Source organism: Streptomyces sp. CT34, from assembly GCF_000805335.1.
Classification (GTDB): Bacteria; Actinomycetota; Actinomycetes; order Streptomycetales; family Streptomycetaceae; genus Streptomyces.
Genome location: NZ_KN708638.1, coordinates 1696760 through 1744187 on the forward strand (window position 1 = coordinate 1696760; position 47428 = coordinate 1744187).

At 73.5% G+C, this 47428-nt stretch carries 40 protein-coding genes, 1 tRNA gene and 2 pseudogenes; 22 read left to right on the forward strand and 21 right to left on the reverse strand.

Translation table 11 applies throughout. From position 1 onward, the window contains the following. Positions 1–2316 (forward strand): helix-hairpin-helix domain-containing protein (locus tag RZ84_RS07605; RefSeq protein ID WP_078894584.1); only part of this gene is annotated, 2316 nt, incomplete at its 5' end. Between the two features lie 119 nt (positions 2317–2435). On the opposite strand, the gene RZ84_RS07610 is transcribed toward RZ84_RS07605, so the two are convergent. After that, positions 2436–3119, reverse strand: coding sequence for a hypothetical protein (locus RZ84_RS07610; protein ID WP_043263649.1), 684 nt, complete (start codon positions 3117–3119; stop codon positions 2436–2438). Between the two features lie 47 nt (positions 3120–3166). Between RZ84_RS07610 and RZ84_RS07615 the strand changes: the two genes are divergently transcribed. Then, the gene (locus RZ84_RS07615; protein WP_014059547.1) at positions 3167–3355 is read left to right on the forward strand and encodes a DUF5703 family protein; all 189 of its coding nucleotides are present in this window, start codon (positions 3167–3169) and stop codon (positions 3353–3355) included. An 86-nt stretch (positions 3356–3441) separates the two neighbouring features. On the opposite strand, the gene RZ84_RS07620 is transcribed toward RZ84_RS07615, so the two are convergent. From RZ84_RS07620 to RZ84_RS07630, 3 genes are all read right to left on the reverse strand, one after another. Next, the gene (locus RZ84_RS07620; protein ID WP_043263650.1) at positions 3442–4260 is read right to left on the reverse strand and encodes a chaplin; all 819 of its coding nucleotides are present in this window, start codon (positions 4258–4260) and stop codon (positions 3442–3444) included. Between the two features lie 181 nt (positions 4261–4441). Beyond that, positions 4442–4675, reverse strand: a complete 234-nt coding sequence (locus RZ84_RS07625; protein ID WP_043263651.1) for a chaplin — start codon at positions 4673–4675, stop codon at positions 4442–4444. A 193-nt stretch (positions 4676–4868) separates the two neighbouring features. After that, positions 4869–6194: a M20/M25/M40 family metallo-hydrolase gene (locus RZ84_RS07630; RefSeq protein ID WP_043263652.1), complete on the reverse strand. Its 1326-nt coding sequence runs from the start codon at positions 6192–6194 to the stop codon at positions 4869–4871. A 306-nt stretch (positions 6195–6500) separates the two neighbouring features. Here RZ84_RS07630 and RZ84_RS07635 point away from each other — a divergent pair. Continuing rightward, a tRNA-Leu gene (locus RZ84_RS07635) sits at positions 6501–6588 on the forward strand. Between the two features lie 96 nt (positions 6589–6684). Here the strand turns inward: RZ84_RS07635 and RZ84_RS07640 are convergent. After that, positions 6685–7803, reverse strand: a complete 1119-nt coding sequence (locus tag RZ84_RS07640; protein WP_078894586.1) for an alkene reductase — start codon at positions 7801–7803, stop codon at positions 6685–6687. A gap of 241 nt (positions 7804–8044) precedes the next feature. Here RZ84_RS07640 and RZ84_RS07645 point away from each other — a divergent pair, with 241 nt between their 5' ends. Both RZ84_RS07645 and RZ84_RS07650 read left to right on the forward strand, forming a co-directional pair. After that, on the forward strand, positions 8045–8719 hold the full coding sequence (locus tag RZ84_RS07645; RefSeq protein ID WP_043269346.1) for an HAD family hydrolase: 675 nt from the start codon (positions 8045–8047) through the stop codon (positions 8717–8719). Positions 8720–8739: 20 nt separating this feature from the next. Further along, positions 8740–9186, forward strand: coding sequence for an NUDIX domain-containing protein (locus RZ84_RS07650; RefSeq protein WP_078893625.1), 447 nt, complete (start codon positions 8740–8742; stop codon positions 9184–9186). A gap of 84 nt (positions 9187–9270) precedes the next feature. Here the strand turns inward: RZ84_RS07650 and RZ84_RS07655 are convergent, their stop codons facing one another. Together RZ84_RS07655 and RZ84_RS07660 are read right to left on the reverse strand one after the other, a co-directional pair. Continuing rightward, positions 9271–10905, reverse strand: coding sequence for an ABC-F family ATP-binding cassette domain-containing protein (locus tag RZ84_RS07655; RefSeq protein WP_043263654.1), 1635 nt, complete (start codon positions 10903–10905; stop codon positions 9271–9273). Between the two features lie 335 nt (positions 10906–11240). After that, on the reverse strand, positions 11241–12644 hold the full coding sequence (locus RZ84_RS07660; protein WP_052229822.1) for a cytochrome P450: 1404 nt from the start codon (positions 12642–12644) through the stop codon (positions 11241–11243). Between the two features lie 121 nt (positions 12645–12765). On the opposite strand from RZ84_RS07660, the gene RZ84_RS07665 reads away from it, so the two are divergent. The 3 genes from RZ84_RS07665 (at position 12766) to RZ84_RS07675 (ending at position 15283) form a co-directional block, all read left to right on the forward strand. Then, positions 12766–13182 carry a hypothetical protein gene (locus tag RZ84_RS07665; protein WP_078894587.1) on the forward strand — a complete coding sequence of 139 codons (417 nt, stop codon included), beginning with the start codon at positions 12766–12768 and terminating at the stop codon, positions 13180–13182. Positions 13183–13361: 179 nt separating this feature from the next. Next, complete coding sequence (locus tag RZ84_RS07670; protein ID WP_052229823.1) at positions 13362–14141, forward strand: response regulator transcription factor; 780 nt, start codon at positions 13362–13364, stop codon at positions 14139–14141. Further along, positions 14138–15283 (forward strand): sensor histidine kinase, encoded by a 1146-nt coding sequence (locus tag RZ84_RS07675; protein ID WP_043263655.1) that lies wholly within the window; start codon positions 14138–14140, stop codon positions 15281–15283. Before RZ84_RS07670 ends, RZ84_RS07675 begins: the two co-directional genes overlap by 4 nt. A 361-nt stretch (positions 15284–15644) precedes the next feature. On the opposite strand, the pseudogene RZ84_RS36290 reads toward RZ84_RS07675, so the two are convergent. Further along, positions 15645–16217 (reverse strand): annotated as a pseudogene (locus RZ84_RS36290) (cytochrome b/b6 domain-containing protein); the annotation flags it as partial. A 67-nt stretch (positions 16218–16284) separates the two neighbouring features. Then, positions 16285–17067, reverse strand: coding sequence for a molybdopterin-dependent oxidoreductase (locus tag RZ84_RS07685; RefSeq protein ID WP_043263657.1), 783 nt, complete (start codon positions 17065–17067; stop codon positions 16285–16287). A gap of 207 nt (positions 17068–17274) precedes the next feature. Between RZ84_RS07685 and RZ84_RS07690 the strand changes: the two genes are divergently transcribed. From RZ84_RS07690 to RZ84_RS07710, 5 genes are all read left to right on the forward strand, one after another. Then, positions 17275–18171, forward strand: a complete 897-nt coding sequence (locus RZ84_RS07690) for a DMT family transporter (RefSeq protein ID WP_043263658.1) — start codon at positions 17275–17277, stop codon at positions 18169–18171. 325 nt (positions 18172–18496) lie between these two features. Then, on the forward strand, positions 18497–19030 hold the full coding sequence (locus tag RZ84_RS07695; RefSeq protein ID WP_043263659.1) for an NUDIX domain-containing protein: 534 nt from the start codon (positions 18497–18499) through the stop codon (positions 19028–19030). Between the two features lie 316 nt (positions 19031–19346). After that, on the forward strand, positions 19347–20324 hold the full coding sequence (locus RZ84_RS07700) for an MBL fold metallo-hydrolase (RefSeq protein ID WP_043263660.1): 978 nt from the start codon (positions 19347–19349) through the stop codon (positions 20322–20324). 180 nt (positions 20325–20504) lie between these two features. Further along, positions 20505–21557 (forward strand): phosphotransferase family protein, encoded by a 1053-nt coding sequence (locus RZ84_RS07705; protein WP_052229824.1) that lies wholly within the window; start codon positions 20505–20507, stop codon positions 21555–21557. Between the two features lie 5 nt (positions 21558–21562). Further along, positions 21563–22777: an acyl-CoA dehydrogenase family protein gene (locus RZ84_RS07710; RefSeq protein ID WP_043263661.1), complete on the forward strand. Its 1215-nt coding sequence runs from the start codon at positions 21563–21565 to the stop codon at positions 22775–22777. Positions 22778–22833: 56 nt separating this feature from the next. Here the strand turns inward: RZ84_RS07710 and RZ84_RS07715 are convergent, their stop codons facing one another. The 3 genes from RZ84_RS07715 to RZ84_RS07725 form a co-directional block, all read right to left on the reverse strand. Then, complete coding sequence (locus RZ84_RS07715) at positions 22834–23445, reverse strand: TetR/AcrR family transcriptional regulator (protein ID WP_043263662.1); 612 nt, start codon at positions 23443–23445, stop codon at positions 22834–22836. 26 nt (positions 23446–23471) lie between these two features. Further along, positions 23472–25133, reverse strand: a complete 1662-nt coding sequence (locus RZ84_RS07720) for a class I adenylate-forming enzyme family protein (protein ID WP_043263663.1) — start codon at positions 25131–25133, stop codon at positions 23472–23474. A 166-nt stretch (positions 25134–25299) separates the two neighbouring features. After that, a complete protein-coding gene (locus RZ84_RS07725; protein WP_043263664.1) occupies positions 25300–26067 on the reverse strand; it encodes an SDR family oxidoreductase in 768 nt (255 codons plus the stop codon). Between the two features lie 347 nt (positions 26068–26414). Between RZ84_RS07725 and RZ84_RS07730 the strand changes: the two genes are divergently transcribed. After that, a complete protein-coding gene (locus tag RZ84_RS07730) occupies positions 26415–27677 on the forward strand; it encodes an exo-beta-N-acetylmuramidase NamZ family protein (RefSeq protein ID WP_043263665.1) in 1263 nt (420 codons plus the stop codon). Positions 27678–28200: 523 nt separating this feature from the next. Here RZ84_RS07730 and RZ84_RS07735 read toward each other — a convergent pair. Together RZ84_RS07735 and RZ84_RS07740 are read right to left on the reverse strand one after the other, a co-directional pair. Continuing rightward, entirely contained in the window at positions 28201–29223 is a 1023-nt protein-coding gene (locus RZ84_RS07735; RefSeq protein ID WP_043263666.1) for a LysR family transcriptional regulator, read from the reverse strand. A gap of 343 nt (positions 29224–29566) precedes the next feature. Further along, positions 29567–32413, reverse strand: a complete 2847-nt coding sequence (locus RZ84_RS07740) for a penicillin acylase family protein (protein WP_043263667.1) — start codon at positions 32411–32413, stop codon at positions 29567–29569. Between the two features lie 260 nt (positions 32414–32673). Between RZ84_RS07740 and RZ84_RS07745 the strand changes: the two genes are divergently transcribed. The 3 genes from RZ84_RS07745 to RZ84_RS07755 all read left to right on the forward strand — a co-directional run bounded on the left by RZ84_RS07745 (position 32674) and on the right by RZ84_RS07755 (position 35864). After that, complete coding sequence (locus RZ84_RS07745; RefSeq protein ID WP_043263668.1) at positions 32674–33288, forward strand: hypothetical protein; 615 nt, start codon at positions 32674–32676, stop codon at positions 33286–33288. Positions 33289–33378: 90 nt separating this feature from the next. Next, entirely contained in the window at positions 33379–34155 is a 777-nt protein-coding gene (locus tag RZ84_RS07750; protein ID WP_052230440.1) for a 3-keto-5-aminohexanoate cleavage protein, read from the forward strand. 266 nt (positions 34156–34421) lie between these two features. Further along, entirely contained in the window at positions 34422–35864 is a 1443-nt protein-coding gene (locus tag RZ84_RS07755; RefSeq protein ID WP_043263669.1) for an amidase, read from the forward strand. 25 nt (positions 35865–35889) lie between these two features. On the opposite strand, the gene soxR is transcribed toward RZ84_RS07755, so the two are convergent. Then, entirely contained in the window at positions 35890–36462 is a 573-nt protein-coding gene (gene soxR / locus RZ84_RS07760; protein ID WP_052229825.1) for a redox-sensitive transcriptional activator SoxR, read from the reverse strand. A 103-nt stretch (positions 36463–36565) separates the two neighbouring features. On the opposite strand from soxR, the gene RZ84_RS07765 reads away from it, so the two are divergent. Then, positions 36566–37027 (forward strand): MaoC family dehydratase, encoded by a 462-nt coding sequence (locus RZ84_RS07765; protein WP_043263670.1) that lies wholly within the window; start codon positions 36566–36568, stop codon positions 37025–37027. Between the two features lie 24 nt (positions 37028–37051). Here RZ84_RS07765 and RZ84_RS07770 read toward each other — a convergent pair whose 3' ends face one another. Next, positions 37052–37678, reverse strand: coding sequence for a TetR/AcrR family transcriptional regulator (locus tag RZ84_RS07770; RefSeq protein ID WP_043263671.1), 627 nt, complete (start codon positions 37676–37678; stop codon positions 37052–37054). Between the two features lie 155 nt (positions 37679–37833). Then, positions 37834–38985, reverse strand: coding sequence for an acyl-CoA dehydrogenase family protein (locus RZ84_RS07775; RefSeq protein WP_043263672.1), 1152 nt, complete (start codon positions 38983–38985; stop codon positions 37834–37836). Positions 38986–39062: 77 nt separating this feature from the next. On the opposite strand from RZ84_RS07775, the gene RZ84_RS07780 reads away from it, so the two are divergent. After that, positions 39063–39707 (forward strand): TetR/AcrR family transcriptional regulator, encoded by a 645-nt coding sequence (locus RZ84_RS07780; RefSeq protein WP_043263673.1) that lies wholly within the window; start codon positions 39063–39065, stop codon positions 39705–39707. 106 nt (positions 39708–39813) lie between these two features. Here RZ84_RS07780 and RZ84_RS07785 read toward each other — a convergent pair whose 3' ends face one another. From RZ84_RS07785 to RZ84_RS07795, 3 genes are all read right to left on the reverse strand, one after another. Further along, a complete protein-coding gene (locus RZ84_RS07785) occupies positions 39814–40914 on the reverse strand; it encodes a Zn-dependent alcohol dehydrogenase (RefSeq protein WP_043263674.1) in 1101 nt (366 codons plus the stop codon). 120 nt (positions 40915–41034) lie between these two features. Further along, entirely contained in the window at positions 41035–42429 is a 1395-nt protein-coding gene (locus tag RZ84_RS07790) for an aldehyde dehydrogenase family protein (protein WP_043263675.1), read from the reverse strand. A gap of 146 nt (positions 42430–42575) precedes the next feature. Beyond that, complete coding sequence (locus tag RZ84_RS07795) at positions 42576–43187, reverse strand: TetR/AcrR family transcriptional regulator (protein ID WP_052230441.1); 612 nt, start codon at positions 43185–43187, stop codon at positions 42576–42578. Positions 43188–43431: 244 nt separating this feature from the next. On the opposite strand from RZ84_RS07795, the gene hmgA reads away from it, so the two are divergent. Together hmgA and RZ84_RS07805 are read left to right on the forward strand one after the other, a co-directional pair. Next, positions 43432–44766 carry a homogentisate 1,2-dioxygenase gene (hmgA, locus tag RZ84_RS07800; RefSeq protein WP_043263676.1) on the forward strand — a complete coding sequence of 445 codons (1335 nt, stop codon included), beginning with the start codon at positions 43432–43434 and terminating at the stop codon, positions 44764–44766. A gap of 17 nt (positions 44767–44783) precedes the next feature. After that, entirely contained in the window at positions 44784–45533 is a 750-nt protein-coding gene (locus RZ84_RS07805) for a GntR family transcriptional regulator (protein WP_043263677.1), read from the forward strand. Between the two features lie 48 nt (positions 45534–45581). On the opposite strand, the gene RZ84_RS07810 is transcribed toward RZ84_RS07805, so the two are convergent. Continuing rightward, complete coding sequence (locus RZ84_RS07810) at positions 45582–46973, reverse strand: MFS transporter (protein ID WP_043263678.1); 1392 nt, start codon at positions 46971–46973, stop codon at positions 45582–45584. Between the two features lie 171 nt (positions 46974–47144). On the opposite strand from RZ84_RS07810, the pseudogene RZ84_RS40765 reads away from it, so the two are divergent. Next, a pseudogene (locus RZ84_RS40765) lies at positions 47145–47428 on the forward strand (DNA methyltransferase); the annotation flags it as partial.

Below are 47428 nucleotides of genomic sequence, written 5' to 3' on the forward strand. Positions count from 1 at the left end.
AGCGGGGAGCGCTCGGCCGCGTCGTTCTTCAACGACGCCCCGCGGGCCGCCAAGCCCGCCGCCCGCCCGGCGCCGCAGAGTGCGGGCGACCGCGGACCGGCCGGCCCCGCGGGTCCCGCCCCGGAGGTCGCGCGGCAGCGCACCCCGGAGCGGCCGGCCGGCCCGGCGCGGCCCCCCGAGGCGGACGGCGGCCCCGGTGCGGCTCCCGGCAACAGCGGCGCCACTCCCCGCGCCGCCCTCACCCCGGCGCCCGGCATCGCCGGCGTGCGGCAGGTGCTCGCGGCGGGCGGCGCCCCCGAGGCGCTCGCGGAGCAGGCCGCCGAAGCACTCGGCGAGCGGGCCGCCGAGGCGCTGAGCGCCGACCCCTGGCAGCTGCTCGCGGTGCCCGGAGTCCGCCCGGAGCAGGCCGACGGCTTCGCGCGGGCGCTGCTCGGCCCCGCCTGCGGACCGGGCGACGAGCGGCGCGCCCAGGCGCTGATCGGCTGGCTGCTGGAGCAGGCCGCGATCGCCGGCCACTCCGCCCTGGAGGCGTCCGCCCTCCGTACGGCCCTCGCCCAACGCTCCGTACCGGACCCCGACGACGCCCTCCAGGCGGCCATCGCGGACGGCGCGGTGCTGGTCTTCCAGGACGCCCTCGACGCTCCGGGCCGGCCCCGCCCCGCGACGGACGACGACGAAGACCAGCCGGTGCGCGTCCTGCTCGGCCTCGACCGCTTCGCGATGGCCGAGGAGAGCGTCGCGGACGGCCTGGCCCGGCTGCTGAACACGTTCGAGCCGGTGGCCGGGTCCGAGTCGCCGGACGAATCCGAGCAGGTGGACGAGCCGGCGGCTGTGGACGAGTCGACATCCGTGGACGAGTCGGCTCCGGTCGGCGAAGAACCGGCGGAGGCGGACGCGGAAACAGGACCAGCAGAACCGGCAGAACCGGCATCGGAGGACGTTGCCGCGACCGCCCCGGACGCCCCGGACACCGAGACCGGCGACACAGACGGGAGCGGCGGGAGCCGCGGGAGCCGCGGGACCGGTGAGGACACCGCGGGCACCACCACCCCCGTCCGCCCCTCCCCCGCCGACTGGGAGGACGCCGCGGACGCCGCCCCCTCCCCCTCCGCGGCGGCGCTCATCCGGGCCGCCGCGGCCAGCGGCCTGGTCGCGCACACCGGCGGTGAGGCGGCCCGCGCCGAGCCCGCCGCACTGATCGCCGCGGCCCGCTCTCTCGGTCTGCGGGCCTTCGGCGCCACCCACACCGAGAACGGCCGCCGACGGCTCGCCGGGCACCTCGCCGAGGCCCGCCCCGCCGAGGCCGCAGGGGAGCCGGCCGCCGGGGACCCGGCCGCCGCGGCGGTGACCGTCTCCGGTCTGCTCTCCGGCCGGGAGGGCCCCGGCCGGGACGCGGACGGCGCACTGGCGCTCGATCTGCTGGTCGTGCTGGACGCCCCGCAGCTGGATCTGGAGACCGCCGCGCTACTCGTCGAGTCGCTGGCCGACGGGACCCGCCTGGTGCTCAGCGGCGACCCGGGCCTCCTGTGGTCCGCCGGCCCCGGGCGGCTCTTCCACGATCTGCTGCTGTCCCGGTTCTGCCCCCAAGTCGCCTCCCGCACCCCGGACTTCGGCCCGATCGGCGAGCTGGTGTCCGGTATCGGCATCGGCGAGCTCAACGAGGTCGAGGCCCCCGGCAAGGAGGTGGTGATCGTCCCGGTGCGCGCCGCGGACGAGGCGGTGCACCGCACGGTCCAGCTGGTCGCCGACTCCGTGCCCCGGGCGCTCGGTGTCCCCGCCGACCGGACGCAGGTCATCACCGTCGGCCATGGCGGCGCGGCCGGCACCCGCGCCCTGAACGCCGCGCTCAAGGAGCGGCTCAACCCCGGCCCCGGGCGGTTCGGCGGCTTCGACCCCGGCGACCGCGTGGCCTACGCCCCGGCCCCCGGCCGCACGCTTCCCGGCACGGTCACCGGCGCGGACGCCGACGGCCTCCGCCTCGACTGCGCCGGCAGCCCCGTCGTCGTACCGCGCGAGCAGGTCGGCTCCGGCGCGGTACGGCACGGCTGGGCGCTCACCGCCCACCAGGCGGTCGGCATGCGCTGGCCCGCCGTCGTCGTGGTGCTCCCCGGCGACGCGGCCGGCGGACTGACCCGCGCCTGGGTCTACACCGCCTTCAGCCGCGGCGAGCGGCATCTGTCGGTGGTCCAGGGCGCCGACCAGGCGCTGCCCCGCGCGGTCGCCGAGATCCCGGTCAAGGAGCGCACCACCCGGCTGCGGACGCTGCTCCAGATGCAGAGCGGCGCGCAGTCGGACGCGGATCCCGCGGCGGGCTGAGCCCCACCGCCCCGGACGGAACGAATGCGGGGCCGGGCAGCAGGCAGCGGCCTGCCGTCCGGCCCCGTCACCGTTCCCGGTCACCGTCCCCGGTCAACGCTCCCCGTCAGGGTTCCCGGTCAGCGCTCCTTGTCGACCGGCTCCAGCAGATCGTCCTCGTCCTCGATGTCCAGCTCCTCGTCGAAGACCGAGCTGATGTCGAAGCGGCACACCACCCGCTGCGGATCCGCCTGATCGAACGGCGCGGCGAGCCACTCACCCGGCTCGGCCGGCTCGTCGACGGCCGCCCCCCCCAGGGGGGAGTCGCCCTCCTCCAGGCCGAACTCCTTGTGCCGGGAGGCGATCTCGTCCGGTTCGAACTCGCCGAAGAGCACCCCGAGCGCCGCGTGCACACTGCTTCCGACCACCGCGGCGGCATCAGGGGCGTGGCCCGTCACGTCATCCGCGGCGTCCGGATCGAGATCGGCGATCCGCTGTGCCTGATGCAGCAGACGCTGCGGCTTGGCGACGGTGTAGTCGCGCCGGATGAGCACGCTCAGCGCACTCGGTTCCTCCGGCCCCGCGTAGGCGGGCAGGTTGTCGCTTCCGGGGATCTCGAAGGGGGTGACCTCGTCGTAGGTGTCGTAAAGCAGCTCGTCATAGACCTCAGCCGCCGCGGCGAGCTCGTCGAACGCGGCGTAGACGGCGGGATCGTCCTGCCCCGAGCGGCGTTCGACCGCGTCGAGGTGACGGTCCAGCGCGGCTTTGACCGCCTCAGCGGCGGCACGTACCTCGGCAGCGGAAGGCTGCGCAGCATCAGACATAGTGCAGACGCTATCCGTACCGGGGCCGGTCCCGCACAATAGATGCGATGCCGGAATACGAATTCTGCGATGTGTATGTGCCACGCGGTGTCTCCCGCAAGGCCACCACACGCCTGCTGACCGACCATGCCGAGTACGGGCACTGGGAGTTGGACCGCCTGCGCCTCAATCCCGACGGCAGCCGCCGGGTGCGGCTGCGCCGGCGGATCATCCGCCAGCTCCGCGCCACGTGGTGAGTGCCGCCGCAGCGGCATACGGACAGCAGAGCGGGCCCCGAAGGACGGGACCCGCTCCGTTGTGCCCGTGTGCGGGGCGCTGCTGATCAGCTACGGGCGGTACGCGCCCTGCGGTAGAGCACCGCGCCCCCGAGCAGCAGCCCGGCACTGGCCGGAACCGCGTAGCCGAGCGCCCCGGCGCCGGTGTGCGCGAGCTGCTGCCCGTGTTCGGTCGGCGTCACCCCACGGGCGTGCGGTGCGGTCGCGTGCTGCGATCCCACCCCCGGAGCGTGCGGGGAGTGCGCTGCGCCCGGGCCCTGCGGCGCGCCCGGGCGCGACCCGTGCGAGCCCCCCGGGTGGTGCGGTCGGCCCGGGTGATGCGGCTGCCCCGGGTGGCCGGGGTTGTGCGGGGTGCCCGGACCCGGGGTCGGCGGATGGCCGGGCCGGTGCGGGGTGCCCGGTCCGCCCGGCGCGGCGTTGTCGCAGTCGCCGCCGAAGGCCGGGTTCGCCACGCCGACCACGTCGACGCTGTTGCCGCAGACGTTCACCGGTGCGTTCACGGGCGCCTGGACGACGTTGCCGGACGCGACACCGGGCGAATTCGAGGCCCCGCCCCGGGCGTTGCCGCCGTGCCCGCCGGTCGGGCGCCGGTGCTTGCCGTGACCGTGGCCGTGGTGCCCGCCGGCCCCGTTGGCGCAGTGGTTGCCGAACGCCGGGTTCAGCATCCCCACCACATTGACGGTGTTGCCGCAGACGTTGACCGGTGCCTCCACCGGCGCCTGGACCACGTTGCCGGATCCGACACCGGGTGAGTTCGCGGCGGTCCCCACCGCTCCGGAGTCCGCCTGTGCGTACCCCGTGGCCATGGCCAGCACGCCACCCGCGGCGGCCATGGTGATCAGGCCCTTTCTCGCGACCCGTCTCATAGGTTGTTCTCCTGCCTTGTGCCCTACGGAAATGCGCGCGGATAACGGTCCCGGTACCTGACGACCGTGGAGAAGTTCCTTCACCCGCGCATCGAAATACCCAGAGGCTCCGGAATGCTCGCAAGCATTCCGGAGCCGTCCGGGCCAGGCCCTCACCGGGCCAAATGCACCGTCGATAGCCTCACTTGTTGAGGCAGGTGTTACCGATGGCCGGGTTCAGCAGGCCAACCACGGAGACCGTGTTGCCGCAGACGTTCGCCGGAACGTGCACCGGCGCCTGGGCCACGTTGCCGGACAGGACGCCGGGCGAGCGCACGGCAGCACCCTGGGCACCCGAGTCGGCAACTGCCAGGCCGGCGCCGGCGATGACGAGACCACCGGCGACGGTCGCAGCAGCGACAACCTTCTTGATCATGGTTCCTCCTTGTAGACACTGCGGTCCCAGCCGCGGACCGCAATCCCTCCAACGAGGTCCAGGCCGTTGAAGCTACCAACACATCGCAGCATTCACCCATTTCAGCGAAGTCAGCGCGAACGGCAGGAAATCCACGTCGAATTCAGCTTGTGCGAGCACCGGCTTGTACACGGTGCCCCACCCAACTCGCCTTTCAGCTCTGCTCGATGAACCGGTCCAGCACCCGCACCCCGAACTTCAGCCCGTCCACCGGCACTCGCTCGTCGACCCCGTGGAACATCCCCGCGAAGTCCAGCTCCGGCGGCAACTTCAGCGGCGCGAACCCGAACCCGCGGATTCCGAGGTCGTCGAAGGACTTGGCGTCGGTGCCCGCGGGGAGCATGTACGGCACCGCGCGCGCGATCGGGTCCTCGGCCTGGAGCGCCGACTGCATCGCCGCCACCAGCGCACCGTCGAAGGTGGTCTCCAGCGCCCGGTCCGCGTGGACGTCCTCCCGCCGCACCCGCGGCCCCAGGATCCGGTCCAGATCGGCCAGGAACTCCTCTTCGTAGCCCGGCAGGAAGCGGCCGTCGACATGCGCGGTGGCCTGCCCCGGGATCACATTGACCTTGTAACCGGCGCCCAGCTGCGTCGGGTTGGCGGTGTTCCGCATCGAGGCGCCGATCAGCTTGGCCATACCGCCGAGCTTGGCCAGTGTCTCGTCCATGTTCTCCGGGTCGAGCTCGGTGCCCAGCGCGTCCCCGAGCTCGTCGAGGAAGGCCCGCAGCGTCTTGGTCACCCGCACCGGGAACTCGTACCGCCCCAACCTCCCGACGGCCTCGGACAGTTCGGTGATGGCGTTGTCCCTGTGGACCATCGAACCGTGCCCGGCCGTTCCGGCCACGGTCAGCTTCATCCAGTGCATGCCCTTCTGGGCGGTCTCCACCAGATACAGCCGGAGGTTCTCGTTGACGGTGAGGGAGAACCCGCCGACCTCGCTGATCGCCTCGGTCACCCCCTCGAAGAGTTCGGGGTGGTGGTCGACGAGATGGCGCGCGCCGTACGTGCCGCCCGCCTCCTCGTCCGCCAGGAAGGCCAGCACGATGTCCCGCGGCGGCTTGCGCCCCGTACGCAGCCGGTCGCGCACGACCGCCAGCGTCATCGCGTCCATGTCCTTCATGTCGACCGCGCCGCGGCCCCAGACGCAGCCGTCGGCGATCTCCCCGGAGAACGGGTGGTGGGTCCAGTCCTCCGCATTGGCCGGTACGACGTCGGTGTGCCCGTGGATCAGCAGCGCGGGCCGCGAGCGGTCCTCCCCCGCCATCCGCGCGACGGTCGAGGCGCGCCCCTTGTGGGACTCGAAGATCTGCGGCTCCAGTCCGACCTCGGCGAGCTTCTCCGCGACGTACTCGGCGGCGGCGCGCTCCCCCGGTCCCGAGTGGTCGCCGTAGTTGCTGGTGTCGAACCTGATCAGATCCCGGCAGAGGTCGACCACCTCGTCCTCACCGGTGACCGTACGGGACGGCTGCGACGCGCTCATGCCGGAACCTCGCTTCGCTCGGCCCCGCATTCGCGGGGCTCGCACCTTTCCCTGGTTCGCTCGCGGAGCTCGCTCACACTGCCTCCTCTTGGTTCACGGCCGCGCGGCACCCGGGGGGCGCCCGCCGCGGCGGGGGTCCACCGCCATCCTCCACCCGGCACCCGCTCCACCCAAGGCCGCAATACTCCCGACATGTGCTGGTCACAGCCCCGCGCCCGGCCAAACCCGCGGGTGATCGACCACCCCTGAACGTTTGCTATTGTTTTCCTCGTCGGAACGGCCCGGGGCCGGACCGACAGACACCTGGTCCGGGTGGCGGAATGGCAGACGCGCTAGCTTGAGGTGCTAGTGCCCTTTATCGGGCGTGGGGGTTCAAGTCCCCCCTCGGACACCAGCAGTACACACCAGCGGTGCCGGTCGATCTTCGGTCGGCACCGTTTCTGTTTGCCGGTGTTCCCGCCCTCCTTCCGGCTGTTCCCACCGTTTCGTCTCAGGGCTGTTGTCCTTCGCGGAGTTGTTGCCCGGGGTCGTCCTGCCACGTGCTGGCCGGGTGGTCGACATAGCCGCGGGCTCCGCCGCCGTAGTACGTGGTGGGGTCGCCGGTGGTCAGTTCGCGGTCCAGGGCGAAGCGGGTGACCAGGTCGGGGTTGGCGATGAAGTGGGTGCCGAAGGAGACGGCGTCGGCGGTTCCGGCCTCGATGGCGGCGTTCGCGGACGCGCGGTCGAATCCGTTGTTCGCGATCAGCGGGCCGTGGAAGCGGTGGCGGTAGCGGGCGATCGCCGCGGTGTCGGGGCGGGCGTCCGGGGCCGGGCGGTCGGGTCCGCGGAGGTGCAGATAGGCCACCGGGTGGTCGTTCAGCGCGGTCACCAGGTCGTCGTGGTCGGCGAGGGTGGCGGCGTCGGGCCGGAAGAGCTCTCCCCCGTCCAGGTACGGGCCCAGGCGGACTCCCACGCGTCGGCCGTTCCAGGGGGCGGCGACCGCGTCGACGATCTCCAGGAGCAGTCGCCGGCGGCGGGTGCGGTCGCCGCCGTAGGCGTCGGTGCGGTGGTTCAGCCGGGGGTTGAGGAACTGCGCGATCAGGAACGTGCCGTGGGCCGCGATCTCGACGCCGTCGAAGCCCGCGCGGCGGGCGTGGTGTGCGGCGGTGCGGTAGTCGGCGACGGTGCCGGCGATCTCGGCCGGGGTCATCGCGCGGGGCGTGACGGTCTCCTGGAATCCGGTGGGGGTGAAGGACCGCGTCCGGGGGTTGACCGGCGACGGTCCGGCGGGGAGCCGGCCGCCGAGGAGGTCGGGGTGCGAGGCGGCGCCGGTGTGCCAGAGCTGGAGCACGATCCGGCCGCCGAGGGCGTGCACGGTATCGGTGACCCGCCGCCATGCGGTCACCTGCTCCGCGCTGTAGATCCCGGGGACGCCGGTGAAGCCGATCGCCTGTCTGCTGACCCAGGTCGCCTCCGCGATGATCAGACCCGCAGCGGCCCGCCGGCCGTAGTAGTCCGCGTGCATCGACGTGGGCAGCAGCCCGTCGCGGGCGGCGCGGGCGCGGGTGAGCGGGGCCATGACGACCCGGTTGGGCAGGCGCAGGCCGGCGAGGTCCAGGGGGCGGAGCAGGGGTTGGCGGTGGGGGGTGGGGTGCGAGGTGGACGGGGAGGTGGATGGGAGGTGGTGGGCGTGGTCATGGTGGGGGCTCCTTGTTGCCGGCGTGGTCTGTGGTCGCTTCGTGGAGTCGACGTCGGGGAGGGGCGGAAGGTGACCGGTGCGGGGCGTGCGGCGTCGGCGGATTTTCCGGTGCGGGTGGGCGGGCGGCTGCGTAGGGTGCCCGGGTCGGCGGAAGGCGAGAGGGGCGTACCGGGTGCTGATCTTCGATGCGGATGACACGTTGTGGGAGAACAACGTGATCTTCGAGCGGGTGATCGACGAGTTCACGGAGTGGCTGGCGGGACCGGGACTGGACCGGAGCGGGGTGCGGGCCGTACTGGACGGGATCGAGGCGGCGAACGCCGTGACGCAGGGGTACGGGAGCAAGGTGTTCCTGCGGAGTCTCGGGGAGTGCGTGGCGCGGGTGCGGGGGCGGGCCGCCACGGAGGAGGAGCTGGGGCGGATCGCCGGGTGGGAGGCGGCGTTCACCGGGGGCCGGATGGAGTTGATCGCGGGGGTGCCCGAGACGCTGGCGGAGCTGGCGCGGCGGCACGAGTTGCTGCTGCTGACCAAGGGGGACGCCGAGGAGCAGGAGCGGAAGGTGGCGGCGTCGGGGCTGGCCGGGCACTTCCTGGCGGTGCACATCGTGCCGGAGAAGAACGTGGCCGCGTACGAGGAGGTGACGCGGGAGCACGGGCTGGTGCCGGAGGAGACCTGGATGATCGGGAATTCGCCGAAGTCGGATATTTTGCCGGCGCGTTCGGCGGGGCTCAACGCGGTGTTCATTCCGCATGTCCACACGTGGGTGCTGGAGCACGGGGAGTTGGATCCGGCGGATGCGAGGGTGCTGCGGCTGGAGAAGTTCGGCGAGTTGCTGAGGCATTTCTGAACGGGGTGGAGGGAGTCGCCGTGACGGGTGGGACGCCGAGGGTGTCCTGCGTCTTCGTGTGCCATGACGGGGGCGGCCGGGTGCTGCTGGCGCGGCGGGGCGCCGGGGCCCGGGACGAGCCGGGCAGTTGGGACTGCGGTGCCGGGGCGCTGGAGTTCGGGGAGACGTTCGAGGCCGCGGTGGGCCGTGAGGTGTTCGAGGAGTACGGGGTGCGGCCCCGGGGGATCGAGCGGATCGGCGTACGGAACGTGCTGCGCGGGGATCCGGTCACCTCGCACTGGGTGGCGGTGGTGTTCGCGGTGGAGGTGGCGGCGGACGCGGTGCGGATCGGGGAACCGGAGAAGTTCGACGCGCTGGGGTGGTTCGCCCCGGACGTGCTGCCGCGGCCGCTGCATTCGCAGTGCGGGGAGAGCCTGCGGCTGTTCGGTGCGATGCGCGCACACTCTCCCTCGGCGGATGTGCCGTAGGGCTTCGTCCGGCACGCCGAGAGCACGCACCGGACGCCGCCCGGCCCGCCCTTCGGGCGGACGACGGGAGTGTGACGGCAGGGACTAGAGCGGTTCGGTGTCGGTGAGTTGGCCGGATTCGACGGTCAGCCAGCGGGTGAGCGACAGCTCGTGCAGGAAGCGGGGGTCGTGGCTGACGACGAGGAGGGCGCCCTCGTAGGAGTGGAGGGCGGTGACGAGGCGGCGGACGGAGGACATGTCGAGGTTGTTGGTCGGTTCGTCGAGGAGGAGGAGCTGGGGGGCCGGTTCGGCGAGCATCAGGGCCGCGAGTGAGGCCCGGAAGCGTTCGCCGCCGGAGAGGGTGCCGGCCCGCTGGTCGGCGCGGGCGCCCTTGAACAGGAAGCGGGCGAGGCGGGCGCGGATGCGGTTGTTGGTGGCGTCCGGGGCGTAGCGGGCGACGTTCTCGACGACGGTGAGGTCGTTGTCGAGGACCTCGTCGAGGCGCTGCGGGAGGAAGCGGTGCGGGACGTGCACCTCCGCGGTGCCTTCGTCCGGCGGGAGTTCGCCGGTGAGGGTGCGCAGCAGGGTGGTCTTGCCGGAGCCGTTGCGGCCGGTGAGGGCGATGCGCTCGGGGCCGCGGATCTCCAGGTCGGCCCGGGTGCCGTAACGGGTGCGCAGACCGCGGAGGGTGAGGACACCGCGGCCCGGCGGGACCGCGGTGTGCGGGAGGTCGATGCGGATCTCGTCGTCGTCGCGGACCGCCTCGGCGGCCTCGTCGAGGCGTTCTCTGGCCTCCTTGAGGCGTTCGGTGTGCATGATGCGGTGCTTGCCGGCGGAGACCTGGGCCTCGCGCTTGCGCGCGTTCATGACGATCTTGGGTTCGCGCTTCTGTGCGTACATCTTGTTGCCGTAGCGGACCCGGCGGGCCAACTTGACGTGTGCGTCGGCCAGTTCGCGCTTCTGGCGGGCGACGTCGGCCTCGGCGACCCGCACCATCCGCTCGGCCGCCTCCTGTTCGGCGGCCAGGGCCGCCTCGTACGCGGTGAAGTTGCCCCCGTACCAGTGCACCTCGCCGCCACGGAGGTCGGCGATCCGGTCGACGCGGTCGAGGAGTTCGCGGTCGTGGCTGACCACGAGGAGGACTCCGGACCAGGCGGCGACCGCGTCGTGGAGCCGGCGGCGGGCGGCGTGGTCGAGGTTGTTGGTGGGCTCGTCGAGGAGCAGCACGTCCGGGCGGCCGAGAAGCAGGGCGGCCAGCCGGAGCAGGACGGACTCGCCGCCGGAGACCTCGCCGATGGTGCGGTCGAGGCCGATGCCGGACAGGCCGAGCAGGTCGAGGGTGGCGTGGGCGCGTTCCTCCACGTCCCAGTCGTCGCCGACGGCGTCGAAGTGCGCCTCGCCGGCGTCGCCGGCCTCGATGGCGTGCAGCGCGGCCCGGGTCTCGGCGATGCCGAGCGCCTGGTCGACGCGGAGGTGGGTGTCGAGGGGGGCGTGCTGCGGGAGGTAGCCGACCTCGCCGACGGTCCGGACGCTGCCCGCGGTGGGGGCCAGTTCGCCGGCGATCAGCTGCAACAGGGTTGACTTTCCGGATCCGTTGAGGCCGATGAGGCCCGTACGGCCGGGGCCGACGGCGAGTTGGAAGTCCGTGAGGACGGGGGTGCCGTCGGGCCAGGTGAAGCCGAGGCCGGTGCAGACGATGGACGTCGCGGCGGAGGCGGAGGAAGCGGGGGGCTTTGGCATGCGGGTCTCCTGGGAGGTGCGCGGGTGGGTGGGGAACTGCGCAGGGAGACACCGCGGGGGAACGTCAGGGAGCCGGGGTACGCCGTACGTACGCCGAGGTCGCGGACGGGCCACGCGGGCGGGGATCGCGGAGCGAATCACCGGTCGCGGGCGCGGTGTCTCAAGACCTCAGACGAGCAACGGCCTTCTCCTGTCGGCGGGGGCACTGACGACTTCGACGGTAGGGGGGGGGAGCGGAAAAGGCAAACGCTATTTTTGTTGCGTTTGCGGAAGGGGGTGTTTGCGGGGGTGCCGCGGTGGCGCCCGCCGGAGTGCGGCGGGCGCCGTCGTGGCGGTCAGGCGGCGCGGAGGCGGACGCGGGCCGGGCCGGTGGCCTGGAGGGTGACACCGGCGGCGACCGGGACGTCCCGGTCGACGGCGGTCAGCTCGTAGGCGCGCAGCAGGGTCGCCAGGGCCAGTACCGACTCCAGCGTGGAGAAGTACTGGCCGATGCAGGCCCGAGGGCCACCGCCGAAGGGGAACCAGGCGTAGCGGTGCCGGCCGGCCTCGCGCTCGGGTGTGAAGCGGTCCGGGTCGAAGCGCTCCGGGTCCTCCCAGAGTGCCGGGTGACGATGGGTCACCCATTGGGCGACGACGACATCGGCGCCGGCCGGGATGGTGAAGCCGGCGATCTCGGTGGCCGCCACCGCCCGGCGCTCGATGACCGCGGACGGCGGGTAGAGCCGCATGGACTCCTTGAACGCCTGGGTGAGGCGCGGGAGGCGGTCCAGGTCGGCGGCGGTGGGGGTGCCCTCGCCGACGACCCGGCAGATCTCGTCGCGGATCCGGGACTGCTCCTCAGGGTGCCGGGCCAGGAGGTGCAGGGTGAACGTCATGGCGGTGGCGGTGGTTTCGTGTCCCGCGAGGAGGAAGATCAGCACCTGTTCGCGGACCTCGGTGGCGTCGAGGGTGCCGTCCTCCGCGTTGCCGGCGGCGGCCAGCAGGGAGAGCAGGTCGTCGGCGTCCGGGGTGGCCGCGGGGCCCCGGCCGGCCGCCGTGCGGCGTTCGGCGATGATGCGGTCGCAGAGGGTGTAGAGCTCCGCGGTGAGCGCGCGCGCCCGGAGGTTCCTGGGGGTGGGCCAGCCCCGGGGCACCTTCAGGGGGGCGTAGCCACGGCGGATGACGTAGTCGCTGAGGAACGGGACGCAGCGGTCGATGGCCTCGACGGCCGCCTCCACGTCCAGGCCGAAGAGGATCCGGGCGACGGTGCGCAGGGCCAGCCGGTTCATCTCGGGGACCAGGTCGACCGTGCCGCCGGCCGACTGCCAGCGGGCGGCGACCGCGTCGGCCTCGGAGGTGACGACCGAGGCGTAGCCGTCGACCCGCTGCTTGGTGAACAGCGGCTGCACCAGGCGGCGTTGGCGGAGGTAGTCGCCGTCCTGGCTGGTGAGCAGGCCGTTGCCGAGCCCCTGGCGGACCTCCTCGTAAATCGGGTGGTCCTTGCGGAAGTTGGCGGCCTGGGTGGCGAGGATCTGGCGGGCGCCCTCGGGGTCGAAGACCGCGAGGAAGACGCTGCGCAGTCCGGGCGGGCCGGCCTCCAGTCGGACCACGTCACCGTGCTCGCGCTGGGCTCTCAAGAAGGCGCCGAGGGAGTCGCGGCGCAGGTCGAGCAGGGAGCCGATGACGGGGAGGCCGGCGGGGCCGGGGATCTCGGTACGGGGTCCGGGTCCGGGACGAGAGGGGGAGTTGGTCAAGGGCATGCTCGCATTCCTAGCCGATTTCCGGTCGACCAAGTGGCAGGCAGGCCGGGCGGGCGGGGAGAAGCGCGGGCGGGTGGCAGCCGGCCTCGGGGCGGGCGCGGCGTCCCCGTACCATGGCCGGATGATCGACAAGCGTGCCGGGCGGCCGGCCGGTGCCACCGCGGGTCAGTGCCGGATCACCGTCTGCCGCGGCTGCTGCTGCGGGGACGCGGCCAAGATCCCGGGGGTGGACCACGCCGGGCAGATACCCCGGCTGCGGGCGGCGCTCGACGGCGCGGCGCCGGTGCGCGCCTCGGACTGCCTGGACGTCTGCGACCAGGCCAACGTGGTCGTGGTGCAGCCGTCGGCGGCGGGCCGGGCCGCGGGCGGGCGGCCGGTGTGGCTGGGGCTGGTCAACGACGACGACGCGCTGGCGGACATCGCCGCCTGGATACGGGCCGGCGGGCCGGGCATCGCGGAGCCGCCCGGGGTGCTGGACCTGTACGCGATCACCGTGTCGCGGCGGGTGCGGGAGGGCCTGGACGGCCGGGGCGCCTGAGCGGTGCGCCCGGGGCCGGTGCCGCGGGTTACCGGAGTCTTACGGAACCGGCCCCCGGCGCGCGCAGCCGCGTCCGCTGGTGTTGGCTGGAGGTATGAGGTATCTCCCGGGAAGGGCATGCTGAGTCCGTGCGCCCCGCGACCCCGCCCGCTCCCCCGCCCGGTCCCGCTCAGGGGCCCGTGCCGGGGCCGCCGCGCCGTGTCCTGGTCGTCGAGGACGACCCGACCGTCGCCGAGGTCGTCACCGGCTACCTCTCCCGCGCCGGCTACACCACCGCGCACGCCGCCGACGGGTTCACCGCCCTGGAGCGCGCCGCGGACTTCCGCCCTCATCTCGTCGTCCTGGACCTGATGCTGCCGGGCATCGACGGCCTGGAGGTCTGCCGCCGGCTGCGGCAGTCCGGCGACGGCCCGGCGGTCCCGGTGGTGATGCTGACCGCGCGCGGCGAGGAGGCCGACCGGATCCTCGGGCTGGAGCTGGGCGCGGACGACTATGTGACCAAGCCGTTCAGTCCGCGGGAGCTGGTGTTGCGGATCGGGTCGGTGTTGCGCCGGGCCGAGGCGGCGCCGCCGGCCGTCGCGCCGGCGCCCGTACTGCGTGCCGGGGACCTGACCGCCGACCCCGGGGGCCGGCGGGCCCACCGCGCTGGCCGGGAACTCTCCCTCACGGCACGGGAGTTCGATCTGCTGGTGTTCCTGATGCGGCACCCGGGGCGGGTCTTCTCGCGGGAGCAGCTGCTGCAGCGCGTCTGGGGCTGGGAGTTCGGCGATCTGTCGACCGTGACGGTGCATGTGCGGCGGCTGCGGGAGAAGATCGAGGCGGATCCGGCGGCGCCGCGGCTGGTGACGACGGTGTGGGGCGCCGGGTACCGCTTCGATCCCGGCGGCGGCGAGGTGATCATGGCGGGTGAGGTGGTGACGCACGATGCGGCGTCCGGGGGCGGCGAGCCGCGGGCATGACGGACTTTCTGGTCATCGTGGCGCTGGCGGCGCTCGGTGCGGCGGTGGTGGGTCTGCCGGCCGCGCCCGCCGTACGGGCGCTGCGGCGGCGGTCGGTGGCGCTGTCGCTGTTCGCGGTGGCGGCGCTGGCGGTGGCCGCGATGGCGGCCGGCACGGTGGCGGTGGCCCAGGCGATGTTCCTGTCCGGGCACGACCTGGGCGTGGTGATGGCCGTGGTGGCCGTCTCCGGGGTCGTCTCGCTGGCCGCCGCGCTGCTGTTCGGGCGGCGGATCGCGGCGGGCAGCCGGGAGCTGGCGCGGTCCGCGCGGACGGTCGGCAGCGAGGGCGGTTTCGTGGCGCCGGGCGAGCCGCCGACCGCCGAACTGGCCGCGCTGTCCCGGGCGTTGGAGGAGACCAGCGGCCGGCTGGCCGAGGCCCGGGAGCGCGAGCGGGCGCTGGACGCCTCGCGCCGTGAGCTGATCGCCGGGATCTCGCACGATCTGCGCACCCCGCTCGCCGGGCTGCGGGCGATGGCCGAGGCGCTGGAGGACGGGGTCGCCGAGGACACCGCCCGCTATCACGCGCGGATGCGCGTCGAGGTGGACCGGCTGGCCGCGATGGTCGACGACCTCTTCGAGCTGTCCCGTATTCAGGCCGGGGCGCTGGCGCTGACGTTGTCGCGGGTGTCGGTGTACGACCTGGTGGACGACGCGCTGGCGGGTGCCCGGCCGCTGGCGCGGGCGAGCGGGGTGCGGCTGGTGGACGGCGGGGTGGTGCCGTTGCCGGTGCGGGTGGACGCCCAGCAGATCACCCGCGTACTGGGCAATCTGCTGGTCAACGCGATCCGGGCGACGCCTGAGGACGGCACCGTCGCGGTCAGCGCGTACCGCGCCGAGGGGCGGGTGGTGCTCGCGGTGGAGGACGGCTGCGGCGGGATTCCGGCGGCGGACCTTGCCCGGGTGTTCGACACGGGCTGGCGCGGCGGACCGGCGCGCACCCCGCGGGCGGGCGGGGCGGACGGCGGGGGCGGTGCGGGGCTGGGGCTCGCGATCGTCCGCGGGATCGCCGAGGCGCACGAGGGCCGGGCCACGGTGCGCAATACGGGAGCCGGTTGCCGCTTCGAGGTGGAACTGCCGGAGGCCGGACCGGCGCGTGCGGGGTGAGACGGGCCCGGTGGACGCGGGGGCCCGGTGGACGCGGGGGCCCGTTGGACGCGGGGGCCTGGTGGACGCCGGGGGCCTGGGGCGGTGCGGTGGCCCCGGTGGACGTGGAGTCCGTGGGGCGGTGCGGTGGCGGCGACTGGCTCGGCGGAGTTCGGCGCTCGCTCGGCGGTGTCGGGCGGCGCGGCGCCGGCGGCCGAGCCCGGCTCACGGTGCCGGATGTCGGGCAGACAGAGCGGGGAGAGCAGATAGGTGGCCGCGGGCGCGAACAACCCGCTGGCGGCGCCTGTGAGTTGGACGAGAAGACCGCCCGCGCTCTGTCCCCCGGAAACCACTCGCCGTTCGCACATCCCGCATCGGGCGTCTGCCAGAGCGGATGTTGGCGTTCCGCCCAGCGTGCGTCGACCGTCCCCGTCCGCATGCCGCGCCGCGCCTCCGGATCGCCGTACGCCTTCCCGACATGGCCGGAGATCACCACGACCACGGCGAGGGCGAGCCAGTCGTGGACGAAGGTGGCCCCGGTGCGCCAGAGGAGCGGGGCGAGGTGCGGGAACCACATCAGCAGGCCGGTGGCGAGCATGACGAGCACGGCGCCGGCGATCCAGGCGGCGTAGAGCTTCTGGCCGGCGTTGAACTTGCCCGCCGGGCGGCGGCCCCGGTGGCGGCGGAGCGTGGCGCGCAGCCAGCGGCGGTCGTGCCGGCCGTAGCGGTTGAGGCGGGTGAGGTCGGCGCGCAGCGCGCGGGAGGCCAGGCCCAGCAGCAGCGGGACCGGCAGCAGGATGCCGGCCCACTCGTGGACGGTGACCACGAGGGCGCGGCGGCCGACGAGTTCGGCGAGGAAGGGGAGGTAGAGGCAGCCCGCGGTGAGGACACAGACGGACATGAGGGTGGCGGTGGTGCGGTGCACCCAGCGTTCGGCGGGGGTGAAGCGGGCGATCCGGCCGGACGGAGAGCCGGGCGGATCGCCGGATGGAGAGCCGGAAGGGGTGCCGGACGTGCTGCCGTCAGGTGGTCGGCGCATCGTCGCGTCCGTTCGAGCGGCCGACCCAGGCGTCGACGTCATAGCCGCGCTCCTCCCAGAAACCCGGTTCCACCCGGTCGGTGACGGTGATCTTCGACAGCCATTTCGCGGATTTGTAGAAGTACATGGGGGCGACATAGAGGCGGACCGGGCCGCCGTGGTCGTGGCCGAGGGGCTGGTCCTGCATCCGCAGGGCCACCAGGACGTCGTCGCGGCGGGCCTGGGCGAGGGTCAGGGATTCGGTGTAGGAGCCGTCGAAGCAGCTGAAGCGGACGGCCCCGGCCCGCGGGTGGACGCCGGCGGCGGCCAGCAGCGCGCCCAGGCGTACGCCTTCGAAGGGGGTGCCGGGCACCCGCCAGCCGGTGACGCACTGGACATCGTGCACGAGCCGGGTCTGCGGAAGGCGGCGCAGGTCGGCGAGGCGGTAGGTGGCGGGGCGGTCCACCAGGCCGTCGACGGTGAGGCGGTAGGTGTGCTCGTCCTTGCGCGGGACCGAGCCGGTGACCGAGTAGTAGCGGAATCCCCCGCCGGCGGGGAGCAGGCCGGACAGCCCGGTGGGGTCCTTCTGGGCGGCGGCGCCGAGGGTGCTGTCGTAGGCGCGCTGGAGGAGCGGTGCGGCGGCGATGCCGGCGGCGCCGGCCGCGAGCATGCCCAGTACGACGCGGCGGCCGACGGGGGTGCCGCGGCCGTCGGCGCCCCGCCGCCGGTCTCCGTCGTCGTCCGGGTCGCGGGCCGGCCGCGGCTCCGGCTGCGGGTCCTGTGTCACGGCTCGATTCGAGCATCCGGCGCACGCCCGGACCAGACGTCGGGCACCGGCGTCAGACTTTCGTCACCGATGCCCGCAACGGCCGGTCACCGGGTGGTACAGACGGGTGCGCGCGAGAATGGTGGGTGACGCGGGCCACCCGGGGGCCGCGCCCGGGTGGCTATCCTCGGGCGCATCCCCCGCCCCGCGCGATACGAGGTGTGCGACGTGACGGTGATTCTGCTCGCCCTTGGCGCGGCGTGCTGTCTGGGCACCGGGTTTGTCTTCCAGCAGATCGCGGCACAGCACGCCCCGCCGCAGGACTACCTCTCCCTGCGGCTGCTGCTCGACCTGGTGCGGATGCCGCGCTGGGTGGCCGGGATCGCGCTGATGGTGGTGGGGATGGCGCTGGGCGCGGTGGCGCTGGGCATGGGGGACATCACCCTGGTCGAGCCGCTGATGGCGACGAACCTGCTGTTCGCGATGGCGCTGGCCCGGCGGATCTCCCGGCAGCGGCTGGGCCGCAGCGGATGGGCCGGGCTGTGGCTGCTGGCCGGCGGGGTGACCGCGTTCATCGTGGCCGGGCGCCCGCACGGCAGCCGGAACAGCGGGGTCGGGCAGCTGGCGCAGTGGCTGATCATGGGTGCGGTGCTGGCCACCGCGCTGCTGCTGGCGGCCGTCGCCAAACGGGAGCGGGTGCATGTGAGCCTGGAGGCCGCGCTGCTGGGGGTGGCGGCCGGGCTGCTCTACGGGTTGCAGGACGCGCTGACCCGGATCAGCGGCGAGCGGTTCGGTGCCGGCGGCTGGGGCGCGCTGCTGACCAGCTGGCAGCCGTACGCGATCGTGGTGCTGGGGGTGCTGGCGCTGGTGCTGGTGCAGAGCGCCTTCGAGTCGGCGCCGCTGCGGATGTCGCTGCCCGCGCTGACCGCCGCCCAGCCGCTGGCCGGGATCGCCTGCGGGGTGGGGTTCCTCGGCGACCAGCTGCGGGTGACGACCGGCGCGCTGGCCTGGGAGGCGGCCGGGATCACGGCGGTGGTGGCGGGGATCGTGCTGATCGGAAGCCATCCGGCGATGCCGCCGGGGGCCGGGAAGGCCGAGCGCGTACGGGAGCTCCAGCCCCGCTGAGGCGCACGCCGGCCGCCCGGCACGCGGGCCGGCGTCCGACTGCGCACACGACGGCTTCCTGCCTCGCTCTTCATTGATGTCCGGCATGAGAACTTCGTTGATGTCCGGCATGAGAACGGCCGCATGCCCAGGGCTTCGGGTCCCGAGTTCCGGGAGAAGCCGATCCGTGCCGCCGAGGAGATCTTCGCGGTGCGGGCGTGGACGGCGCCCGGATCCGTGACATCGTGACGCTGCCATCGTGGCGCCGGCCGGCCGGGGGCAACCCCTCGCGTCCGCCCCGCGTCCCGGCGGGTGGGGTCGCCGGACCTGGTGGTTGCATGGCGCCATGACAGATCAGCAACCGCTCAACGCGGACGAAATCCTCGATGTCGTCGACGAGCACGACCGGGTGGTCGGGCAGGCCCCGCGCGCCGAGAGCTACGCCCGCCGGCTGCGCACCCGCTGCGCGTTCGTCCTGGTCCGGGACGCCGAGGACCGGATCTTCGTGCACCGGCGGACACCGCGGAAGCTGGTGTTCCCGTCGCACTACGACATGTTCGTCGGCGGCGTGGTCGGCGCCGGCGAGTCGTACGACGAGGCGGCGCTCCGGGAGGCGGAGGAGGAACTGGGCGTACGGGGTCTGGCGCGCCCCGAGCCGCTGTTCCGCTTCCTGTACGAGACGCCGGAGCACACCTGGTGGTCGGCGGTGTACCAGGTGCGCTGCACCCTTCCGGTCGCGCCCCAGGAGGCGGAGATCGACTGGTACGCGTTCCTGCCGGAGGAAGAGCTGCACCGGCGGCTGGACGAGTGGCCGTGGACGCCGGACGGGCTGGCCGCCTACCGGGAGCTGACCGCCCGGCGGACGGCCGGGGAACTCTGAGCGGACCGGGACACCGGCGGCCGGGTCCGGACCGGTCCGGTGGCTCACGGCCGGACAGAACACCTGGTGTCTCACCGCGCCCGCGGACCGCCGGATCCGGGCGACGGCCGCCGGCCGCCCGGCTCCGCTGCCGCCCCGGCTCGCACTGCCGCTGGTCGGCTGCCCGCCGGGGACGGCGGTGTGCGGCGCGGCGCTGCTGGTGCGGCCCCGCTGAGGGCGCGCCCGGCGGTACGGTGAGCCCGGCCGCGCGGAGGCGGGGACGTCCCCGGCCCGCCGGCTGCGGCGGGGCGCGGCAACCACCTTCCTGGAGCGGAACATGACCGAGCAGCAGAGCCAGGCGCCGGGCGGGAGCGAGAACCGGACCGGCGGACGGAGCCGCGCCGGGCGGGTTCCCGAGCCCTATCTCACCGAACTCGCCCCGGGTGCCTGGGCGTTCGTCCAGCCGGACGGCGGCTGGTGTCTGAACAACGCCGGCTTCGTCACCGACGGCGGCGCCACGCTGGTCGTGGACACCGCCGCCACCGAGCGCCGGGCGCGGCTGCTGCGCCGCCGGATCGCGGAGTGCGGCGCCCCCGCGCCCCGTACGGTCGTCAACACCCACCATCACGGCGACCACACCTACGGCAACGGCGTGTTCGCGCCCGAGGCGGCGGTCATCGGGCACGCGGCGTGCCGCCGTGAGGTGCTGGCCGCCGGGCACCAGCTGCACGCGGTCTGGCCGCAGGTGGCGTACGGCGACATCCGGATCACCCCGCCGGAGATCACGTACGCCGACGAACTGACCGTGCACGTCGGGGAGTTCGAGGTGCGGCTGATCCATCCGGGGGTGGCGCACACCACCGGCGACACCATCGTGTGGCTGCCGCGGCAGCGCATCGTGTTCGCCGGTGACCTGGTCTTCCACGGGGGCACGCCGTTCGTCTTCATGGGCTCGCTGGCCGGGTCGCTGCGGGCGATCGAGGTGCTGCGGTCGCTGGACGCGGCCACCGTCGTCCCGGGGCACGGCCCGGTGACCGGGCCGGAGGTCTACGACGGTGTCGAGCGCTATCTGCGGTTCGTCGGCGAGCTGGCCCGCGCGGGGCGGGCGGCCGGGCGCACGCCGCTGGAGGTGGCGCGGGAGGCGGACCTGGGCGGGTTCGCGGGGCTGGCCGAGAGCGAGCGGCTGGTGGCCAATCTGCACCGGGCGTACGCGGAGCTGGCGGGCGCCGCGCCGGGCGCGCCGCTGGACCCGGTGACCGGGTTCCGGGAGATGGCGGCACTGAACGGCGGGGCGCTGCCGGCCTGCCACGCGTGAGCGGCCGGTCCGGGGCGGCGAACGGCCGGATGACCGGTCGGGCCGGCGGGGCGTGGCGGAAATGCAGCGGGTGACGGACGCCCCACGGACGAGCACTGGACTCCATACCGACTAGTCGGCATGATCGTGCGGGCGACCACCGGTAGCCATGGACCGTCCCACTCCCCACGGAGGAGCACGATGAGCAACGGCACCCCTCCCCCGCCGGCCGCCGGCCGGGAGGCACCCCCCGGCCTCGACCTGGCGCGGCTGCGCGAACACCTGGACCGGGAGCGGCCGGGCCTGGTCGGCGGGCCGCTGAGCGCGCGGCTGATCGAGGGCGGCCGGTCCAACCTCACCTATCGCGTCACCGACGGCACGGCCTCCTGGGTCGTCCGCCGGCCGCCGCTCGGCCATGTGCTGGCCACCGCGCACGACATGCGGCGCGAGCACCGGGTGATCAGCGCGCTGCACGGCACCGCGGTGCCGGTGCCGGAGGCGCTGCTGCTGTGCGAGGACGAGTCGGTCATCGGCGCGCCGTTCTATGTGATGGAGCTGGTCGAGGGCACCCCGTACCGGACCGCGGACCAGCTGGCGCCGCTCGGCCCGGAGCGCACCCGCGCGGTGGTGCTCTCCCTCGTCGACACGCTGGTGGCGCTGCACGCGGTGGATCCGGCGGCGGCCGGCCTCGCCGACTTCGGCCGCCCGGACGGCTTCCTGGAGCGCCAACTCCGGCGCTGGGGCAAGCAGTTGGCGGCGTCCAAGAACCGCGCGCTGCCGCGCATCGACGAGCTGCACGAAGCCCTCGGCCGGGCGCTGCCGGCCTCCCCCGCGCCCACCGTCGTCCACGGTGACTACCGCCTCGACAATGTGCTGGTCGGCGCCGACGACACCATCACCGCCGTACTGGACTGGGAGATGTCCACGCTCGGCGATCCGCTGACCGACCTCGGGCTGCTGGCGATGTACTGCACGGACCTCGGCCTGCCGAAGTCGCCGGTCAGCACCACCAGCGGCGCCCCGGGTCACCCCGATCCGGACGAGCTGATCGCGCGCTATGCCGCGCGCTCCGGCCGGGACACCTCCGGCATCGCCTGGTACACCGCCTTCGCCTGGTTCAAACTCGCCGTGATCCTCGAAGGCATCCACTACCGCTTCACGCTCGGCCAGACGGTCGGCGCGGGCTTCGACCGGATCGGCGAGCTGGTGCCCGTGTTCATCGACCGCGGACTGACCACCCTCAAGGAAGGCTGAGCCCCATGGACTTCGCATTCGACGCCCGCACCGAGGAACTGCGCCACCGGCTCCTGGCGTTCATGGACGAGTACGTCCACCCGGCCGAGCGGACCGCTCACGAGCAGCGGGCCGCGCTCGCCTCGCCGTGGGACACCCCGGCGGTGGTCGAGGAGCTGAAGGCCGAGGCGCGGCGGCAGGGGCTGTGGAATCTCTTCCTGCCGGACAGCGAATACGGGGCCGGGCTGACCAACCTCCAGTACGCGCCGCTGGCCGAGATCACCGGCCGCAGCCCGCAGTTGGCGCCCACCGCGCTGAACTGCGCGGCGCCGGACACCGGCAACATGGAGGTGCTGGCGCAGTTCGGTGACGCGGCGCAGAAGAAGCAGTGGCTGGAGCCGCTGCTGGCGGGCGAGATCCGGTCGGCGTTCGCGATGACCGAGCCGGAGGTGGCCTCGTCGGACGCCACCAACATCGAGACCCGTATCGAGCGGGACGGCGACAGCTATGTCATCAACGGCCGCAAGTGGTACATCTCCGGGGCGATGAACCCGCTGTGCCGGATCTTCATCGTGATGGGCAAGACCGATCCGAACGGCGCCGACATCCGGCGCCAGCAGTCGATGATCCTGGTGCCGCGGGACGCCCCCGGCCTGACCGTCACGCGCGCCATGCAGGTCTACGGCTACGAGGACCACTACCACGGCGGGCACGCCGAGGTCGTCTTCGACGGCGTCCGGGTGCCGGCGGGCAACCTGATCGGCGAGGAGGGCGGCGGCTTCGGCATCGCCCAGGCGCGGCTCGGGCCCGGCCGGATCCACCACTGCATGCGACTGATCGGGATGGCCGAGCGGGCGATCGAGCTGATGTGCCGGCGGGCGGTGGGCCGTACCGCGTTCGGGAAGCCGCTGGCCCAGCAGGGCGTGGTCCAGGAGTGGATCGCGGACGCCCGGGTGGCGGTGGAGCAGCTGCGGCTGCTGGTGCTGAAGACCGCCTGGCTGATGGACACCGTCGGCAACAAGGGCGCGCACACCGAGATCCAGGCGATCAAGATCGCCACCCCGCGGACGGTCGTGGACATCCTCGACAAGGCGGTGCAGCTGCACGGCGCGGGCGGGGTCAGCCAGGACTTCCCGCTGGCGGAGCTGTGGGCCGCGGCCCGGACGCTGCGGCTGGCGGACGGGCCGGACGAGGTGCACCAGCGGTCGCTGGCCCGGCGCGAGATCAAGCAGTACCTGTAACGCCGTTACGGGGCGGTGCCGGTAACGACGTTACAGGCCCGGCGTCTGTCACGCCGTTACGGGCGCAGTGCCCGCAGCAGCAGCTCCGCCAGATGGTCGGCGACCTGCTGCGGGCTCAGCGGCCCGTCCTCGCGGTACCACGTCCCGAGGTGGTGCACCGAGCCGAAGTGGTAGTCGACGACCAGGTCGGCGGGGATGTCGGCGGCGAACACCCCGGCGCGCTGGCCCTCTTCGACCAGCGCCCGGAACCGCTCGTGGTAGCGCCGCCGCTCGGCGCGCACCTGCTTGTCCTTCTCCGGGCTCAGATGGTGCATCGAGCGGAAGAAGATCTTGGTGTCGTCGAGGTTCTCGATGGTGGTGACCACGACGTCCGCGGCGGCGTCCCGCAGTCGCTGCTCCACCGGTGCGTCGGCGTCCGCGAAGTGGTCCAGCCGCTCCTGCTGGAGCCGCAGCACCCGCCCGTAGACCTCGTGCAGAAGGTCGTCCTTGGAGCCGAAGTAGTGGTAGAGGGCGCCCTTGGTGACGCCCGCCGCGTCGACGATCTCCTGCACGGAGGTGCGGTCGTAGCCGTGCTCCGCGAAGAGCCTGGTGGCGGTGGCCAGCAGCCGCTGCGCCACCGGCTTCGCGGTGCCGCTGCCGTTGCCGGTGCCGTCCTTCGTGCCGGCCATCGCCCTCACCTGTCCTTCGTGCGTACTCATGCGCGGTGGCGCAGCTCCCGTCGGAGGATCTTGCCACTCGTGGTCTTGGGAAGCTCGGGCAGGATCTCCACCACCCGGGGATATTTGTACGCCGCGAGCCGCTCCTTGCAGTAAGCGGCCAGCTCGGCCGGGTCGGGGGAGGCACCCGGACGCAGGCTGACATACGCCTTGACGGTCTCGCCCCGGTAGGCGTCGGGCACGCCCACGACGGCCGCCTCGCGGACCGCCGGGTGGGTGTAGAGGACGTCCTCGACCTCCCGGGGCCACACCTTGAAACCGGAGGCGTTGATCATGTCCTTCTTGCGGTCGACGACGTAGAGCCAGCCGTCGCCGTCCATGAACCCGATGTCGCCGGTGCGCAGTTCGCCGTCCGGGATGCTCTCGGCGGTGGCATCGGGGCGGCGCCAGTAGCCGGGTACGACCTGCGGGCCGCGGACCGCGATCTCGCCCGGTTCGCCGAACGGCAGGTCGCGGCCCGCCTCGTCGATGATCCGTATGACGGTGTCCGGGCCGGGCACGCCGACCGCGAGGGTGCCGGAGACCTTGTCGACCGGCGCCTCGCGGCCGGGCGGGACGCTGGCACAGGGGGCGGTGCACTCGGTCAAGCCATAGCCGTTGTGGAGGTACGGGCCGAATCCGGCGCGGAACGTCTCCACCAGCGCCGGCGGCAGCGGCGCGCCTCCGGAGCTGACCGTCCGGAAGGAGTCGAAGTGCTCGCGGGTGACGGCGGGGTGGGCCATCAGCGCCATGAAGGCGGTGGAGGGGCCGACGGTGTAGGCGGGGCGGTGCTCCAGGAAGGCGTCCAGCACGACGCCCGCCTCGAAGCGGTAGGCGAGCGCCAGGGTGCCGGCGTTGGCGAGGCAGGCGGCGAGTTCGCAGACCATCCCGGTGATGTGGAAGAGCGGGGCGAGCGCGAAGTAGGTGGCGCCGTCGGGGAGGGCGAGTCCGGTGCGCTGGCGTTCGGCGTTGTAGCTGATGTTGCCGTGGGTGTTGGTGGCGCCCTTCGGGGTGCCGCTGGTGCCGGAGGTGTAGCTGATCAGCGCCAGGTCGTCCGCGGTCGGCCCGGAGGGCGCAGGCACCGCGCCCGCCGGGCCGGCGGTCCGGGCGGCGGTGAGCAGATCGTCGGCGCCCTCCCGGGGGCCGAGCCGTTCGCCGCGCAGCACCCTGCCGTCGTCGCGGGTCTGGAGCTCCCGTTCGCAGGTGGTCAGGGCGATCCGCACGGAGGGCGCCGCGGCGGCGGTGGCGCGCAGGAAGGCGTCCCAGGTGCGGTCCGCGCAGACGACGGCGGTGACCTCGGCGTCGGTGAGGATGTGCCGCATCTCGGCCGACTTGTACATCGGGTTGACGGGGACGACCACCCCGCCGGCCTTCCAGACGCCGAGCACCGCCAGCACGAAGTGCGGGGTGTTCTGGAGCATGACGGCGGCCCGGTCGCCGCGCCGCAGGCCGCGCCCGGCGAGGTGGGCGGCGATGCCGTCGGAGAGCGCGTCGGTCTCGGCGTAGGAGAGCCGGCCGTCGAAGTAGGCGAGCGCGGTGCGCTCGGGGGCGCGGCGGACCGCGGCCCGGAAGGCGTGCAGCGGCGAGGGCGGCGGCTGGACGGGGGCGCGCTGGGCGTCGGTGAGCTGTGCCAGCCACGGCTTGTCCTGGTAGGAGGTCATCGGGGTGCGGCCCTTCCTTCCTGATGGTCCGTGCGCGTAACTGGTGGTCCGGTCGCGGGACGGTACGGCCGGCCGGAAACCGGTGGAACCGGCCGGCGGGCGTCCGTGCGGTCCGCGCCCGCCGGCCCACAAGTCCCTGCGGGCGTGGGCCCGTTGAACCCGGTGGTCAGCCTGCGCTGCGCTCCTCCAGCTCCCGCTGGATGTGGTTCATACCGCCCAGCCAGCGGTCCGGGTCGGATGCCCGCGCGGTGTAGTAGTCCGCGACCTCCGGGTGCGGCAGGACCAGGAAGCGGCCCTCGTCCATGGCCGCGAAGAGCGCGTCGGCGACGGCCTCGGGCTCCACCGCGGTGGGTGTCAGGACCAGGTCCCCGGCTGCCCCGGTGGCGGCCAGCATGTCGGTCCGTACGCCCTGCGGGCAGATGGCGTGCACGTCGATGCCGCGGTGGCGGTAGGTCAGCGACAGCCACTCGGCGAAGGCGTAGGCGCCGTGCTTGGTGACGCTGTACGGGGCCGCGGCGACCATGGTGAGCAGGCCCGCGGCGGACACGGTGGAGACGAACCGGCCGCCGCCGCGCGCCAGCCACTCCGGCACCAGCTCGCGCGCCGCCCGGACATGGGCCATGACGTTGACGTCCCAGGCCAGCGCCCAGTCGTCCTCGGGCGCGTCGGGACCGCCACCGGTGCCGACGCCGGCGTTGGCGCAGAAGACGTCGATGGCACCGCCCAGCGCCTCGCGGGCCGGCGCCACGATGCCGGAGGCGTCGCCGGGGACCGCGATCGCCCCGATCTCCCCGGCGGTCCTGCGGGCCTTCGCCTCGTCCAGGTCGTTGACCACGACGCGGGCGCCTTCGGCGGCGAACCGGCGGGCCAGTGCGGCCCCGATCCCACCACCCGCTCCGGTCACGACAACGGCCTTGTCCCGTATGGCTGCCACGCTGCGTCTCCCTCGCTCGCTCCGGGTCGCCCGACTCACTGAGAGGCAGACTAACCAGTCGGTATGTCCCAGCGGAAGACCGTCCCCCGGCTCCCGCACCCGCGCGAGCACTCCCGGACCCGCACGAGCGGCAGGTACCGGCCATCGACACCGCACCGGCTCCCGGCATCGCGCCCGCTTCCGACATCGCACCGGCTTCCGGCATCGCACCGGCTTCCCACACGGCCGGGCGCTCCCCCACCGCCTCAAGGGCGTGGTCGCTGCCCGCATCGTCCCACGCCACCCCGAAAGGCGTTAGCGTGCGCACGACACGTATCCGGCCCGGCACCGACCACGGAGGGGTGCGCATGGCTCTGTCGAGACGCGTTCTACTGGGGCAGCTGGCGGCGACCGGAGCAGCCGCGGCGACGGTCACCGCGGCCCCCGCCCAGGCGGCGCCGCGGCCCGGCGGCCGGCGGGTGCGCACCGGCTTCGACCGGCTGGCCGCCGACGGCTACCGCCTGCTGGACGGGCAGCGGGTCGGCATCGTCACGAACCCGACCGGGGTGACCCGGGACCTACGGCACATCGTCGACGTCATGCACGCCGACCGCCGGGTCCGGCTGACCGCCGTGTTCGGCCCCGAGCACGGCTTCCGGGGCACCGCCCAGGCGGGCGGCTCGGAGGGCCGGTACACCGATCCCGCCACCGGGCTGCCGGTCTACGACACCTACGACAAGAGCGGCCGGGAACTGGCGGACATCTTCACCACGTCCGGCGTGGACACCGTCGTCTTCGACATCCAGGACGTCGGCGCGCGCTTCTACACCTACATCTGGACGCTCTACGACTGCATGGTGGCGGCCGTCGCGGCGGGCAAGCGGTTCGTGGTGCTGGACCGCCCCAACCCGGTCACCGGCCGGGCCGCGACCGGCCCCGTGCTGGACCGGAAGTACTCCTCTTTCGTCGGCCGGGAGCCGATCTCGCAGGCGCACGGGATGACGGTGACGGAGCTGGCCCGGCTCTTCAACGGCGAGTTCGTACCGCGGGTCGCCGGGCGGCCGGTGGCGCTGGAGACGGTCGCGATGACCGGCTGGCGGCGCGCCGACTTCTTCGAGGCGACCGGGCTGCCGTGGGTACCGCCCAGCCCGAACATGCCCACCACCGACACCGCACTGGTCTACGCCGGGACCTGCCTCTTCGAGGGCACCAACCTCTCCGAGGGCCGCGGCACCACGCGGCCCTTCGAACTCCTCGGCGCCGAGGGCATCGACCGCCGGTGGGCCGCCGCCGCCACCGAACTGGGCCTGCCCGGTGTGCACTTCAGGGAGGCGTACTTCGTACCGACCTTCTCCAAGTTCCAGGGCAGGACGATCGGCGGGGTCCAGCTGCATGTCCACGACCGCTCCGCGTTCGATCCGGTGCGCACCGGTATCGGCCTGCTGGTGACGGCCCGGAAGGTCTGGAAGGGCTTCGCCTGGCGGGCCGACCACTTCGATCTGCTGACCGGGTCCGCCACCGTACGCACGATGATCGACGCGGGTGCCGGAACGGAGGAGATCGTGGCGGCGTGGCAGGACGGGCTGGCACGCTTCCGGGCGGTGCGGGAGCGGTATCTCCGGTACCGCTAGCGGCTGTTGGGGGCCGACGGCGCACCACACCACCGGCGCGCGCCACGCGGCATGGCTGCCGACGAGTGCCGCGCCGGCGGTGTGGCCGCCGCGCTCGACGATCTCACCGCCGACCCAGGCGTCCACGCCGCGGTCGGCGAGGGTGGTCAGGGCGACGGTTCAGGCCATCCCCGGGATTAAGCCGACCGGAAGGCCAGATTCACCTGTCGGTCAATTTCTGACTTGGCGTCAAGAAAACAAACCCCGGTGGCGAAAACCCGAGGGAGATGTTCCGTTCCGCGGACGACGAAGAGAAGACACCTTCTGACGGCGTCTGACGGTGTCTGGCGGCGTCTTCCACCAATTGCCGGCCCTACCAGACGAGATGACGGGAGCCCGCTGCTGACTTCCCTGCACAACGAGCGTGATGGGCGCGTATCCGCCGGAGCTGTTCGGTACCGCGGTGCGCTACTCGGGCGCGCTGCCGGCCTCCAACCTGGGGATCAGGGGCTCATGGGCTCAGGGGGCACGGCGCCCGCCGGTTTCAGGGCCGCAGCCACCACCGTTCGCTCTCCCAGGAGAGCGCCTCCCAGAGGCGGTTGAGGGGGTGGTCCGGCGGATACGCGTCCCGCTCGCCGCGCCGGGTGAAGACGCCGACCAGGACCTCCGTCCGGGGGCCGACCTCCCCGACGATCTCCAGCGTGCGCAGCCCGCCGGCCTCCGGGAGGCGGCCGTCCGCCGCCGCCTCCCCGATGCCGCGGGTGACCAACATGGCGCCGCTGACCACGCCCGAGCGCAGCAGCTCGAAGCCGTAGTGGGCGGCCTCTATCTCTGCCGCCACGGTGAGCCTCTGGCGGTAGTCGCTGCCGTACCACGAGGTCAGGAAGCGGCCGATCAGACCGCCCGCGGAGACCACCAGCGGCAGCCGCGGCAGGTCGCGGGCGCTGAAGGAGGCGCCCGACAGCCGGTCCGGCGGCAGGTTCGTCAGCAGTGACAGGCCGCTGCGCCGCCACTCCATCACCTCGTAGGGCGCGAGGAGTTCGGCCTCCTCCCCCTCGGTGACCACGACGCTGCCGCAGACCAGGTCCAGTTCCTGGGTGCGCAGCTTGGTGAACAGGTCGCCGGTGCGGACGTGGGTGACCTTCAGGTCGACGCCCGCGCGTTCGTAGTCCGCGCTGACGTGCTCCACGGCGTCCAGGAGGAAACCGAGGGTGTAGCGGGTGGTGCCGACCGAGAGCGTACGGCCGAGCCGGCGGCGGGCGTCGTGGACGCCCTCGGCCCACTCGCCGAGCGTGCGCCGCGCCAGTTCGACCAGGGCCTCACCGGTCGCGGTGAACAGCGCGTCCTGTCCCCTCCCCTGCTTCAGCACCAGTTCCTCGCCGCACAGTGCGGCGAACGTGCGGTTCATCGTGTCCAGTTGCTTCTGCACGCTGGACTGCTCGCGGCCCAGCCGGCGGGCGGCCCCCAGCGCCGTCCCCGCCTCGTGCACCACGATCAGCGTGCGCAACTGGTCCATCGTCGTGTCGAGCAGCTCCGTCGGGTACTGCTCCGGACCTGGCACGGCCATCCGCCCCTACCGCCCCTACTCGCTTTCCCGTCCCCCTAATTCAGGAACGAGCAGCATAGCCGCACGGGAAAACACACCCGGAGAACAGCGGAGAACACCGGGGATTATCTGGGGGTTTCTCCCGGAAACTGCGGGATGCGTTCACGGCACCGTGGAATGGTCGAACCGATCTCTCAACCTCCTTCGCCGCCAGGTGAGTTCTGTTCGCGGGCCGCCCCCTGATTGCGCATCGCCGCCGCATTTTCCCCACCCGGGGAGACCCCGCATCCGGGGAGACCGCGCGGGCGGCGCACGCGGACCGGCCCCGGGGTGTGCTCGCCCCGGGGCCCGTCCGTGCGCTCCGCTACCTGTGGGCGGGGAACTCCACCACCTGCTGGTAGGTGGGGCGGTTCTGCCAGCTCATCTTGTCGTGGGTGAGACCGCCCACCGCACGGTGGACGATGGCGTCCGCGCACCACTGGTCGCCGGCCGTGCAGCTGTCGTCACCCGGGTATACCTGGGCGGCGGTCCTGACGGCGGCCTGCCGGAGCGTGGCCAGCAGGGTGTCGCGGCAGGCCGCGAGCGTGCCGTTGCCGCAGTACCGCTCGGTGAGCGGGCCCTGGACCCGGTCGCCGAGCACGGCGCGGAGGTCCTTGTCGGCGTAGCTCCACCACCCGTACTGGAACGCCGATCCGGCGTGCGCCCCGGTGGGGCCGTGGCCGGCGGACGGCGACTCGTCGACGGCCAGGTCGGCGCCGAGCGCGGTGTAGAGGTCCTTGCCCAGGCCCGGCGCGAAGACGCCCTGGATCATCAGCGGCCACCAGGCGTCCATCAGCCGTACCGCGTCGGAGTGGGCGTAGGTGTGCGACCCCGGGGAGGTCTCGCGGCGCCGGGCGCCGTCCTTGCGCCAGGCGTCCAGCTGCTGCACCGCGGTCCGCAGCCGGGGATCGGTGACCGGCTTGCCGTCGATCACCCGCAGCAGCTCGGGCAGCACGTCCTCGCCGCGCAGGTCGGTGACGGCGGCGTCGGCCATCGCCCGGGTCAGCGACGCCCGGGTCACCCCGCCCTCCTTGGTCAGCGCGCGCACCCGGTCGTCGAGCAGGTTGGCGCGGTGCACCGAGCCGTTGCCGAAGCCGGCCGAGTCGTAGTCCTTGGCCTGCTTGTTGTTCCAGGAGATGTAGTAGTCCTGGTCGGTGGAGTGCGGGTGCTGGGCGGGCGGGGTGTAGTCGGTGGTGTTGGTGGCGGGGTCGAAGCCCTTCCACTCGTAGGCCGGTTCGGCCCTGACGGGCAGCGACGGGTCGACGGCGGGGTTGCGGACCGGGTTGAGGCCGCTGTTGTAGTACGCGATGTCGCGGGAGTCGGCGTAGAACCAGTTGAAGGCGTAGCCGATGTGCTGGGCGGCCTTCTGGAAGCTCCCGGCGTCGTGGACGTACGACGGGTCGTTGAGCATCTGGAAGCCGATGATGGAGTCGGCCTCGTGGCGGTAGGTGGAGCGCAGCGAGGTGTAGGCGACGGGCCTGCCGCCGACGGTGGCGCGGTGGGTGACGGTGCCGTACTTGGTGCGGAAGACCTGCATCCGGTACGAACCGGCCGCCGTCGGGTCGGCGATGGTGGGCTGCCAGGCGTTGGTGCGCTCCAGCCTCTCCATGGGCAGGCACGCGCCGTGGTAGCGGTAGGAGGTGGACTCCTTGGCGGGCCGGGAGCCGTCCGCGTTGCACAGGTCGACGGCGTAGGTGTCGGTGATGTCCTGGCCGGCGGAGGTGGCGCTCCAGGCGTAGTCCTGGCCGCGGCCCAGCTGGACGTACATCCCGACGCCGGCGAACGAGGCGCCGCGGGCGCTGATGCCGGGTCCCTGGATCTCCTGGAGCATCAGCAGCTGCGGTGCGAAGTAGCCGGTCTGCGGGCCGAACACGGCGACCGGGTGGCCGTCGGCGGTGTGCTTGCCGGAGACCAGCAGGGCGTTGGACATCCCGCGGTGCCGGGTCGGGTCGAAGCTCCCCTTGGGCAGTACGCCGTCCTTGAACAGGCCCTCCAGCTTCCGGTACTTCTCCGGGGCCTCGACCGGCGTCCGCGGCGGGGTGGCGCTCTTGGAGGCGGCGGCGCCCTTGCGGTCGAAGACCAGCGGCTCGGGGGTGACCGAGCCCCGGTCGGGCAGCGCCGTGCCCCGGGCCTTGGCGGGCTTGACGGCGTACGGGAAGCTCTGGCCGTCGTGCAGGGTCTTGACGGCCTCGGGATCGTTGCGCTCCCGGAAGGACTCCCAGACCCGGGTGCCCTTGGCGACGCCGTACTTCTGCTGGGCGGAGAGCAGCGCCAGGGCCGAGGGGACCTCTCCGCCGCCGCCGTTGCCGAACAGCCCGCCGACGACGGAGGCCAGGGCTATCAGGTCGGTGAGCTTGAAGGGCTGGATCTCACCGGCGTTGGTGACGGCGTCGATGTGGCCGGTGAGAACGTATTCGCCGGGGAAGTACCGGCCGTCCTTGGACTGTTGGCGGTAGGCGTTGATGCCGTCGACGTACGCCTGGGCGTCGGCCATGGCCTGTCTGCCGCGCGCTCCGTTGTGGGTGCGGATGGCGTCGACCTGGGCCTGGAGGTCCGCCTCGGTGTACGGCGCCTGCGGCCAGAACTGCTGCTCCAGGCCCTGGTTGGCGAGCGCGCCGCCGGCGAACGAGGTCAGTTCCCCGCGGCCGATGTGCCGGAAGAGGTCCATCAGCCACAGCCGGTCCTGGCCCGCGGCGTAGCCGGCGCCGTACTCGGTGCCGTAGCGGGTGGTGCCCTTGATGTGCGGGACGCCGGTCTTCTTGTCGCGGGTGATGGTGACGTCGGGGCGCGGGGTGCCGACCGAGCCGACCTGGTCCTTGGGGACGCCGAAGGAGGCGTCGTTGTAGAAGTCGGTGAGAGTGGCGTCGGTGAGCGAGGGATAGCCGCCGTTGAGCGCGTTGTACGGGGCGATCTGGTCGGTGGAGTGGGCGGGGTGGGTGCCGAAGAGTTTGTTGCCGAGGATCTGCGCCAGGGTGGCGTTGCCCGTCGCGCCCGGTGGCAGGATGTCGTCGCACTGGCCTCGACAGTAGTCGCCATCGGCCTTCCGCGCGCCGTCGGTTGCCTGCCGGGCAGCCGCCGCGGCAGCGGTGGGGGGTGGTGCCAGGACCGTGGCACCCAAGGCCAGCAGGGCTGCCGCGGCGGCAGTCCTGAACCTTCCGGTACGTCGTCGCATTCCTGCTCCTCGAGGGGGTCCCGGTCCGTCACGGGCCGGGGGAGGGTGGGCCGGACGTTACCGCTGGTTACCTGTGACCGGAAGATGAACAACAGTCAACTTTCCCCCATCCCCGGAGACTCCTGAGGCGCACGGGAGTTGAGGACGGCCACCGCGGAACACCACCGCCCGATACCGCAAGGAAATTCGATGGATCCAGGCGGCGATCGGGTACGTCCATTCCGTGTCCAGTCGGGTCCTCCCCCGGAGGTGGAAGGAAGATGGCCGGTTTCAGAGCCCTCGCCGAACAGGTCCGCAACCCACGACTCGTCACCGCCCAGCGGCGTACCGCCCTGCGCAAATGCCTGGAACGCTTCGCCCCGTACGGGCACCGCGCGACCTGGCATCACCTGTGCACCAGGGCCGGGTTCGCCACCCAGGACCGTGACCCCGATCCGGCGCGGCTGGTGGCCGCGCTGACGGAGCTGGAGGAGGCACGCACCCTCTGGCTCGCCTACGAAGAGGAATTCGCCGCCCGGCGCCGCAAGGAGAAGCACGAGGGCATCCGCCAGGTCGGCGCCCTCGACGAATGGCACCGGCGCACCTGGGGCGGCTGCGACATCGTGCCCTGCGAGTCACCGCAGCGGCACCCGGCGGCCCGCCTCGCAGAGGTGCTGCGCCGCATGATCGCGGCGATGGAGGCGGGACGCCCGCGCCGCGACTGCCCGGTGTGCGGCTCCACCCGGTTCGCCTGGGTCCCGGACGAGGCCGGCTGCCCGGCCGCCGGGCCGGCCTGCCGCGAGTGCGGGGTGCTCGCCCCGGCGTCCGTCCTGACGCCGGACGCGCTGAGCACCGCGGCCGTCCGCCACGGCGCGGGAACCTTCGCGGCGGCCTGAGGCCCCCGCAGCCCGGCACCGTAGCCCGTCGTACGCCCCGTTCAGCGGGCGTTGTCGGACCCACCTGTCATCATCGGACACATGCTGAAGATGCTTCAGGTGTGTCTCAACGGCCCCCGCACGGCGGCCGATTCCGGTGCGGTGCCGATGTCCCCTGCCGCGCTCGCGGAAGCGGCGCGGCAGGCGGTCGCGGCCGGCGCCCAGGACGTCCATGTGCACCCCAAGACCCCGTGCGGCCAGGACTCCCTCTCACCGCGGGTGGTCGGCCCGGTCCTCACGGCGATACGGGAAGCGGTGGACGTCCCGGTGGGCGTGACGACCGGCGCCTGGGCCGAGCCGGCGCCCGAGCGCCGGGCGGAGCAGGTCAGGTCCTGGACGGTGCTGCCCGACCACGCCTCGGTCAACTGGCATGAGGCGGGCGCCGATACAGTCGCCGCCGCCCTGCTGGAGCGCGGCGTCGGCGTCGAGGCCGGCATCTGGGCCGGGACGGCGGCGGTCGAGCGCTTCGCCCGCTCGCCGCTGGCTCCGCGGGTGCTGCGGGTGCTGGCCGAGGTCATCGACGACACCGGCCCGGAGTCCGCTCCGGCCACCGCCCGTGCGCTGCTCGCCGCGCTGGCGCCGGTGCCGCACGGCCGCCCGGTGCTGCTGCACGGCCAGGACGGCGGGGCCTGGCCGGTGCTGCGGCTCGCCGCCGAGCTGGGCCTGTGCAGCCGCATCGGCATCGAGGACACCCTGCTGCTGCCCGACGGCTCACCGGCCGCGGGCAACGCCCAACTGATAGCCGCCGCCCGGGACCTGGCGGGCGTTCTGCCCCGGGAGCAAGCCGCCGGGACGGCACCTTCCGGCCATTGTTCACCGGCCGGGTGAGTCCCGCGCACCCCGCCACCGCGCACCGCCCGCGCCCGGCGGACGGTCCGAAGGGCACCGGTCACCGACCGCGCGCCGCCCGGCCGTCCCGGTACGCAGGTGGCTGTAGGCAAGTGCCCCGATCACTCACGGCCTTTACGAGCCGGCGGGCGAGCTGAAACAACTGTTCACGGGCGGATCCACGGGCGCCCGGCACCCGTGCCCCGGCCCGCACCGCACGCGCGGCACCCGGGCCGCACGGGCACCGAAGGAGAGGGTGGACGTCCATGGCCGAACTGCACGATCTGACCGCGCTCGAACAGGCCGAGGCGATCCGTACGGGGCGGCTCTCCCCCGTCGAGCTCACCGAGCACTACCTCGCGCGGATCGACCGGCTGGACGACACCCTGGGCGCCTTCCTCACCCGCACCCCGGAGATCGCCGGGAAGCAGGCCGCGGACGCCGAGAGCGAGGCCGCCGCGGCCCGCCGCGAGGGCCGCGCGCTCCCGCCGCTGTTCGGCGTCCCGGTGCCCGTGAAGGACCTCAGCCAGGTCGCCGGGGTGCGCTGCACGATGGGCTCGCGGGCGCTGGCCGACCGGATCGCGGACACCGACGACCATGTCGTCACAAAGCTGCGGGACGCCGGCACGATCCTGCTCGGCAAGACCAACACCCCCGAGTTCGGGCTGCCCTGCTACACGGAGAACGCCCTCGCGCCGCCCGCCCGCACCCCCTGGGACCTGGCGCGCTCGGCGGGCGGCTCCAGCGGCGGAGCGGCCGCGGCGGTCGCCGGCGGACTCGCACCGGTCGCCCACGGCAGCGACGGCGGCGGCTCGATCCGGATCCCCGCGTCGCTGTGCGGGCTCTACGGCATCAAGCCCAGCCGCGGCCGGATCAGTTCCGGCCCGCTGCTGCACGACGTCTCGGGCCTGAGCACCTCGGGCCCGCTGGCCCGTACGGTCGCCGACGCGGCCACGCTCCTGGACGCCATGGCGGGCCCGATGCCCGGCGACCCGTACGCCGCCCCGGCACTGCCGCCCGGTGAGACCTTCGCCGACCACGCCCGCCGCGACCCCGGCCGGCTGCGGATCGCGGTGCTCACCGAGGCCCCCGTCCCGGGCGTCGAGGTGCACGCCGACTGCCGGGCCGCGGTCGACGGGACCACCGCACTGCTGGCCGAACTCGGCCACGATACCGAGGAGTTGTCGCTGCCGGCCGACGAGGACATCCTCATCGCCTTCACCCGCGTGTGGTCCGTCATGGCCGCCCTCCGCCCGGTCCCGCCGGAGAGCGAGGAGCGGCTGATGCCGCTCACCCGCTATCTGCGGGCCCGCGGCGCCGAGATCAGCGGCCCGTCCTTCGCGGGTTCGCTGCACGCCTTCCGGATGCTCGGGCAGACCGTCGCCGACGCCCTCATGCCACCGGACACCGGCTACGACGTGATCCTCTCCCCCACCGTGGCCACGCCGCCGCCCCTGGTGGGCGCGCTGCGCGACGACGCCGATCCGCAGGCCGAGTTCGCCGTCATCGGGCGGTTCACCCCGTTCAGCGCGCTCTTCAACGTCACCGGCCAGCCCGCGGTCAGCGTCCCGCTGCACTGGACGGCACAGGGCCTGCCCATCGGCGTCATGCTGGCCGCCCGCTACGGCGACGAGGCCACGCTGATCTCGCTCTCCGCCCAGCTGGAGCGGGCCCGTCCGTGGGCGGCCCGCACCCCGTCCGTCTGGTAGTAACCGGCGGCCGGGCCGGGCGCGCTCATCCGCGGCCGGTGCGGCGCCCCGGCGCAGGGGCGCACCCCGCGTCGCCCGGCGCGCACGGCCCGGCGCCGCCGTCGCCCGGCGGCGCCGGAGCAGGGACCGGGTCCTTGGTGCCCCGGTCCACCCGCAGCCGCCGCGCGCCCGGCCCCTGTTCGCCGAGGTTGTCGTACGGGTTCGACAGCGCGCACGTCTGAAGCGAGAGGCAGCCGCAGCCGATGCAGTCGGTCAGCCGGTCGCGCAACTCGACGAGTTGGCTGATCCGCTCGTCGAGTTCGGAACGCCACACCTCGGACAGCCGGGCCCAGTCCTCGCGGTTGGGGGTGCGCTCGTCCGGCAGCTCCGCCAGTGCGTCCCGGATCACCGCGAGCGGGATCCCGACGCGCTGCGCCGCCCGTACGAACGCGACCCGGCGCAGCGCGTCGCGGGTGTAGCGGCGCTGGTTCCCGGCTGTGCGGGTGCTGCTGATCAGCCCCTTCGACTCGTAGAAGTGCAGCGCGGACACCGCCGCGCCGCTGCGCGCGGAGAGCTGGCCGACCGAGAGTTCATGGACCTTGTACGGAAGCTGTGGCACGCCTCAACCCTACGACCTGCCCTGAGGCGACCGTTGACAGCGGGCCCGCGCACTCGCATCCTGAGCAAGCGCTTGGTAAGCGACGCTGAGGAGGCAGACGGAGATGGCAGAGCCCCGGGTGTTCGGGTCGGTCGAGGAACTGCGGGCCGCGGTCGGCGCGGAGTTGGGTCCGAGCGACTGGCTGGAGGTCGACCAGAAGCGGATCGACCTGTTCGCGGAGGCCACCGGTGACCACCAGTGGATCCACGTCGACCAGGAGAAGGCCGCGGCCGGCCCGTTCGGCACGACCATCGCGCACGGCTATCTGACGCTGTCGCTGCTGCCGGCGCTGGTCCCGCAGCTGATGCGGGTCGACAACGTGAAGATGGGCATCAACTACGGCACCGACAAGGTCCGTTTCCCGGCGACCGTCCCGGTCGGCTCGCGGCTGCGGGCCACCGCCCGGATCGCGGAGGTGGCCGAGGTGCCCGGCGGGGTGCAGCTGACCACGGTCGTGACGATCGAGCGGGAGGGCGGCGACAAGCCGGTGTGCGTCGCGGAGTCGGTCAGCCGCTTCTACCTTTAGTTCTCCCGATAGCCGGTCCGGCGGTCAGGCCGGCGGGGCACCCACCATGCGCAGGACGAGGTCGGCGTAGAGCGCGCCGACCTCGTCGGGTGTCCGCGGGCCGTCGGCGGAGAACCAGCGGGCCACGTCCACGCACAGCGACAGCACGGCGAGGGTGGTGCCCGGCACGTCGCCGACCCGGAACTCGCCGCTGTCGGCGCCGTCCTGGATGATCTGGCGCAGCAGCCGGTCGGTGCGCCGGCGCAATCCGGCGATCTCGGCGTAGTGGGCGTCGCTCAGCGCCTGGAGTTCGTACTGGATGACCCGGGCGGTGGTGTGGTGCTCGGCGTGCCAGCGGGCGAAGGTCCGTACCGCGTCGCGCAGCCGCTCGGTGGCGCTGCCCGTGGCCTCGGCGGCGGCGCCCATGATGCGCAGCGCCTTCTCGTGGCCGATGCCGCTGATGCGGTAGAGCAGCTCTTCTTTGGTCTTGTAGTGGATGTAGAGCGCGGCCGGGCTCATCCCGGCGCGGCCGGCGATGTCGCGGGTGGTGGTGGCGTGGTAGCCGCGCTCGGCGAACGCCTCGACGGCCGCGCTGACCAGCCGCCGCGCGGCGTCCGGGCTCACCCCGGCCCACTCCTCGCTCTCCCGCGCCGCCCGCTCCGCCGCACCCATCGCGTACCCCGCTCCTCGATCCGCCAGGGAACTTCCTCTGCCCGGATCGAACACCATACCGCGCGACTGAGCAAGCGCTTAGGTCTGCTTCCGGGGGCGCAGCGGGACGGGGCGGGGGCGGGCGCCGGGACGGAAGCGTACGCGGCGAGCGCCGGTCAGAAGGCGGAGACCCCGGTGAGCGCGCGGCCGATGACCAGTTTCTGGATCTGGCTGGTGCCTTCGTAGAGGGTCATCACCCGGGCGTCGCGGAGCAGCTTGCCGACCGGGTACTCGTCGATGTAGCCGTAGCCGCCGAAGACCTGGAGGGCGTTGTTGGCGGCGCGCACCGCGGCCTCGGAGGCGAACAGCTTGGCCTTGGACGCCTCGGTGGCGAACGGCTCGCCGCGGTCGACGAGATCGGCCACCCGCCAGGTCAGCAGCCGCGCGGCGTCCACGTCCACCGCGATGTCGCAGAGGAGTTCCTGGACGAGCTGGTGGCGGGCGATCGGCGTGCCGAACTGCTCGCGCTCGCCGGCGTACCCGACGGCGGCGTCCAGCGCGGCCCGGGCGATGCCGACGCAGCCGGCGGCGACCGACATCCGGCCCTTGGCCAGCGCGGACATGGCGACCGAGAAGCCCTTGCCCTCGGGGCCCAGCATGGCGGAGGCGGGCACGCGTACGCCCTCCAGGGCCAGTTCGGCGGTGGCCTGGCCGCGCAGCCCGAGCTTGCCGCGGATCTCGCGGCGGGTGAGGCCCGGGGTGCCGGTCGGTATCAGGAAGGCGCTGATGCCCTGGTGGCCGGGGGCGCCGCCGGTCCGGGCGAAGAGCAGCACGACGTCCGCCCAGGTGCCGTTCGTGATGAACGTCTTCGCGCCGTCGATGACGTAGTCCCCGCCGTCACGGACCGCCCGGGTGGTGAGGTTGCCCGCGTCGGAGCCGGTGCCGGGCTCGGTCAGGCCGAAGCAGCCGACCACCTCGCCGGAGGTCAGCCGGGGCAGCCAGGCGCGCTTCTGCTCCTCGTCGCCCCAGGAGGCGATGGTCTTGGCGACCAGCCCGAGCGAGACCGAGACGATGCCGCGCACGGCGGAGTCGCCGCGCCCCAGCTCCTCGGTGACCAGGGCGTACGCGAGGTGGTCGCCGCCGGAGCCGCCGTACTCCTCGGGGACGGTCAGCCCGAGGAAGCCGAGGGCGCCGAGCTTCCTGACGATGCCGGGGTCGACCCGCTCCGCGCGGTCCCAGGCGGCGGCGTGCGGGGCGATCTCGCGGTGGACGAAGTCCTCGGCGAGCCGGCGTACGGCGGCCTGTTCGGCACTGAGCTCCAGGTTCATCTCGGGCCCCCTGTCGGCGGGAAGACGTTTAATTAGCGCTGCTAGTTTTTCGCGAGGCAGCCCCTACTATGTGCGTCATGGCCCGACCCCGCAAGCCCCTTCTGAGCCGCGAGCGCATCGTCACCGCCGCGCTGGCGCTGATCGACGCCGAAGGGCTCGCGGCGCTCTCCACCCGGCGGCTGGCGGCGGAGCTGGGCGTGAGCGGACCGTCGCTCTACAACCACTTCACGACCAAGGACGAGATCCTCGACGCGGTCGCGGACACGGTCGTCGCCGAGGTCGACGTGTCGACGCTGGAGGGCGGCGGCGACTGGCGCGCCGGACTGCTCGACTGGGCCCGCTCCTACCGCGCGGCGCTCGCCGCCCATCCGCACATCGTGCCGTTCCTCGCCCAGGGCCCCGGCCGCCGCCCCGCCGGGCTGAAGATGGCCGACGCGGCGTTCGGCGGCATGGTCGAGGCCGGCTGGCCGCCCGCACAGGCCACCAAGGTGTGCGAGATGGTCCGCTATTTCGTCGCCGGCTCCGCGCTGGGCTCGTTCGCCCGCGGCTTCGTCGACGACCCCGGCGCCTACGACCCCGACACCTATCCGCACCTGGGCCAGGCGCACCTCCTGGCGGAGCATCAACGCCGGGTCGACGAGGGCGCCTTCGAGGCCGGACTGCTCGCGCTGGTGGACGGCCTGACGCTGCATCACCCGGAGCTCGCCCCGCCCGGGTCATAGCTGGTGCACCGCGCATCAGCCCCTGGCGGGCAGGGGCCGAAGGCGCCTCCGGGGGCGGCGCGCACGAGCCGGACGCGCCGGGCCCCGGGCTGACCGGGTGCGTGCCTCAGAAGACGACCAGCGCCCGACCGCCCTTCCCCGCGAGCATCGCCTCGAAGGCGGCGGGGATGCCGTCCAGCTCGATCCGGTCGGTGACCAGGGCGGAGAGGTCGAGCGCTCCGGAGCGGACCTGCTCGGCGATGACCGGGAGATCGTGCGCCGGGTCGCTGTTGCCGTAGACGCAGCCGGAGAGCGTCCGGCCGAAGTAGAAGAGCTCCAGGGCGGAGAACGCCACCTGCTGGTCCTTGCCGCCGATGCCCACCACGGTCGTCCGGCCGCCCCGCCGGGTGGCGGACCAGGCGGTGCGGATGGTGTCGGCGCGGCCGACGCACTCCACCGCGACATCGGTGCCGAACCCGCCGGTCAGCGCGCGGATCCGCTTGGCGCACTCCTTCTCGAAGGACCCGGTGTCGCCCGCGACCACGAAGTCGGTGGCCCCGGCCGCACGCGCCAGCTCCTCCTTCGCCGGCGAGACGTCCACCGCCACGATGGTGTCCGCCCCGGCGATGCGCGCCGCCTGCACGGTGGCCAGCCCCACCCCGCCGACCCCGAACACCGCGACCGACTCCCCCGCCCGCACCCGGGCGCTGTGGTGCACGGCGCCCCAGCCGGTGAGCACCGCGCAGCCGAGCAGCGCCGCGTCGGCCAGCGGCACCCCGTGGGGCAGCGGCAGCGCGGCCCGCTCGGGCACCACGGTCTCCTCGGCGAAGACGGCGGTGCCCAGGGCGGCGTAGAGCGCACTGCCGTCGGTGGCGCGGGTGGCGTACGGGGTTTCGCCGGCGCGCCCGGAGTGCACGCACAGCCAGGGCTCGGCCAGCTCGCAGAACCGGCAACTCCCGCAGGACGGGGCCCAGTTGAGGATGACGCGGTCGCCGGGGGCGACGGCGGTGACCTCCGGTCCGACCGCGGTGACGGTGCCCGCGCCCTCGTGCCCGAGCACGGCCGGGACGGGCTGCCGCAGCGTTCCGTTGGACAGCGACAGGTCGGAATGGCAGACACCGGCGGCGGCGAGCCGGATACGGACCTGGCCCGGCCCCGGCTCCGGCAGCTCGATCTCGGTGATCTGGAGCGGGGCGTTGACGGCGGGCAGTACGGCGGCGCGGACCACGGGATCTCCTCGGGGCGGGTGGCGGACGGCGGCGGGCTGGTGGGATGGCTGGGTCGCGGGCGGCCGGGCCGGGCGGCGCCGGCGCTCCGTCAGGGGGCGACGGGCTGGGCGCCGACGGGCTCAGAACTGGAGCGACTTCGTGTGCAGGTACTCGGCCAGGCCGTGCGGGCCCAGCTCGCGGCCCACCCCCGACTGCTTGTAACCGCCGAACGGGGCAAGCGGGTTGAAGCGTCCACCGTTGATGTCGACCTGCCCGGTGTCGAGCCGGCGGGCGAAGGCGACCGCCTCGGCGTCGTCGCCGGCCCAGACCGCGCCGGCGAGGCCGTAGACGGTGCCGTTGGCGATCCGTACGGCGTCGTCCTCGTCCTCGTAGCGCAGGATCGACAGCACCGGACCGAAGATCTCCTCCTGGGCGATGGCCATCTCGGGGGTGACCTCCGCGAAGACGGTCGGGGTGACGTAGTAGCCGGCCTCGGCGGGTGCCTCCGGGCCGCCCGCGACGAGCCTGGCGCCCTCGGCGATGCCCCGCTCGATGTAGCCGCGCACCCGGTCCCGTTGGCGGGCGCTGACCAGCGGGCCGACCCGCTCGCCGGGGACGTACTTGGCGACCGCGGCGGCGGCCAGCGCGACCGCCTCGTCGTAGCGGTCGGTGGGGACCAGCATCCGGGTCCACGCGCTGCACGTCTGGCCGGAGTTGGCCATGACGTTGGCGACGCCGACGGCCACCGCCTTGCCGAGGTCGGCGCTGGGCAGGATGACATTGGCGGACTTGCCGCCCAGCTCCAGCGCCACCCGCTTGACCGCGGCGCCCGCGATGGCGCCGATCTTCCGGCCGACGGCCGTCGAGCCGGTGAAGGAGACCAGATCGACGCCGTCGTGCTCGGCGAGCGCCTGGCCGGCGACCGGCCCGAGGCCGGTGACGAGGTTGAAGACACCGGCGGGCACCCCGGCCGCGTCCACGCACTCGGCGAACAGCTGGGCCACCAGCGGGGTGTCCTCGGCCGGCTTGAGCACGATCGTGCAGCCCGCGGCCAGCGCCGGGGCGACCTTGGCGACGATCTGGTGCAGCGGATAGTTCCAGGGCGTGATCGCGCCCACCACGCCGACCGGTTCGAGCAGCACGGTGGAGTTGCCGACGGTCTCCTCGAAGGCGTACGTCCGGGCCAGCTCGGCGTAGGAGCCGCAGACCGCGACCGGCACCCCGGCGTGCACCGCGGTGCTGAAGGCGAGCGGTGAGCCCAGTTCGGCGGTGACGGTCGCGGCGATCTCCTCGGCGCGCGCGGCGAGTTGGTCGCGCAGCGCGGCCAGCCGGTCGGCGCGCACCGCGGGCGGGGTGGCGGCCCAGCCGGGCAGCGCGGCGCGGGCGGCCCGCACCGCGGCGTCCACGTCCGCCGCGGAGCCGGCCGGGACGGTGCCGATCACCCGCTCGTCGGCCGGGTCGACGACCTCGATCGTGCCGCTGCCCTCGGCGGGGCGCCAGCTGCCGTCGATGTACATCGCGTCGTGCTGCTTCACGTCGTGGTCCTCCCGGGCCGCCTGGTCGTCCTTCGACCCTAGGGGGCGCCTCGGGCACCTCCCAGGGAGACACCAGCCAAACTAGCGCCGGTAGTTTCGTGGCCGCCAGCAGCTCTCGGCCACCCGCGCCCCCGGTAGGCCCACGCCTACCCGGCCCACCCGGCCTGCCCGTCCAGATATCGCGCGTCCAGATATCGCGCCAGATACGCCCGCAGCAGTTCCTTCGTCTCGGCGACGATCGCCGGATCGCCGCCGGGGTCCGTGCGGAAGGCGAGCTGGAGCAGCGCGTCGGCCGTCTCGACGCCGACGAGGAAGGCGGTGCGCAGCCGGTCGTCGCCGGCGTCCAGGCCGAGCCGCCCGGCGAGCAGGCCCAGCAGCCGGTCGGCGACCTCGTAGTTGGCCTGCCGGGTCTCGCGCGGGGCGGGGACGGTGAACTCGACCAGGGCGAAGCCCGGCACCGTGCGCTTCATGGCGAGGTACTCGTCGACCACCACGTCCATCGCGCCGCGCCAGCCCGACGGCTGCCCGGGGGCGGTCAGCCGGGCGGTGATCCGGTCCGCGTACGCGTCGAGGTTGCGCCGGGCGAGCGCCTCCGCCATGGCCCGCTTGTTGGGGAAGAAGCGGTAGACGGAGCCGATCGGGACCCCGGCGCGGCCGGCGACCGCGCGGGTGCTGAGGTCCTCGTATCCGGTCTCGTCCAGCAGCTCGGCGCAGGCGTCGAGGATCCGGGCCAGGCGCTGGGCGCTGCGCCGCTGCACGGGCGCGCGGCGGAGCGGGGACGGAACGGCGGAGGGTCCGGCGGCGGGGGCGGCGGCGGGGGCGGACCGGGGGGCGGGATGAGGCGTCGATGGCTGCACACGGTCATCTTGCCCGCCGTGCGGAGCGGGGATGGCCCGGGGCGGCGATCCGGCCATGTCCGGAGGTATCCGTTGACGATCTCCCCTCGCAATCCTAATGTTTTGCATAGGATTCCTTGAGTTCCGTGAGCGGCGGGAGCGCGCGATGACAGGTACGGGCAACGAGCAGGCGAGGAAGACGGCCGAGGGGCTGACCTACTCCTCCGGCTTCGGCAACGAGCACAGCTCGGAGGCCGTCCCCGGCGCGCTGCCGGTGGGCCGCAACTCCCCGCAGCGGGCCCCCCTCGGCCTGTATGCCGAGCAGCTCAGCGGCTCGGCGTTCACCGAACCGCGCCGCCACAACCGGCGCTCCTGGCTCTACCGCATCCGTCCGTCGGCCGCGCACCCCCCGTTCCTCCGCGCCAACCGGGGCGAGATCCGCTCCGCGCCGTTCACCGAGTGCCTGCCCGACCCCAACCGGCTGCGCTGGAACCCGCTCCCCGAACCCGCCGATCCGACGGACTTCGTGGATGGCCTGTGGACCCTCGGCGGCAACGGCGACGCCACCCAGCGCGCGGGCATGGCCGTGCACCTCTACCACGCCAACGCCTCCATGGACCGGCGGGTGTTCGGCGACGCGGACGGCGAGCTGCTCATCGTGCCGGAGCGCGGCGGGCTGCTGCTGCGCACCGAATTCGGCCTGCTGCGCGCCGAACCGGGCCATGTGGCGCTGGTCCCGCGCGGTGTGCGGTTCCGCGTCGAGCTGCTGGACGACACCGCCCGCGGCTATGTCTGCGAGAACTACGGCCGCCCCTTCGAGCTGCCCGACCTCGGCCCGATCGGCGCCAACGGCCTGGCCAACGCCCGGGACTTCCTCGCCCCGACGGCCGCCTACGAGGACGTCGACGGACCGGTCGAGGTCGTGAACAAGTTCGGCGGCAATCTCTGGACGGCGACCTACGACCACTCGCCGCTGGATGTCGTCGCCTGGCACGGCAACCACCTTCCGTACGTCTACGACCTGCGCCGCTTCAACGTCATCGGCTCGATCAGCTACGACCACCCGGACCCGTCGATCTTCACGGTGCTCACCTCGCCCTCGGACACCCCTGGCCTGGCGGGCGTCGACTTCGTGGTGTTCGCGCCGCGCTGGCTGGTCGGCGAGGACACCTTCCGGCCGCCGTACTTCCACCGCAATGTGATGACCGAGTACATGGGCCTGATCGAGGGCGCCTACGACGCGAAGACGGCGGGCCCGGGGGGTTTCGTCCCGGGCGGCGGCTCGCTGCACAACATGATGTCCGCGCACGGCCCCGACCGGGAGACCTTCGAGCGGGCCAGCGCCGCCGAGCTCGCCCCGCAGAAGATCGACGACGGGCTGGCCTTCATGTTCGAGACCCGCTGGCCGCTGACGCTCACCGCGCAGGCCCGGGACGCCGGACACCTGCAACGCGGCTACGACGACGTATGGCAGGGTCTCCAGCGCCACTTCCGCCCGTAGGACCCAGGGACCGCTCTGTGACCACCTTCGCTCCCGACTCGCTCGCCCTGAACCGCAAGCTGCCGCTGTGGTACCAGGTCTCGCAGTCCCTGCGCGCGTCCATACTGGGGCGCTCGCCCGAGGCGCCGCTCCGGCTCCCCACCGAGGAGGCGCTCGCCGAGCACTACGGCGTCAGCGTGCTGACGATGCGTCAGGCACTCAAGGAGCTGGAGACGGAGGGACTGATCAGCCGGCACCGGCGCCGCGGCACGTTCATCGAGCCGAGCGCGCAGCGCGGTGCGCCGGTCCGGCTGCTCGGGTCGGTGGACGCGATCGTGGCGCAGCAGTCCGGGATGCGGACCACCCTGCTGGAGCACGGACCGGTCCCGGTACCCCACGAACTGTCCGAGTTCTTCCCGGACATCGACGAGGTGGCCGGTTTCCGGCGGCTGCGCGGCGACGAGGCGTCGGGCGAACCCACCAACCACGCGCGGAACTACGTCCGCCCGGACATCGCCGACCGGATCGACCTCGCGGACCTGGAGCGCTGGCCGATGACCAAGGTACTGCGGGACGCGGTCGGCGTCCGGATCAGCCGGATCACCGACACCGTCGAGGCCCGGCTGGCCGACCCCGAGACCGCCCGGCTGCTCCAGGTGCCGCTGCTCAGCCCGATCCTGCACTACACCGGCATCACCTACGACGCGTCCGGGCGGGTGCTCGACGTCGCCCGGATCCACTACCGCGGCGACCGGTTCTCCTTCACGGTGACGCTGGAGGCGCACTGACCGGCCGCGTGCGGCCATCGCATCCACCGGCCACCGGCCGCCCGGTGTTCAGATCCGCTCCAGACTCCGCCCCGTGCTGCGCGGCCCCAGCAGCGCCACGTCCAGGCACAGCAGCACCATCAGCACCGCGGACCCGGCGAACACCGCGGCCGGGCCGAGGTCGGTCAGCACGGTCAGCGCGACGAACGGCAGCACGACCGAGGTGAGCCGGGACAGCGAGTAGGCGATGCCGATCGCGCTGCTGCGCAGGCCGGTCGGGAACAGCTCGGTCTGGTAGACGTGGAAGGCGTTGGAGAAGACGTTGCTGCACACCGTCAGCAGGAAGCCGAAGACGACCACGGCCCAGGGGGCGGCGGCGAAGCCGAAGGCCAGGCCGCAGGCCGCGATGCCGAGCGCGGAGGCGATGATGAGCGTGCGGCGCTCGATCCGGTCGATGAGCGGGATGGACAGCGCGGAGCCGATCGGATAGCCGCCGAAGCCCAGCGCGGCGTAGAGCAGCGAATCGGTGACCGTGAACCCCTTGGCCGTCAGCACCACCGGCGCCAGCGAGCCGAAGCCGTAGTAGCCGACGGTCTGCAGCACCTGGAAGACCCACCACATGAACGTCCGCCGGCGGTGGTCGCCGCGGAACATCTCGCCGAGCGGCACCCGGCGCTCCGGCACCGTCTCCGCCTCCGGTACGGACGGCAGGCTCTGCCCGGTCTCCGCCGCCACCCGCTCCTCGACGCCGGCCACGATCCGCCGGGCCTCCGCGTCCCGCCCCTGGACCACCAGCCACCGTGGCGACTCCGGGAGTTGACGGCGCATCAGCTGGAGGAAGCCGGCCCCCAGCGCGCCGGCGATCAGCAGCCAGCGCCAGCCGTCGATGCCCAGCAGCTGGTGCCCGGCCACCAGCCGGGCGCCGAGCAGGGCCGCCACCGGGACCCCGACGAACCCCAAGGTGTACGCGTAGGCGAGGTAGCGACCGCGTACCGCCCGCGGGAGGAACTCGGCCAAATAGGTATCCACCAGGACGAGTTCGGCGCCGAGTCCGAGACCGGCGAGGAAGCGCAGCGCGAGCAGCCAGGACAGGTTCGGCGCGCCGGCGCAGGCGAGCGAGAACAGCGCGTAGCAGCCCAGGTTGACCAGGAGCATCCGGCGCCGGCCGAGCCGGTCGGCGAGCACGGCCAGGACATTGGCGCCGGCGAACATCCCCAGGAACCCGGCGGCGATCACCCAGGACCTCGCGGTGTGGCCGAGGTGCCACTGCGCGGCGAGGACCGCGGCCAGCACACCGCCGAGGAAGATCTCGTAGAGGTCGAAGAAGGCGCCGATACCGACGACGAGGGTGATCCGGCGGTGCCACCGGGACGGCGGCAGCCGGTCCAGCCGCGCCGCGGCCCTGGTCGCGGCGGGGGGCCCCCCCCCCCCCTCGGGCGCGGCGGAGGCGGTGTCCCTCATGGCGGTCCTCCCCTTGGCAGGCGTGGTACGGCCAGGACCGTACTCCGCCAAGATCAGCAAGCGGAAGACCGCCTCCGCCCGCCCGGACCGCCCGCAGGGTGCCGGCGCACTGCGTCCGCCCCCGTCGCTACCATGCCGGGGATCAACCGTACGGTCCGGGAGGGGCTCCGCGTGACGGCGAAGCAGGGTGCGCCACAGGCCGGTGGTGCGCCGCGGCTGTCCGAGCTGATGCCGTGGTCCGTGCCGCCGCTGCGGCTCGGGCGCTCATGGGTGCGGGCGCCGGACGCGGCCACGCTGCGCGCCCGGTGGAAGGCGCTGGCGGACGCCGGGGACGAGGCCGCCCGTGCGCGGCTGTTCCGGCCGTCCCGGTCCCGGACGCCGGATTCCGCGGTCGGCCAGCTGCCGGGGCAGGCCACCCCCACCGGGCCGCTGTCCCGGGCCGGCGGGCGGGGCCC

Bases quoted from the DNA above. Each gene is read 5' to 3' on its own strand.
- RZ84_RS07780 (WP_043263673.1), top strand. From the start codon at position 39,063: ATGGCCCGACCCCGCAAGCCCCTTCTGAGCCGCGAGCGCATCGTCACC.
- RZ84_RS07710 (WP_043263661.1), top strand. From the start codon at position 21,563: ATGGACTTCGCATTCGACGCCCGCACCGAGGAACTGCGCCACCGGCTC.
- RZ84_RS07730 (WP_043263665.1), top strand. From the start codon at position 26,415: ATGGCTCTGTCGAGACGCGTTCTACTGGGGCAGCTGGCGGCGACCGGA.
- RZ84_RS07705 (WP_052229824.1), top strand. From the start codon at position 20,505: ATGAGCAACGGCACCCCTCCCCCGCCGGCCGCCGGCCGGGAGGCACCC.
- RZ84_RS07715 (WP_043263662.1), bottom strand. From the start codon at position 23,445: ATGGCCGGCACGAAGGACGGCACCGGCAACGGCAGCGGCACCGCGAAG.
- hmgA (WP_043263676.1), top strand. From the start codon at position 43,432: ATGACAGGTACGGGCAACGAGCAGGCGAGGAAGACGGCCGAGGGGCTG.
- RZ84_RS07765 (WP_043263670.1), top strand. From the start codon at position 36,566: ATGGCAGAGCCCCGGGTGTTCGGGTCGGTCGAGGAACTGCGGGCCGCG.
- RZ84_RS07665 (WP_078894587.1), top strand. From the start codon at position 12,766: ATGATCGACAAGCGTGCCGGGCGGCCGGCCGGTGCCACCGCGGGTCAG.
- RZ84_RS07810 (WP_043263678.1), bottom strand. From the start codon at position 46,973: ATGAGGGACACCGCCTCCGCCGCGCCCGAGGGGGGGGGGGGGCCCCCC.
- RZ84_RS07735 (WP_043263666.1), bottom strand. From the start codon at position 29,223: ATGGCCGTGCCAGGTCCGGAGCAGTACCCGACGGAGCTGCTCGACACG.
- RZ84_RS07675 (WP_043263655.1), top strand. From the start codon at position 14,138: ATGACGGACTTTCTGGTCATCGTGGCGCTGGCGGCGCTCGGTGCGGCG.
- RZ84_RS07620 (WP_043263650.1), bottom strand. From the start codon at position 4,260: ATGAGACGGGTCGCGAGAAAGGGCCTGATCACCATGGCCGCCGCGGGT.
- RZ84_RS07700 (WP_043263660.1), top strand. From the start codon at position 19,347: ATGACCGAGCAGCAGAGCCAGGCGCCGGGCGGGAGCGAGAACCGGACC.
- RZ84_RS07740 (WP_043263667.1), bottom strand. From the start codon at position 32,413: ATGCGACGACGTACCGGAAGGTTCAGGACTGCCGCCGCGGCAGCCCTG.
- RZ84_RS07750 (WP_052230440.1), top strand. From the start codon at position 33,379: ATGCTTCAGGTGTGTCTCAACGGCCCCCGCACGGCGGCCGATTCCGGT.
- RZ84_RS07615 (WP_014059547.1), top strand. From the start codon at position 3,167: ATGCCGGAATACGAATTCTGCGATGTGTATGTGCCACGCGGTGTCTCC.
- RZ84_RS07695 (WP_043263659.1), top strand. From the start codon at position 18,497: ATGACAGATCAGCAACCGCTCAACGCGGACGAAATCCTCGATGTCGTC.
- RZ84_RS07720 (WP_043263663.1), bottom strand. From the start codon at position 25,133: ATGACCTCCTACCAGGACAAGCCGTGGCTGGCACAGCTCACCGACGCC.
- RZ84_RS07770 (WP_043263671.1), bottom strand. From the start codon at position 37,678: ATGGGTGCGGCGGAGCGGGCGGCGCGGGAGAGCGAGGAGTGGGCCGGG.
- RZ84_RS07630 (WP_043263652.1), bottom strand. From the start codon at position 6,194: ATGAGCGCGTCGCAGCCGTCCCGTACGGTCACCGGTGAGGACGAGGTG.
- RZ84_RS07755 (WP_043263669.1), top strand. From the start codon at position 34,422: ATGGCCGAACTGCACGATCTGACCGCGCTCGAACAGGCCGAGGCGATC.
- RZ84_RS07660 (WP_052229822.1), bottom strand. From the start codon at position 12,644: ATGCCCTTGACCAACTCCCCCTCTCGTCCCGGACCCGGACCCCGTACC.
- RZ84_RS07775 (WP_043263672.1), bottom strand. From the start codon at position 38,985: ATGAACCTGGAGCTCAGTGCCGAACAGGCCGCCGTACGCCGGCTCGCC.
- RZ84_RS07610 (WP_043263649.1), bottom strand. From the start codon at position 3,119: ATGTCTGATGCTGCGCAGCCTTCCGCTGCCGAGGTACGTGCCGCCGCT.
- RZ84_RS07655 (WP_043263654.1), bottom strand. From the start codon at position 10,905: ATGCCAAAGCCCCCCGCTTCCTCCGCCTCCGCCGCGACGTCCATCGTC.
- RZ84_RS07625 (WP_043263651.1), bottom strand. From the start codon at position 4,675: ATGATCAAGAAGGTTGTCGCTGCTGCGACCGTCGCCGGTGGTCTCGTC.
- RZ84_RS07745 (WP_043263668.1), top strand. From the start codon at position 32,674: ATGGCCGGTTTCAGAGCCCTCGCCGAACAGGTCCGCAACCCACGACTC.